The sequence below is a fragment of the Pseudomonas syringae group sp. J248-6 genome (genome assembly GCF_032586995.1).
GTDB lineage: Bacteria > Pseudomonadota > Gammaproteobacteria > Pseudomonadales > Pseudomonadaceae > Aquipseudomonas > Aquipseudomonas amygdali.
Map to the genome: position 1 here is coordinate 115,343 of NZ_JAWHOP010000008.1, position 55,388 is coordinate 170,730.

Consider the following 55,388-nt stretch of genomic DNA (forward strand, 5'->3'; position numbering starts at 1 on the left):
TGACAGCCTTGACGCCTAACAGATTAGTACCCTTGGCCGCCCAGTCGCGACTGGAGCCAGTGCCGTATTCCAGCCCCGCGATGATCACCAGCGGCGTATTTTCTGCCTGGTAGCGCATGGCTGCATCGTATATCGCCAGCTTCTCGCCGGAGGGCACATGCAACGTGTTACCGCCTTCCTCACCGCCGAGCATTTCGTTGCGAATGCGGATATTGGCGAAAGTGCCGCGCATCATCACTTCGTGGTTACCGCGGCGTGAGCCGTAGGAGTTGAAGTCCTGATATTTGACGCCTTTTTCCTGAAGGTAGCGTCCGGCGGGGCTGTCGACCTTGATATTCCCGGCAGGGGAGATGTGGTCGGTGGTCACCGAGTCGCCCAGCAAGGCGAGGATGCGTGCGTTTTCCACGTCTTCGATAACCGGTAATGGACCACCGATGTCTTCGAAGAACGGCGGGTGCTGAATGTACGTGGAGTCGTCCTGCCAGACATAAGTGGCGGCCTGTGGCACTTCGATGGCTTGCCATTGTTCGTCACCGGCAAACACTTCGGCGTATTCCTTGTGGAACATACCGGTGTTGACGCTGGCCACCGCATCGGCGATTTCCTGCTGGCTTGGCCAGATATCGCGCAGGTAAACCGGTTTGCCGTCCGACCCTTCGCCCAGCGGCTCGCTGCTGATGTCGATGCGCACCGAGCCTGCCAGTGCGTAGGCGACCACCAGAGGCGGCGATGCCAGCCAGTTGGTCTTGACCAGCGGATGGACGCGACCCTCGAAGTTGCGGTTGCCCGAGAGCACCGAGGCCACTGTCAGGTCGGATTGCTGAATGGCTTTTTCGATAGGCTCCAGCAGTGGGCCGGAGTTACCGATACAGGTGGTGCAGCCGTAACCCACCAGATCGAAGCCCAGGGCGTCGAGGTATTGGGTCAGACCTGCCGCGTTGTAATAGTCGGTCACGACTTTCGAACCGGGTGCCAGCGAGCTTTTCACCCAGGGCTTGCGCTTCAGGCCTTTCTCGACAGCTTTTTTCGCCACCAGCCCGGCTGCCATCATGACGCTGGGGTTGGAGGTGTTGGTGCAGGACGTGATCGCCGCGATCACCACAGCGCCGTCTTTCAGATGATAGGTCTGGCCGTTGTATTCATATTGGGTTTCGCCGCTGACCTGGGTCTCGTTGCCAACCGCGACACCGCCACCGCCTTCGCTCTCCAGGCGACCTTCGTCGACCTTGGCGGGCTTGACCTGCAAACCGAGAAAGTCGCTGAATGCCTTGGATACATTCGGCAGCGCGACACGGTCTTGAGGACGTTTGGGGCCTGCAAGGCTGGCTTCCACGGTACTCATGTCCAGTTCCAGACTGTCGCTGAACACCGGTTCCTGACCTGCCAGACGCCACAGGCCCTGAGCCTTGCAATACGCCTCGACCAGCTTGACGGTCTCGTCAGGACGACCGGACAGACGCAGGTAGTCCAGCGTCACCTCATCGACCGGGAAGAAACCACAGGTCGCGCCGTACTCCGGTGCCATGTTGGCAATGGTCGCCCGGTCTGCCAGTGGCAGATCAGCCAGGCCGTCGCCGTAGAACTCGACAAACTTGCCGACCACACCTTTCTTGCGCAGCATCTGGGTGACGGTCAGCACCAGATCGGTGGCGGTGATGCCTTCCTTCAATTTGCCGGTCAGCCTGAAACCGATGACTTCAGGGATCAGCATCGACACTGGCTGGCCAAGCATCGCCGCCTCGGCTTCGATCCCACCCACGCCCCAGCCCAGTACGCCCAGGCCATTGATCATCGTGGTGTGCGAGTCGGTACCGACCAGGGTGTCGGGGAACGCGTAAGTGCGGCCGTCTTCTTCCTTGGTCCACACCGTGCGGCCCAGGTATTCGAGGTTCACCTGATGGCAAATGCCGGTGCCGGGCGGCACTACACTGAAGTTATCGAAAGCGCTCTGACCCCAGCGCAGGAACGCGTAGCGCTCACCGTTGCGCTGCATCTCGATGTCGACGTTCTCGCCGAACGCTTCGGCGTTACCAAACTTGTCGACCATCACCGAGTGGTCGATGACCAGGTCCACCGGGGACAGCGGGTTGATGCGCTGCGGGTCACCGCCAGCCTTGGCCACGGCAGCGCGCATGGCGGCCAGATCGACCACTGCCGGCACACCGGTGAAGTCCTGCATCAGCACGCGGGCAGGGCGGTATTGAATTTCCCGGTCCGAACGGCGCTCGGTCAGCCAGTCGGCAATAGCCTTGAGGTCGTTACCGGTGACGGTCTTGTTGTCCTCCCAACGCAGCAGGTTTTCCAGCAGCACTTTGAGTGACATGGGCAGCTTGTCGAGGTCGCCAAGGGAGCGGGCAGCTTCCGGCAGGCTGAAATAATGGTAGGTCTTGTTGTCGATTTCGAGCGTTTTCAGGCTCTTCAGGCTATCGAGGGAGGGCATGAATGTCTCCTTTCTGGATTGTTCTCCGAACATCGGTTAACGGGCTCCATGTGCATCAGGTCGGGAGCGCCGCATCAGGCTTCAACTGCTGTGGACTGTTCTGCAGCACCAGTGGTTCCTGGATTGGGCTATCATGCGCGGCTTTCAAGTCTGCGGGGTTACGCCCGAGTGCCCATTGCCCAGGAGTAACCCATGAATACAATGTTTATGCATTGCAGACCCGGTTTTGAAGGCGAAGTCTGTTCGGAGATATCCGATCACGCTGCGCGCCTGGACGTTGCCGGGTATGCCAAGGCACGCCCCGATACAGCCTGTGCCGAATTCATCTGCACCGAGGCGGATGGCGCTGAACGATTGATGAATGGCCAGCGCTTCGACGCGCTGATCTTTCCCCGGCAATGGGCGCGGGGGATGTTTCTCGAGTTGCCGGAAACCGATCGCATCAGCGTGATTCTTGCGCAGCTTTCAGCGTTCCCGGCCTGCGGCAGCCTGTGGCTTGAGGTCGTGGATACCAACGATGGCAAGGAGCTGTCGAATTTCTGCAAGAAGTTCGAGGCACCGCTGCGCAAAGCCCTGATGCAGGCAGGCAAGCTGGTTGACGATCCGCGCAAGCCGCGTCTGTTGCTGACGTTCAAGAGTGGCCGTGAAGTGTTTCTTGGTCTGGCCGATGCGGACAACTCTGCCATGTGGCCGATGGGCATCCCGCGCCTCAAATTTCCCCGCGAGGCACCCAGCCGTTCTACCTTGAAGCTGGAAGAGGCATGGCATCATTTCATCCCCAGAGACCAGTGGGACGAACGCCTTTCCGGCGACATGACCGGCGTGGACCTTGGCGCCGCACCGGGTGGCTGGACGTATCAACTGGTGCGCCGCGGCATGCTGGTGACGGCCATCGATAACGGGCCGATGGCGGAGAGCCTGATGGACACCGGGCTGGTCCAGCACTTGATGGCTGACGGTTTTACCTACAAACCCCGGCACCCGGTGGACTGGATGGTCTGCGACATCGTCGAGAAGCCTGCGCGCAATGCCGCGCTGCTGGAAACCTGGCTGGGCGAAGGCCTGTGCCGCGAAGCAGTGGTCAACCTCAAACTGCCGATGAAACAGCGCTACGCCGAAGTACGCCGCTTGCTCGACCGTATCGAAGAAGGCTTTCAGACGCGTGGTGTACGGGTGTCGATCGGCTGCAAACAGCTCTACCACGACCGCGAAGAAGTCACCTGCCACCTGCGCAGGCTTGATGTGGCCAAAGCGGCGAGAAAGTGATTTCTCACACTCGCGCCGCATGCTTCAGTGACTATCGGATTTCAGTGACTATCGGATTATCGTGCCAATGCTCCGCGTTGGTACGCAGTTCGTGACGCTCTGCGTCACAAATCATCGATACGAAACAATGTCATGCCTTACACGCAGTCGCTGCCAACGCAGTGCTTTTCAACCGCGATGGCACTGACGACGCAGAGTGCGACGTTAGTGACGGCTGAGTCCTGGCGCTGATCCGGGGGTAGCCTGGCAGGACGCCAGGCTAGCCGCACCGGGCCATGGATGGCCCGTTGCGGCGACCCCCGGATCAGTGTCAGGGCGAAGGAACCCGACGCAGTCGGGCCGGAAACAGGAGCGAGGGGGTTTGCCTACTTTGGCCCCATCAAAGTAGGTCGCCGAGGGGCGAAAAGGTGACTCAAGTCGAGCCTGAATCTCACTGAATCGCAGAACTGTGTGACGCAGAGCGTCACGAAAGGCATTACCACGCGGAGCGTGGGAACGAGAATCTGGGCAGAACGCCAATCCACCTGACGCCACAGAACCGCTGTGTGACGCGGAGCGTCACGAAAGGCATTACCTCGCGGAGTGAGGAACGAGAATCTGGGCCGAACGCCAATCCACCTGACGCCACAGAACCGCCGTGTGACGCAGAGCGTCACGAACTGCATGCTTACGCGGAGCGTTGGAACGATCCTCATCGTAGTCTGAGCCCCATTTTCCGGACTTTCAGCACCAGCGCCACTCAACCAAACCCCACAATAGCCTTGGTCTCCAGATACTCTTCAAAGCCATGCACGCCATACTCGCGACCATTGCCCGAGCGCTTGTAGCCGCCGAACGGGGCCATCGGGTTCCAGGCGGGGTAGTTCAGGTGCACTTGTCCGGCACGGATGCGCGAAGCCACCGAACGGGCCTGATCAAGGTCCTGCCCCTGTACATGCGCGCCCAGACCGTAAACGGTGTCGTTGGCAATCGCCACGGCCTCATCAATCGTGTCGTAGGCAATCAGGCACAGCACCGGACCAAATATTTCTTCCCGGGCGATACGCATGGACGAGTCCACTTCGGAAAATACCGTTGGCCGCGTGTAGAAGCCTTGCTCATGGCCTTGCACACGGCCTGGCCCGCCGCAGACCAGCTTCGCGCCTTCACTCAGCCCGGCATCGATCATCGCTTGTACGCGGTGAAACTGTGCCTCGTTGGCGATAGGGCCCAGCACCGTTTCCTCCCGCTGCGGATCTCCCACAATGATTGCCGCAGCCGTTTCGGCAGCCAGCGCTTCGACTTCTGCCAGTCGGCTTCTGGGCACGATCATGCGGGTCGGCGCACTGCACGACTGGCCAACATTGCGGAACGCGGCCATTACGCCGGGCGGCACGGCTTTGGCGAAGTCGGCGTCGGGCAGCAGAATGTTCGGTGATTTACCGCCCAGTTCCTGAGTCACCCGTTTCACGGTCGGTGCGGCAGCCTGTGCAACCAGCGCGCCTGCACGGTTGGAACCGGTGATCGAGATCATGTCGATGTCAGGGTGCGCCGCCATCGCGCCGCCCACTTCAGAGCCGCTGCCATTGACCAGGTTGAATACCCCAGGCGGCAGGCCCGCATCGTGAACCAGTTGCGCGAACAGCAAGGCGCTTAGCGGCGACAGTTCGCTGGGTTTGAGCACCACTGTGCAGCCGGCGGCAATCGCCGGGGCGACTTTTGCCGTAATTTGATACAGCGGCCAGTTCCACGGCGTGATCAGCCCGCACACACCGATGGGTTCGCGTTCAATCGCGGTGCCGCTTTCGACGCTCTGGAAGCGATAGGTCGCCAGCAGGTCACGCGCAACACGAACGTGCTCTGCGGCAAGCGGGACCTGCATGGCCCGCGCAGAACCTATGGCTGCGCCCATCTCCAGCGAGATGGCCTGCGCCAGTTGTTCCTTGCGCTCGAGGATAAGCTCGTGGATGCGCCCGATTATCTCGGCCCGGGCGTGCGCCGAGGTGCCGGACCAGCCCGCAAAGGCTGCCCGCGCCGCTGCAACCGCGCGGTCGACGTCGGCGGCCGAGCCACTGGCAACGTGCGCCACCACTTCTTCGGTTGCCGGGTTGATCACCGCAATACTGGCCGGGTTGAGCGGCGCCGACCAGCGACCATCGATATAGAATTTCTGCGCGGTGTCTGGATCAACGCGATGGCTGTTCAAGGACTGTGAGGTCATCCAGCGAGCTCCCTGGAGCGATAATGGCGAGGTCAGGCCGTTTGATATCAGGCCGTTATATGCCTATAAGCTAACAAAGCGATCTGGATAAAAAGCGCCGATCTGCCGGGCTGCAAAGAATAATCTGCTGTATGCAACCCGTTAACATTGCGGACCTGTTCCGGGGCTTTATCCGCGCCGATTTCAGCCTATGGCCTGGGTCACCAGCGCAAACTGCTGCACGTCCTTGCTCGATGGCGGTGGCGTTCCGAGCACCATGCGCGGAGCCCTGTCGACACACGGCAGGCCCAGGCTTTCGAGCCACGGTGCCAAACCGCAATCAGCCAGAATGTCGAAGCGCACGAACATGTCTGGTATCCGTTGCAGCAGGTGGGCAATCAATTGCCGGGCCTGCTCTGCATCACTGGCCACCAGCGGGCCGATGATATGCCCGCGGCCGAAACGGCGCAGCAGGGCGATGCCTGTCAGGCGCCCTTCATGGTCGATGCCCACCGCCTGTTCTGCATCGCGCGACAACAGGTCATTCAGCACGACAGTGCGATCCAGACCGCTGCCTGCATTGGCCAGCCTGATCAGTTCGGCATGGTCGGCCGGACCCAGCGTGCGAATCGGCAGACCAACGCTCGGTGTCGCCAGCCCTGACAGGTCAGCAATGCCCTGATGCTGCTGGATCCGCGCAAAATCGACAAAGCCAAGGCTCCGGTACAGCGGCGCGCCCAGTTCCGTGGCATTGAGGATCGGTGTACGCGGTGCGGTTGCGTCAAGGCACAGATGCATCAGGCGGCGGCCGATGCCTTTGCCCTGATGTTCATCGCTGACAATCACCAAACCGATGGATGACCAGTCGCCCTGATGGCAGGTGAATGCCACGCCCACCAGTTGGCCGTCACGTTCGGCGACAAAACCCTCGGAGGTGCGTTGCACCATGGCCCAGTCTTCTTCGCGGTGCGGCCATTTGAGGTGTACCGAGAGGGCATGGGCCGCCGGAATGTCCGCCTCAGTCACCGGGCGATATCGATAGAGGGTATCTGGGGTCGCGGGCATGGAGCCTCCGTTGCAAGGGCGAAGTGGGTCGTTTCGGCTCATATGAGCTTGCCTGTGCTCATCAGGCTGGAGGTGAACGGCATCTCGATGGCCGTCGGGTCAGTGAAGCGGCGAATATCGAACGGGCTGATCAAGGTGCGCGTGCTGCCGGTGCTGATCAGCTCGGCCATGACATCGCCGACGCCGGGGCCGAGCTGAAAGCCGTGGCCGCAGAAGCCAAACGCATAGAACAGGCCGTCCACCTTGCCGCTGCGGCCCATGATCGGCAGCGAATCCGGCGTATAGCTCTCGATGCCGCTCCAGACACGGATGATGTTCAGCTTCTCTGCGCCCGGTAACAGGCGTTTCATCTGCTTCATCTGGTTGATCAGGCTTTCTGGCTTGAAGTAGGCACGGCGGTTGACCATGTCCGGTTTGTTGCGATTACCGCCGCCGATGATGATGTTGCCGCGCGGTATCTGGCGGAAATAGATCACTTCTTCCTTGATTTTGGTGAACACTCCGATCACCGTCGGCAGGGCGTAGGGCACCGGTTCGGTCACCGACATCTGCGGGCCGTTCGGCTCGAGAGGGACGGGTTCACCGAATTGTTCCGCCAGCCTGGCTGCCCAGGCCCCGGCAGTGATGAGCAATTGTTCGGCGACGAATAACTGACCATCGGCAGTGGTGACATGAAACTCACCGCCGACTTTCTGAACGTCAGTCACTTCAGTGCGCTCTTCGATCCGTGCCCCGGCCCGAATCGCTGCACGGGCGAAGGCGGGTGCGGCCAGGCGCGGGTTGGCATGCCCGTCGTGGGGCGCATAAGAGCCGCCTTTGACTTCCGGGCCGAGGAACGGAAAGCGCTCGTGCAGGGCCCTGCCGGAGAAAATCTGCAAATCCAGCTCGCGGGCTTCGGGTGCGGCGGCATAGGCCTCCAGTTCAGCGATCTCGTCTTCGCGGTAGCAGACGCGCATGTGCCCGCTGGGGATGAACTCCAGGTCTTCGCCGATCAGTTCCGGCAGGCGTTTCCACAGCGCCCAGGAGCGATTGGCGAGTTCCAGTTGGCCGAGAAAGCGTCCCTGACGACGCACATTGCCGAAATTCACGCCGCTGGCGTATTGGCCGATCTGGTCGCGCTCCAGCAGAGTCACCGAGCGCCCGTGCTGGCGCAGGAAAAACGCTGATGACGAGCCCATGCAGCCGCCGCCGATAATCAGAACGTCGCTTTTTTGCGGGGTCATGAGGTGCTCCCGACAGTGTTCATCGTACGGTGCGCGCCACGGCTTCGATCTCGATCAGGTAGCCGTGGTGCAATTCTGGAACCGGCACCACGGCGCGGGCCGGGCGATGGTCGCCCAGATAGCCTGCATAAATGCGGTCGAAGGCCGGCCAGTGCTGGATGCCTGCGATGTAAATGGTCACTTTCAGCAGGTCATCGGTCGTGCATCCTGCTGCCTCAAGAATGGCAGCCAGGTTGTCCAGCGCAATAACGGCCTGCACCTCGAATGGCCCGTCGACGCTGTGGCTGCCGTCAGCGCGCACCGGCAGTTGCCCGGAAACATGCAGCGTGCCTTCATGCAACACTGCCTGGGAATAATGCCCGCCTGGCGCGGCGGCCAGGGGTGTGCGAATCAGTTCGATATCACCAGCCATGCAAGCGACTCCAGGTGTGAATTGCGCCTTCGGCATCGCAGGCGTGGTAGTCCGGGAACTGCGCGCCGGTAGCACAGGCGTGGTTGGGTAGAATGCGTAGCCGGCTGCCGATGGGGAAGCGCGCAGTGATGTCTGCCTGGCTGCCGGTGGCAAGCGTGATGATGCCATGCTCCTGATTGGCACCGGTCACCCGTGCGCCGTCGATCCACTCGCCGGTTTCGCTGCACACCTGGCCGTAGCCGAAATCCTGACGCTGGCGCTGGGTACCGCGATCCCGGCTCATGGCCATCCAGCCCGCGTCAACGATGATCCAGCCCTTGTCCTGCTGATGGCCGATGACCGTAGTCAGCACACTCAGGGCCAGTTCGTCCGCGCGGCACACGCCGATGTTGTGCATTACCAGATCGAAGAATATATAGACCCCGGCACGTACTTCGGTCACGCCTTGCAGGCTCTGCGCCGACAGCGCGGTAGGCGTCGAGCCGATGCTGACTTCCGCGCAGGGCAGCCCCGCTTGCCGAATGCGCTCGGCGGCGCTGACGCAAAGCCTGCGCTCCTGCTCGGCGAGGGCTTGCAGCGCTTCGGGGGTGTCGAGGTCGTAGCTGGACCCGGCATGGGTCATGACCCCTCGCAGGTGCATGCCGCCCTCGACCAGCGTTCTCGCGACGTCGACGAGCGCAGGGTCGTCGACGGTCAGCCCGGAACGATGACCGTCGCAATCGATTTCGATCCACACATCAAAGTTCTCATCATGTCGCTGGCCGAAGGCGACAATCGCCTGGGCAGCGACCACGCTGTCGGTCAGGATGCTCAGGCGGCAACCGTTGCGCCGCAGTTTGAGTGCCTGGTCCAGTTTGCCAGGTGCGATGGCGACGGCGTAGAACACGTCGTTGATGCCCTCGGCAAAGCAGTGTTCGGCCTCCTTCAGGGTCGAGACCGTCACGCCGCTGGCACCTGCAGCTATCTGCGCCTGAATCACCGGCAGGCATTTGCTGGTCTTCACGTGCGGACGCAAACGCACACCCAGTTCATTCATGCGGTGTTGCATGCGCTGGATATTGCGCTGCATACGCGGCACATCAAGCAACGCGACAGGCGTATCGAGAGAAGACAAGAGGGCAGACATGGACAGAGCTCGCGTGACTGGGTACGGCTGCCACTCTACTCACGGGTGATGAAGCTGTGGTTCAATGCTTTGTCATCAATCCTTAAGCTGAGCTGAATGATCGCTATAGAAGACCTGCGTCTGGCCGTGGCGCTATCGCGCTGCGAGTCCCTCAGTGCTGCGGCCAGAGTCCTGAATGTCTCGCCGCCCGCGCTGTCGATGCGCTTGCGCAAGCTGGAGACGCAGTTGGGCATTACCCTGGCCAATCGCGACGCCAGGCGCTTGAGCCTGACGGCCGATGGCGAACGTTTCGCCCGGGAAAGCGCACATTTGCTGGAACAGCTGGAGGCACTCCCGGAATCCTTCAAGCAGCGTGACGAACGACTGGTCGGCACCCTGCGCCTGGCCGCGCCTTTTGGTTATGGACGCCAGCGCATTGCGCCGTTGCTGGCGCGCTTCGCCAAACTGCATCCGCAATTGCGTCTGCACCTGGACCTGCGCGAAACGCCGTGGCCCGACCGACATGACAGCGACGCAGTGATTCATATCGGCAGCCTCAATGACAGCCTGTGGATCGCCAGACCATTGGCGCACAACCATCGCTGGCTGTGCGCCAGCCCGGCTTATCTGGAGCAGCACGGCGCGCCCTCGACGCCTGACGAGCTGGCGCGTCATCGCTGCATCTGCATTCGCGAAAACGATGAAGACGTGACCCTCTGGCACCTCAGCAAGGGCCAGGCGAAAAAGACCCTGCGCATCGAGCCTGCGCTGCTCAGCAACGACGGCTCGGTTGCCCGGCGCTGGGCCGAGCAGGGGCTGGGCATCGTCTTGCGCTCGCAGTGGGATGTCAGCGATGCCATCGCCAGTGGCAGGCTGGTGAGGGTGCTGGCCGATTGGCAACTGGCCAGCGCGCCGATCAACCTGCTGGTGCCCGTGCGCAAGCACCGCAGCGCGAGGGTGCAGGCACTTACGGAGTTTCTGGAGACGGCCTTGAAGGCTTGATCATGGACAGCACCGGCGCGCTGTTGGTCGCAGTATCGAACACCTCAATTGACGCTCACGGCAACGCGCGGGTATAAACCGCGTCTTGTGTTTTTGTCGGATTTTTCTCCATGAGCTTCAGCCCCCTGATTCGCCAGTTGATCGATGCCTTCCGCGTGCTGCCGGGCGTCGGTCAGAAAACCGCTCAACGCATGGCGTTGCAGCTGCTGGAGCGCGACCGCAGCGGCGGCTCACGGCTGGCGCTGGCCTTGGGGCAGGCGATGGATGGCGTTGGTCATTGCCGCTCATGCCGCACCCTCACCGAAGAGGAGCTCTGCCCGCAATGCGCCGACCCGCGCCGTGATGACACGCTGCTGTGTGTGGTCGAAGGGCCGACGGATGTCTACGCGGTGGAGCAGACCGGTTATCGCGGTCGCTACTTTGTGCTCAAGGGCCATCTGTCGCCGCTCGACGGTCTGGGGCCGGAAGCCATCGGTATTCCGCAACTGATGGAACGTATCAGCCAGCAGGGCACCTTCACTGAGGTGATCCTCGCCACCAACCCGACGGTGGAAGGCGAAGCGACGGCGCATTACATCGCCCAGTTGCTCCACGAAAAAGGCCTGGTCGCGTCGCGCATCGCCCACGGTGTGCCATTGGGTGGTGAGCTGGATCTGGTCGACGGCGGCACCCTGGCGCACTCGTTTGCAGGGCGCAAGCCGATTGCGTTGTGATGCGCCCTTGCTCCTGCGCTATCAGTAGCGCGGCGTAATATCCCGCTCCACCGGCGGCGCATCCGGGTCCTGACCCACCGGAAACTTGCCTTTCAGGTGCCAGGCAAACGCGATGATTTCGGCAATCGTGCGGTACAGCGGCTCGGGGATGCTGTCGCCCAGTTCCATGCGTGCCAGCAGTTTGACCAGTTCGGCGTTCTCGTAGATCGGCACTTCATATTCACGGGCAATGGCCAGAATGGCATCGGCCAGCTGGTCGTCGCCCTTGGCGCTGAGCGTCGGGGCCTGTTGGCCGTCGTAGCTCAGGGCAATAGCCTGGCGCGGGACATGATCGGGTAGGGACATCAGGCGTTCTCGTCAATCCAGCGTTGTTCAAGGGCGGTGCGCGGGCCGCTTGGCGGTGCGCCGTGGCTGCAGGCCAGTTCGCCCACTGCCAGGCCGCAGGCAATCAGCCGCTCGCGCAAATATCCCAGTTCATGTTCGATCAAGGCCGCGCTGTCGGGCCGCTCGGCCCATAGCTGACTGGACAGCGTGCCGCGCAACAACTGCGCATGCACCTGCAGCGGCCCCAACGGCTCAAGGTCGAATGCCAGATCGACTTTCCAGAGCTTTTCCCGGGTTTCCTTGATCTCGACATCGTCGCGGTCTTCGGCAGCTTCCTGATCCGGCTTGTCTTCACGCTGCACCTTGACCTGCAAGGGCACGATGTCATGCGCGTTACGCATCGGCACTTCCAGTTGCCAGGTGGTCACCTGAGTGCCGTCGGCATTGGTGCGGGTCTGTTCCAGACCGCCCAACTGGTGGCTTTGCAGGCGAGAAACAGCCGCCGCAGCCAGCTTGAGCAGAATTTCCAGGTCGTCCTCTTTTTCGCCACCGCTGACGTTGCGCGACGGCAGCGGAAAGATGCTCGGCTGGGTGCGTGCGGCAACCAGCCCAAGGGTGCCCAGGGCATTGCGAATCGCGTTGGGCATGGCCCGCGCCAGGGTATTGGACGCAGCGGCGGCGCTGTAAGTGGTGTTGTCCGGCAACCCCGGAAGAATCTGCGCAATCAGGCGCATCAGGTTGGCTTTCATGTCCGGAACCTGAGCCGGGTTGAGCCCGGCAAGCAGCTTCGCTTCCAGAAACACGCCGCTGGCATTGAGGGCCTGGGCGACGCCTTTCGGTGTGCTCATCTGCTCGATGTCGGGCAGATCGTCCAGCAACTGGCTGATGGCGGCTTGCAGCGGGGCGCTGATCGCTGAGTTGCTGGCAGGGCTGGCACTGGTTGTAGTGGCTGACTGCAGGTTTTGCAGGGCGTTGATCAGGTTATCCAGCGAGCCCTGGCGGTTTTGCTGAGCAGCCAGTTGCTGGGCCACGGCCAGTTGATCGAAACGGCCGGGCAGGGCGACGAAGTTCAGCGCCTGGTTGCCTTGTACCTGCGCGCTCAGCAGGCTGCCGACCGTCAGCGGCTGCGGGCTTTCGATGGTCAGGCTGGAGCCCGCCAGCGCAGTATTGAGCAGCATCACGATGGAGCGATAGGTGGGTGTTGCGGCGGCCGGGTTTTGCGTGGCCAGTTGATTGACTGCCTGCGCGATCACCTGGCTGGTCATGACCTTGCCCTGCAACAGCGTGCCGACCGGCAATTGTTGCGTATCGATGCTGGTCATCGAGTTTTTCAGTGCGCTGTTGATCTGTTGCAGCGTCAGTGTCAGCTCGTTGGGCGAGGCTTGCGCCACCTGCAACAGGCTGCCGGGCGTGAACGGTACGCTGCTGGTGACCTGCAGGTTGGTCAGGCTGCCATTGGCGAGTACCAGCCGCAGCAGCAACTGGAAGTTCTGGTTGACCTGCTTGAGGGTCAGCACTTCGGCGTCGACGGTTTCGCCTTCGGGAATCAGATTATCCGCCGATTGCAGCAGGGTCAGCACCTGCGCAGGGGAGATGCCGGCGCGCAGCAGGGTTGTGGTAGGGATTGTCGCCGGGACGCTGGTGATGTCGCCTGTCATTGAAATATCGACCTGAGGAAATTGCCCCTTTGATAACAGGACTCGCATGTATAATACCGGCCAAAACCGGACCAGCCGCCATTAACTTCTCTTCATGTAACGGCCATATCACCCCCGACTTGAACCGCCTTCTACTGCGTATGTGTCTGTTTTGGTACATTTCGCGACGCTCCAGCACTGGAAACGCCCGATGATCCCAGCCCCCCCATTTTTGCAAGCGACGGCTCTGACGTGTGAGCGGGACGGGCGGATGTTGTTCGAAAACCTTGATTTGCAGGTGCGCACGGGGGACATGTTGCAGGTCAGCGGCCCCAATGGCAGCGGCAAGACCAGCCTGCTGCGCCTGTTGTGCGGGCTGATGCAACCCACGGCCGGGCACGTGCTGCTCAACGGCCAGCCAGTGGGCCGCCAGCCGACAGCGCCGGGGCTCAATCTGTTGTGGGTTGGCCATGCGCCGGCGCTCAAGGACCTGCTGACACCGCTGGAGAATCTTTCCTGGCTCTGTGCACTTCATCACCCGGCCGATGCCGAGGCCATTTTCAATGCGCTCGACGCGGTCGGGCTGGCAGGTTTCGAAGATGTGCCGTGTCACACCTTGTCGGCCGGGCAGCAGCGTCGTGTTGCACTGGCGCGCCTGTATCTGCCAGGCCCGCCACTCTGGCTGCTTGATGAACCGTTCACCGCGCTGGACCGCCAGGGCATTGCCCAACTGGAAAATCATCTTGCCGGGCACTGTGAAAAAGGCGGCATGATCGTCATGACCACTCATCACACCCTGAGCCGCCTGCCTGCGGGCTATCGGGACATCGATCTGGGGCAGTGGGCAGCATGAGCAAGGTCTTTGCCCTGCTGATCGCCCGTGAGTTTCGCCTGCTGGCCAGGCGTCCGGCAGAGCTTGCCAACCCGCTGGTGTTCTTTGCGATAGTGGTCGCCTTGTTCCCGCTGGCGCTGGGGCCGCAGACGCAATTGTTGCAAGCCTTGTCACCGGGGCTGGTCTGGGTCGCGGCACTGCTGGCCGTGTTGCTGTCGCTGGACGGGCTGTTTCGCAGTGATTTCGAGGATGGCTCGCTGGAACAGTGGGTCCTTTCGCCGCACCCGCTGGCCCTTCTGGTCTTGAGCAAAGTGCTGGCACACTGGGTTTTTTCCGGGCTGGCACTGGTATTGTTGTCGCCCTTGCTGGCGCTGATGCTGGGGCTGCCGGTGCGGTGCCTGGCGGTGTTGATGGTGTCGCTGTTATTGGGCACGCCAGTGCTCAGCCTGCTGGGTGCCGTGGGTGCGGCGCTGACCGTGGGTTTGAAGCGCGGCGGCCTGTTGTTGGCATTGTTGATTCTGCCGCTGTACATCCCGGTATTGATTCTGGGCAGCGGTGCGTTGCAAGCCGCGCTGCAAGGCATGCCAGCGACTGGCTATCTGCTGTGGCTGGGCTGCCTGAGCGTGCTGGCGATCACTCTGACCCCCTTTGCGATAGCCGCTGGCCTGAAAATCAGCGTCGGTGAATAAATTGAGGTTCCGGGATCGAGAACTCGATGCCGGTCAACACCCTGGATACACCTGATGAAAAGCAACGCCATGAAAAGCAGCATTGGTTGGGCCTGGCTGCACACACTCGGCTCACCGAAAGGGTTTTACCGCATCAGCGCACGTCTGCTGCCGTGGCTGAGTGTGGCCGCTGCACTGCTGCTCGGCATCGGCATCATCTGGGGGCTGGCGTTTGCGCCGCCGGATTACCAGCAGGGCAACAGCTTCCGGATCATTTATATCCATGTGCCTGCCGCCATGCTCGCCCAGTCCTGCTACGTCATGCTGGCCCTGTGCGGCGTGGTCGGGCTGGTCTGGAAAATCAAACTGGCCGATGTCGCGCTGCAATGCGCTGCACCCATTGGCGCGTGGATGACCGCGCTGGCACTGGCGACCGGCGCGATCTGGGGCAAACCGACCTGGGGCGCGTGGTGGGTCTGGGACGCGCGCCTGACCTCAATGCTGATTCTGCTGTTCCTGTATTTCGGCCTGATCGCGCTGGGCAATGCCATCAGCAACCGCGCCAGCGCTGCCAAGGCCTGTGCACTGCTGGCCATCGTCGGCGTGGTGAATATCCCGATCATCAAATATTCGGTCGAGTGGTGGAATACCCTGCACCAGGGCGCGACGTTCAGCCTTACGGAAAAACCGGCCATGCCTGCCGAAATGTGGCTGCCGTTGCTGTTCACAGCGTTGGGTTTTTACTGCTTCTTCGGTGTTGTATTGCTGTTGCGTATGCGCCTTGAAGTGCTGCGTCGCGAGTCGCGCACCCAGTGGGCCAAGGCCGAGGTTCTACGTAGCCTCGGACAAACGCCAGAACCGTCGGAGAACAGGTCTTGAGCTTCGCGTCATTCAGCGACTTTCTCGCCATGGGCCGCCACGGGCTGTTTGTCTGGTCGGCCTACGGTCTGTGCCTGTTGGTGCTGCTGATCAACGTGGCAATGCCGCTAGTGGCGCGCCAGCGGTTCCTGAAACAACAGGCGCGGCGCCTGAAGCGGGAGAATCGCTCGTGAACCCGTTGCGCAAAAAACGTCTGCTGATCATTGCGACGCTGCTGGTTGGCGTCGGCCTGGCAGTGAGCCTGGCGCTCAGCGCGCTGAAGGAAAACATCAATCTGTTCTATACGCCGAGCCAGATCGCCAATGGAGAGGCCCCGCTGGGCACGCGCATTCGTGCTGGCGGCATGGTGGAAAAGGGCTCATTGCAGCGTTCGGCGGATTCGCTGGATGTGCGTTTTGTGGTCACCGATTTCAACAAGTCGGTGACCATCACCTATCGCGGCATTCTTCCCGATCTGTTCCGCGAAGGGCAGGGGATTGTCGCGTTAGGCAAACTCAATGCTCAGGGTGTGGTGGTCGCCGATGAGGTGCTGGCCAAACATGACGAGAAGTACATGCCGCCCGAAGTCACCAAGGCGCTGCGCGACAGTGGCCAGGCGGCACCGGGCGGCTCTTCCACACCTGCGAAACAGGGCTGATCGATGATTCCCGAACTCGGCCATCTGGCCATGATTCTGGCCCTCGGCTTTGCACTGGTGCAGGCCATTGTTCCGCTGATTGGTGCATGGCGCGGCGACCGCCTGTGGATGAGCCTGGCGCGTCTGGCGGCGTGGGGCCAGTTCAGTTTTCTGATCTTCGCCTTCGGTTGCCTGACCTACGCGTTCATGACCGACGACTTTTCCGTTACCTATGTGGCGCAGAATTCCAACACGGCGCTGCCCTGGTACTACAAATTCAGCGCCGTATGGGGTGCGCATGAGGGCTCCTTGCTGCTCTGGGCGCTGATTCTCGGCGGCTGGACCTTCGCTGTTTCGGTGTTTTCCCGGCAATTGCCTCAGGTCATGCTGGCGCGTGTGCTCTCCGTGATGGGCATGATCAGCCTGGGCTTCCTGTTGTTTCTGATCCTCACCTCCAACCCGTTCGCCCGTCTTCTGCCGCAAATGCCTGCCAACGGACGCGATCTCAACCCCCTGTTGCAGGATATCGGCCTGATCGTGCATCCGCCGATGCTCTACATGGGCTATGTCGGTTTTTCCGTGGCCTTTGCCTTCGCCATCGCCGCCTTGCTTGGCGGCCGACTCGACGCTGCCTGGGCGCGCTGGTCGCGGCCATGGACGCTGGTAGCCTGGGCCTTTCTCGGTATCGGGATCAGCCTTGGCTCATGGTGGGCTTATTACGAACTGGGCTGGGGCGGCTGGTGGTTCTGGGACCCGGTGGAAAATGCCTCGTTCATGCCCTGGCTGGTGGGCACTGCGCTGATTCACTCGCTGGCGGTCACGGAAAAGCGTGGCGTGTTCAAGAGCTGGACTGTATTGCTGGCGATTGCCGCTTTTTCCCTGAGCCTGCTGGGCACGTTCCTGGTGCGTTCCGGGGTGCTGACTTCGGTCCACGCCTTTGCCTCGGACCCGGCACGTGGCGTGTTCATTCTGATGTTCCTGCTGGTCGTGGTGGGCGGCTCGCTGACCCTGTTTGCGATTCGTGCGCCGGTGGTCAAAAGCCATGTCGGCTTCGGCCTGTGGTCGCGGGAAACCCTGTTGCTGGGCAATAACCTGTTACTGGTGACTGCTGCGTCGATGATCCTGCTGGGCACCCTTTATCCGCTGGTGATCGATGCCATGAGCGGAGCCAAGATGTCGGTCGGCCCGCCGTATTTCAATGCGCTGTTCGTACCGTTGATGGGGCTGTTGCTGGTGGTCATGGCGGTTGGCGTGCTTGTGCGCTGGAAGGACACACCGCTGAAATGGCTGCTGGGCATGCTTGCCCCGGTACTGGTCGGCAGCGCCGTGCTGGCGGTGATCGCCGCTCTGCTCATGGGCGATTTTCAGTGGGCGGTGCTGGCCACCTTCATGCTCGCCGCCTGGGTGCTGCTGGCCGGGGTTCGCGACCTGTTTGACAAGACCCGTAACAAGGGCCTGCTTCGCGGCGCCCGCGGTCTTGCCCGCAGCTATTGGGGCATGCAACTGGCGCACCTTGGTATCGTGGTGTGCGCGCTGGGCGTGGTGTTGTCCAGCCAGAACAGCGCCGAGCGCGATTTGCGCATGGCCCCCGGCGAGTCCACTGAGCTGGGCGGTTACGTCTTTGTATTCGAGGGCGCGAAGCATTATGAAGGGCCGAATTTCACCTCCGATCGCGGCACCGTTCGCGTCCTGCGCAACGGGGCGCAGATCACTGAACTGCACCCGGAAAAACGTCTGTACAGCGTGCAGCAGTCAATGATGACCGAAGCAGGCATTGATGCCGGTTTCAGCCGTGATCTTTACGTGGCATTGGGTGAACCGCTGGGCAATAACGCATGGGCCGTACGAGTCCACGTCAAACCGTTTGTGCGCTGGATCTGGCTCGGCGGCCTGCTGACCGGTCTTGGCGGTGTGCTGGCGGCGTTTGACCGACGTTATCGCACGCGGGTCAAAAGCAAGGTGCGTGAGGCATTGGGCATGTCGGGAGTTGCACTGTGAAACGCTGGGTCATGCTCCTGCCACTGGCGTTGTTTCTCGGCGTGGCGGCGTTCCTGTATCGCGGTTTGTATCTGGACCCCGCCGAGCTACCGTCGGCGCTGATCGGCAAGCCGTTTCCGCAGTTTTCGCTGCCCGAAGTTCAAGGCAGCCGCGTATTGACCCGCGCCGACCTGCTGGGCAAACCCGCACTGGTCAACGTCTGGGGCACCTGGTGCGTGGCCTGTCGGGTGGAGCATCCTGTGCTGACCCGGCTGGCGCAGCAGGGCGTGCTGATCTACGGCGTTAACTACAAGGACGTCAACACCGACGCGCTGAAATGGCTCAAGGAATTTCACGATCCTTATCAGCTGAATATCCGCGACGAAGCCGGCTCGCTGGGGCTGAACCTGGGCGTGTACGGTGCGCCGGAGACCTTCCTGATCGACCGTCAGGGCATTATTCGTTACAAACATGTCGGGGTCATCGATGAGGCTGTGTGGCGAGAAAAGCTCGCTGCCCGTTACCAGCAATTGGTTGATGAGGCGCGGCCATGAAGCGCTGCCTGATGATTGTCCTGCTCAGCGTGCTGTGCTCAGGCATCGCCCATGCTGCCATCGATGCCTACACCTTTCGCGACGACGCCGAGCGTGCCCGCTACAGCGAACTGACCAAAGAACTGCGCTGCCCCAAATGCCAGAATCAGGACATCGCCGATTCCAACGCGCCGATTGCCGCTGACTTGCGCAAGGAAATCTACCGGATGCTGGGTGAAGGGCAGAGCAATCAGCAGATCATCGACTTCATGGTTGATCGCTACGGTGACTTCGTTCGTTACAAACCCAGCCTCAACGCCCGCACCTGGCTGCTCTGGTTCGGCCCGGCCGGTCTGCTGATCGGCGGTCTGGTGGTGATCGGTTTCATCGTCGGGCGGCGTCGCAAGGCGCACTCCGAACAGGCCGATGTGCTTTCCGAGGACGAGCGACAACGCCTCGCCGCATTGCTGGATGACCACCGCCCATGATCGATTTCTGGATGGCCGCCGGGCTTCTCTTGCTCGTGGCGCTGGGTTTTCTGCTGATACCGGTGCTGCGCGGCCATCGTGCGCAACGTGAAGAAGACCGCACAGCCCTGAACGTGGCGTTGTATCAGGAACGGCTGGGCGAGTTGCAAGTTCAGCAAGAGCAGGGCGTGTTGTCGGTGACGCAACTGCAAGGCGCTCGTGCCGAAGCTGCGCGCGAGCTGCTCGCCGATACTGAAGGCGCAGAGCCTGCCCGTACGTCGCGTCTGGGCAAACCCGTTCTGCTGCTGGCTGCGGTGCTGGTGCCGGTGTTGGGGCTGGCGGGCTATCTGCAACTGGGGGCCATTGACCGCGTCGCGCTGAGCCGCGAATTCGCCCGGCCGCCAACCTCGCTGGCCGACCTGACCCAGCGTCTGGAGCGCAGCGTGCAGGCTCAGCCGGACTCAGCCGAAAACCTGTATTTTCTGGCGCGCAGCTACATGGCGCAGAACCGCCCGGGTGATGCCGCGCAGATGTTCGAGCGCTCGGTGGCACTGGCCGGAAGATCGCCAGAATTGCTCGGGCAGTGGGCACAGGCGTTGTATTTCGCCAGCGACAAACACTTCACCGCACAGGTGCAGGCGCTGACCGACGAAGCGCTGCAGGCCGACCCCAAAGAAGTCACCAGCCTCGGCCTGCTGGGGATTGCCGCGTTCGAAACACAGCGTTATCAGGCAGCGGTGGATTACTGGACCCGCCTGCTGGCGGCGTTGCCCGCGCAGGACGCTTCGCGCTCGGCGCTGGAAGGCGGCATAGCCCGCGCCAGAGAAAACCTTGCCGGGCAGGCCGCGCCGGTCAAGGCCAGGGCGCTCAAGGTGCGTGTCGCGCTGGCTGCCTCGCTCAAGGGTAACGTTCAGCCGGGTGACAGCGTGTTCATCTTCGCCCGTGCAATCAACGGCCCGGCCGCGCCACTGGCGGTCAAACGCATCACGGTGGCGGACCTGCCTGCCGAGGTTGAACTGAGTGATGCCGATGCAATGATGCCGCAACTGAACCTGTCGAACTTTGCGCAAGTCCAACTGGTTGCGCGAGTGTCTCGCGCAGGGCAGCCAACCACCGGTGAGTGGGTCGGCCGCAGTCAGCCGCTGGCCAACGATACTCAGGCGCAGCAGGCGTTGACCATCGACAGTCCGGATAACTAGAGAAATCGCTTATGTACCGTACCGCACGCATCACCTTGTTGGGTCTGGTCGTTGGCCTGAGTGCCTGTGCTGTCCAGCATCCGGCACCGCCTCACAGCCAGGATCCGATCCTTAATCTGCCGGGCGGCCAGCAACCCGGCGCACCGCGCCCGAACACGGCGCCTGCCGAGCCTGCCAAAGCACCAGCCGCAGCGCCGAAGACCTCGGCCAGTTTCGCCCCGCCACCGGGCGGTGGCAGCCATTGGGACCCGCGGCTGGGCGTGTACGTGATGGACGATCAGCCCAACACCTTCTATCGCCAGCGTACTTACTATCAGTGGAACAACGGCTGGAGCTGGGCAACCAACCCTAACGGCCCGTGGCAGGCGACCGACGCCAGCGGCGTACCGGCCGGGCTGGGCAAGCAGTTCAGTAACTGATTCAAGCCTGCAAATGAAAACGGCGACCTGATGGGTCGCCGTTTTGCGTTTCGGGGGGGTTATTTGCCTGGATAGATCTGGTCGAACACACCACCGTCAATGAAGTGGGTCTTCTGCACCGTGCGCCAGTCACCGAAGGTTTTCTCGACCGAGAGGAAGTCCACTTTCGGGAAGCGGTCGGTGTATTTGGCCAAAACCTGCGGGTCGCGTGGGCGCAGGTAGTTTTTCGCCGCGATTTCCTGACCTTCCGGTGACCACAGGTATTTCAGGTAGTCTTCAGCCAGGGCGCGGGATTGTTTCTTGTCCACGACCTTGTCGACCACACTCACTGGCGGCTCGGCTTCTGCCGACACGGACGGGTAGACCACTTCAAACTGGTCGCGACCGAATTCACGAGCGATCATTTCCGCTTCGTTTTCGAAAGTCACCAGCACGTCGCCGATCTGGTTGGTCATGAACGTCGTGGTCGCGCCTCGACCACCTGTGTCGAGCACGGGCACATGGCGGAACAGTTCGCCGACGAATTTCTTCGCGGCCGCTTCATCGCCACCTTTTTTCAGGGTGTAGCCCCAGGCCGACAGGTACGTGTAGCGGCCGTTGCCCGAGGTTTTCGGGTTAGGCACGATGACTTCCACGCCATCCTTGATCAGGTCCGGCCAGTCTTTGAGGGCTTTCGGGTTGCCCTTGCGCACGATAAACACAGTGGCCGAGGTGAACGGCGCACTGTTATTCGGCAGGCGGCTGACCCAGTCTTTCGGCACCAGCTCGCCATTGTCGGCCAGCGCGTTGATATCGGTGGCCATGTTCATGGTAATCACGTCAGCCGGCAGCCCGTCGATGACCGAGCGCGCCTGCTTGCTCGAACCGCCAAAGGACATCTGCACAGTCACGTCTTCATTTTTCTCGGCTTTCCAGTGCTTCTGGAAGGCGCTGTTGTAGTCCTTGTAGAAATCACGCATCACGTCGTAGGAGACGTTGAGCAGCGTCGGGGCTGCCTGGGCAGCGCTGGCAAAGGCCAGGCCAGCGGCCAGTAGCGAGGCGGCGAAGAGTTTATTCACTGCAGGGTCCTTGAGATGAAGAGTCGTGTGATGAAGCCTGATGGCGTAATGCCGCGACACTATCAGTATCGCGCCTGCTGTTTAAAGACTGAAAAGGTCTTTGCTTATGCCTTGTGCTCTACTTTTGCAAACAATTGATTACCGCAGCGCGAACAGAACGCCGCGCCGTGCTCGTGGAAATTCTTCGAGCACACCGGGCAATCGTGTTTCAGCTGTTCGCCGCGCATGGCATTGGCCAGTTCGGCGGTGAATATACCGGTGGGCACGGCGATGATCGAGTAGCCGATGATCATCACCAGCGACGAGAGCATCTGCCCGACCGGCGTCTTCGGCACGATATCGCCAAAGCCCACGGTGGTGAGTGTCACGATAGCCCAGTAAATACCTTTGGGGATGCTGGTGAAGCCGTGCTCCGGGCCTTCGATCACGTACATCAGCGTGCCGAACACCGTGACCAGAGTGGAAACGGTGACCAGAAACACGATGATCTTCTGCTTGCTGCCACGCAGCGCAGCCAGCAAATAGTTGGCCTGGCGCAGGTAAGTGCCGAGCTTGAGCACGCGGAAAATCCGCAGCATACGGATGATCCGCACAATCAGCAGGTACTGCGCGTCGCTGTAATAGATCGACAGAACCCCCGGCACGATAGCCAGCAGGTCGACCAGCCCGTAGAAACTGAACGCGTACTTCAGCGGTCGGGGCGAGCAGTACAGGCGCAGGATGTATTCGATCGCGAACAGCAGCGTAAAACCCCATTCGATCCAGGCGAACAGCATTGCGTAATCGCGGTGAATGCTCTCGATGCTGTCAATGACCGTGACCAGCAGGCTGAGCAGAATCGCCACCAGCACAATCTTGTCAAAGGTTCTGCCGGCAGGCGTATTCGCCTCGAAAATAACGATATGCAACCGCTCGCGGCGGCTGAGAGAGGTGTCCATGGTGCTTCCTGAAGCAAAGATCGGCAGAGCCTAGGAGTATTGGGTGGTTGAGTGCAAGCACACAACACCTGCGGGAGCGAGTCGCGCGACGCTTCGCCTGCTCGCGAAGAGGTCGTTATAGCCCGCGTAAACAGGGTGTTTGGAGCAACGTCTTCGTGAGCAAGCTCACTCCCACAGAAGTCTTTATTCACAGTTCGACAGGCGGCAGCCCCGCTTTTCGGGTTCTTGTAAGACCTACGTAGACAAATCGGCGCTGGAGCGTAAGGAACGACAGCTTTAATTATCGTGCGTCGCTCTGCGTCGCATACCGTTCTGGACGCTCCGCGTCCTCTTGTGGCGCAGAGCGTCCGGTGCTGGAATCATCAGGTATAACAAGCCAGGTGGTGAGTGTCGTCAATGACTGACGCGGGAGGATGCATGCAGTATTCGGGCGAGGGCTTTTCTATAAGGGTATTGGCGTTTGATGATTGCGAGTTGATCAACCGCTATGAAAAGGCCAATCGCAAGCATCTGCAGCCTTGGGAACCGTTGAGGGACGATGACTATTTCATCCTCGAAAACGCCAGATCCAGGGTTCAGCAGCAGTGGGAAAGCATGCAGGGCGGCAGCGCGGTTTTCTTCCTCGTCACCGAGCCAGACGGCGGCGAATTGCTGGGGCGGTGCAGTTACACGAATATCGTGAGGGGCGTTTTTCAGGCCTGCAGTCTCGGCTTCTCGATGGCAGAGACTGCTCAGGGACGTGGCTTGATGAAAAGGGCGCTTGAGGTGACCAATAGCTATTGTTTCGAGCAGATGAGGCTGCATCGAATCATGGCCAGCCACATGCCAGCCAATATACGTAGCGAGCGACTTCTGCAATCACTCGGCTTCGAAAAGGAAGGGTACGCGCGCGCCTACCTGAAAATTGCCGGCGTCTGGGAAGACCATGTCCTGAGGGCACTGATCAATCCGAACGAGGCCTGATAGCGGGGCGAACGCCCTTCCTACTTCTGCGCCACGTCATCCTTTTCCCAGCCGCCGCCGAGTGCCAGAAACAGGTTGATCTGTCCCATGGCCACCTGGGTGTTGGCTTCGGCCATTTGTGCACGCACGTCGGTGTAAGTGCGTGTGGCTTGCAGGTCGGCGAGGAACGAGGCGCGTCCGGCCTGGTAGAAGCGGTGGGTCTGGTCAGCGGCTTCCTTGGCCGATTGTTCGGCTTCCTTGAGAGCATCGCGACGGTCGAGCAGGGCGGTGTATTGCGCCAGACCGGTCTGGGTTTCACGGATGGCGTTGAGCACTACACCGTCAAAGCGCGCCAGAGCAGCCTGGGCCGAAGCTTCGGCCTGATGGATGCGTGCGCGTGAGCCGTTGGACGGGATGGTCCAGTTCAGCAGCGGCCCGAAGCCCCAGCGGTTGGCGGCCGGTTTGCCGAGGTTCTCGATCAGACCGGTAGTGCCGATGCTCGCGCCGATGCTGATGTCCGGATACAACTCGCCGGTGGCAACACCGATCTGCGCAGTCGACATCGCCAGATGACGTTCAGCCTGACGCACATCCGGGCGGCGTTTGAGCAGTGTTGCGCCGTCGCCTACCGGCATGACCTGCGCAATGTGCGGCAGCGCATTGCAGCTGCTGACCCCGGCGGGCAGTTGCTCTACAGGTTTGGCCAGCAGCATCGACAGGCGGAACATCGCCGCCTGACGCCGCGCTTCGTAACGGGGCATTTCGGCGCGCAATGACTTGAACTGCGTCTGCGAGCGAGTGACCTGGGTTTCATCGCCTCGCCCGGCATCGCGCAGGCGCTGGTTGAGGGTCACGCTCTGTTGTTGCAGGTCCAGCGATTCGCGGGCGATATCGAGCTCTTCGTTGGCCGCACAAATCTGCGTGTAGGCGCGCACCACATCGGCGACCACTGTGATACGTGCCGTATCCACCGCCGCCTGATTGGCATCGACATTGGCCTGCGCCGCCTCGATGCCACGCTGCAAGGTGCCGAACAGATCGAACTGGTACGAAGTGGTCAGACCCACGTCGCCGACATTGGCCACCGGCACCTTGTCGGTCAGCAGAAACGCCTCGCCGGACTCCTGCACGCGCTGAGCGCCGATCTTCGCGCCGTTGGTAAAGCCGCCAGCCGCCTCGGCTTCCGAGGTCTGATAGCGAGCACGCTGCAGGTTGGCGGCGGCGATGCGCAGGTCGGTATTGGAGGCGATGGCCTGGCGCACCAGTTCATCCAGACGCGCATCCTGATACAGCCGCCACCAGTGCGCAGGCACTGGGGCCGATACCGTGTTGACCGAGCGCCCGGCCAGCTCGCCCTGTAAATCCGGACGATTGATCGCGCCATCCTTGGGCAGTTGGTAATCCGGCCCGACTACCTGACAGGCCGACAGCACGGCAGTAAAACCGAGTGCGGCCACGCGTAAGGCACGTTTCATCGTGTGTGCTCCTGCGTATCGTCGATGATCGACACCGTCGCAGTACGCCCGGCGATCATGCGGAAGTCGGCAGGTACGTCATCGAAGGCAATGCGCACCGGAATACGCTGTGCCAGACGCACCCAGCTGAAGGCCGGGTTGACGTTGGGCAGCAGGTTCGAGCCGCTGCTGCGGTCGCGGTCTTCGATACCGGCAACGATGCTCACCACATGGCCGGTCAGCCGTGCGTTGTCACCGATGACGCGAATGTCGACGCCCTGGCCGACATGAATGCCGTCCAGTTTGGTTTCTTCGAAATAGCCGTCGATATGGAACGATGCGGCATCGACCACCGATAACACCGGACGCCCGGCGGTGACAAATTCATGGTCGCGGGGCGCGCGGTCGTTAAGGTAGCCGTCCACCGGGCTGCGGATCACCGAACGATCCAGATTCAGCTGCGCGGCATCCACTGCGACCTTTGATTCACCAAGCGCAGAAAGGGCGCGGGCTTCGCGGGACTGGCTTTCTTCCAGTTGCTCACGCGCCACCAGGTTGCCCAGGCCACGGTTACGCTTGTTCTCGCGGCGTGCCTGCTCCCAGGTTTCCTGGCGCTCGGCGACCGTGGCCTGCGCCTGACGCAAGGCCAGGCGGAAGCGGTCCTGATCGATGGTGAACAGCACCTGGCCCTTGTGCACGGGCTGATTGTCGGTGACTTCGACCTTCTGGATCAGCCCGGACACGTCCGGCGCGATCTGCACGATATCGGCGCGAATATGCCCGTCGCGGGTCCACGGCGCGTACATGTAATACATCACCATGCGCCACACAACGACGGCAGCCAGAGTGACAACCAGCAGGGTCAGGACCACGCGGCCCAGTGTCAGTATCGGTTTTTTCATGTCATCAGGTATCGACTTAGAGTATCCACGGCGCCGAGCAACAAAGCGTATAGACCTACGTTGAACAAAGCCCGGTGCCAGACCAGACGGTAGAAGTGGGCACGCGACAGCACGGCGTGCACGACAAGAAACAGCAGATAGGCGATGCCCATCATCGCCAGGAACGTGGGAATGAAGATCCCGCTGATATCCAGATCACCGATCACAGGGGCGCTCCATCGATGTTATGCGGCAGTTGCTCGGTCAGTTCGCCGCCCACGGTGACAATCTCGACCCCCGGCAACAAGGCCAGACGCAGGCCACTGAGGGCGTGCAACAGGTGCAGCCGGGCCGGGTTGTCGCCCATCTCCTGCGCCGTCAACGAACGGCGTGCGCGGTCCATTGCCATCAACAGGCCGCGGGGCGCGGGCAGTCTTTCACCGGCCTTGCGACAGTGCTTGAAATAGCCGCTGACTTCATCGATCACCTGACGCAATAACACTTGTGCGGCAGGCGTGGCGCGTCGGGTGTAGGCCAGCAGGTCGAGCATGTTCAGCGCGACCCGCAGTTCACGCAGGGCAATCCCGGTGTCTTGCGCGGTGAGTGTCAAACGCGGCAGTTGCTGCATCAGGCGGTCGAGCATTTGCACGCCCATGCGCCGGTGTTCGGCCAGAGACGAGTCTTCACTGAGGCTGGCGATGTCACGCCAACTGAAACGGGTCAGACGCTTGACCGCCAGTTCAACGCCGAACGGGCGGAACACCAGCGTCCAGATAAAGGCGAACAACAGCCCGGCAGGACCGGCCAGGTTGGAGTTGAGAAAGTTCATGAAGTCCGCGTCGTAGGCGCTCTGAATGCTGATGAACGACGAGGTGTTGACGATGGTCAGCAGTGTGCCGAGAAAGAAACGCGGTTGCACAGTCAGGGTGCCGACGCAGATGAAGGGCACCGCAAAGGCCAGCACCAGCATCGGGAAGTCGTGCAGGTTGGGCAGCACCACGAACAGGTACAGGCTGGCAAATACCACCGAAAGCAGGGTCCAGAAGAAGAACCGGTAGATTTGCGGGGCAGGGTCGTCCATGGCTGCAAAGAAGCTGCACGACACTGCTGCCAATGCCACGGCACTGGCACCGTCTTTCCAGCCCAGCAGAATCCACAACACCGATGCAGCGATGATCGCCAGTACCGTCGAGGTTACTGAGTAGAGCATCAGGCCGCGGTCCAGAAACGGCGTCAGCCTGCCCAGACGCCAGTGGCGATAGACCGCTCTCCATGATGACTGATCGTCTGTCTTGATCGCATATTGCAGGGTCCGGCAATCCAGCCACAGGTCGATCCACTCGCCGAGCCTGAACAGTGTATTGGAGAGCAGCAGTTGATCGCGGTCGTCCAGATGCGTGGAGCTCGGCTGAAGGCGTTCCAGCTCACCGTGCAATTGTTGCCATTGCTCCCGTTGCGGGCCGTCAGCTGTACTTTCAAGCCAGTCGCAAGCCTTTTGCAGTACGGGTTTCAGGCTGGCCAACAGCTCGGGCGTGCGCCGCTCCAGCGCCCACAATGCGTCATCCAGTGCATCGATGACCGGCAAGAGATGGATCATTCGGCCGCGCAGTTCATTGGCATTGCGTACGGTTTGCTTGCGTGCACCCTCGTGACTCAACTGGCCGATCATCATTTCCAGAGAGTTGAAGCTGCCAACCATCGAATTGCGCAGTGCGCCGATTTCCTCGGGCTCACAGGTGCGGCTGATAAAGCGCTGGCTGTAGGTAGAGGCGTCACTGAACCATTTTTCCGTGGTGGCCTGAAACACCGGTGCCAGGCGTCTGGGCCAGAACATCGCACCCACGACAGCGGCGCAGATGATGCCGAGAAAAATCTCTTCGGTACGCGACACGGCGATGTCGAATACAGCCTGCGGGTTGTCGACCACCGGCAGGGAAATCAGCGGCATGGTGTAACCCGCCAGCATCAGTGCGTAGCTGTTGGCCGTGCGCAAGTGCAGGGAAAGGAACAACAGCGTGCCGGTCCACAGTCCGACCACGATGGCCAGTAGCAAGGGCGTCTGTACGAACATCGGCACCAGCAATACCGATGCAGCCGCGCCAGCCAGAGTTCCGGCGGCCCTGTACAGGGCTTTGGAACTGGTTGGGCCGACAAAGGGACTGGAGACGATGTACACCGTGGCCATGGCCCAATAGGGGCGAGGCATTTCCATCAACAGCGCGATGTACAGCGCCAGCATCGATGCGCCGAAGGTACGTACGCCGTAGAACCAGTCGCGTGCCGGTGGGACGCTGGAGAAAAATCCGCTCAAACCGGCCCCCCGTGCTCACCTTGTGCAGCCTCGGCGAAGGCCTGAAATACCCGCAAGGTAGCTTCGAGATCGGCGGGTTGAAGGCCCTGAAGCACATCCGCCCGCAGACGCGTCAGCTCCAGTTCTATCGAGCCAGCCAGCGCACGACCCTTGTCGGTCAGGCTCAGGGCCTTGGCGCGGCGATCATTGGGGTCTTCGCTGCGGCAGACGATGCCGGCCTTGCACAGCTGGTCGAGCAGGCGCACCAGTGTCGGGCTTTCCATGCCGGCCGCCTGCGCGACTTTTACCTGATGCACGCCGTCACCCAGGCGTGCAATGGCCAGCAGTGGCCCGGCGCACGCTTCAGAAATTTCATAGGTGGCCAGTGTGTTCTGGCAAATGCGTCGCCATTGGCGAGAGGCGGCTACCAGGCCGCTACTGACAGCGCGATGCAGTGGGTCGACAAGCATGAATCACCGGGGTTGGGTCGTGAACAATTTAGTTAGGAGCGTTATTGTTAGGGAGGATATTAGTAGGATGCTAACTAATATCTCGTAACAAGTTCTTACAGTCAACCCGTAACTGCCCAGTGGGGCTTTTTCGGTTACAGGGGCGTCCGAACGGGTTTTTTGAGGGAGCGTAGAGGCGATGAACGGCTATCTGCGTCCGCTTTTAGCGGTGAAAGTTCATTATTTCAAAAAATAATTGCTACCGTTCGTCGGTAAGAGACCCGGAAATGCCGAGCTTTTACTCAGCCTCATTCAAAAAAATGGCGCGGCACCCGATAGAAGGGTCCTGATGAATCGCCGCCTGCAGCAAATGGATGGCAATCTGCCTTGTGTCGTGATTTGACATCAAAGTAGTGGCATTGGTGTTTTTGTGGCGGTTTATTGGCGTCATAGTGTTGTCGTCGCTGTTTAAAAAATAAACGATTCAGCCGATAGTCTGGTTGACCACAACGGGCCAGCACGCCCGTTCCAGAGCCATTCTGTCGGTGCGCAATGCGTACCTTGCGAGCTACTCCATGATCGACCTTGCCACCTGGAATCTTTCCGTCCCTGTCGGAAGTCCCGCGACCATCATCGAAACCCCCAAGTTGGTTAAGGGTTATCGGGATGGCTATTTTCAATCCGGGGATACGCTGTTTTTCTGGGCACCGGTGACCGGTTCCACCACAGAGAACGCCAAGTACCCGCGCTCCGAATTACGCGAGACGACGTCCGATGGCAGGGTCTTCAACTGGGCCTACTCAAGCGCTGACAATTTTCTGCGCGCGACGCTGGAGGTCGATCAAGTGCCTTCCACGGGCAAAATCGTGATCGGTCAGATTCACTGCTACCAGAGCACCGAGCCGCTGCTGAAGGTGGAGTACCAGTACAAGGAGAAGCTGCAGACCGGCAATATCGTCGCCAAGTTTCGTCGTACGCCAGACTCGGAAATCGAGGTCATTACCATTGCGCAGGGCGTGCCGCTCAACAAGCAGTTCAACTACACCATCAACCTGTCGCCCAGCGGCGACCTGACGGTCAATGCCTTCGACGCAGTCTGGTACGCCAAGCTGGATTCAGCCTGGGCCAGTAAACTGTTCTACTTCAAGGCAGGGGTCTATACCCAGGACAATACCGGTTACACCACTGAAGGCGGTTCGGCCACTTTCTACAAGCTGGCCATTGCCCACGAGAAAAAGAATTGATCGTTACGGTCTGGAAGATTCAGACCGCTGGAAATATCAGACTGAAGCAGATTCTGCCGGCGGCGGGTTGAGCCACTTCGACCCGCCCGCCATGCAAGTGCATGATTGCTGTAACAATGGCCAGCCCCAGGCCGTTGGAGTCCGAGCGCTCATGGCGCGAGGCGTCACCCCGATAGAAGCGGTCGAACAGTCGCGCGAGCGTGGCTTGTGGTAATACCGGGCCCTGATTTTCTACTTCGATTCGCCACTGACGATCAACTGCCGCAACACGAATCAGGATTTCGCTGTTTTCATTCGCATAGCGAATTGCGTTGGCGACCAGATTGCTCAGGGCACGGCGCAGCAGGATCGGGTCGGCCAGCAACGTACCTTGTCCGCTGTGGCTCAGCCGCAGATTACGCTCTTCAGCCAGCCCTTCGAAATAACCGGCCACGCGTTGTAATTCATCGTGCAGGTCCAGCGGCTGGCGTTCCAGCGCGGCCTGGGCTTCGTCCGCTCGTGCCAGAAACAGGATGCTTTCCACCAGCCTTGAGATACGTTCCAGCTCTTCCAGATTGGAAGCCAGCAGGGCCTGATATTCGTCGGCGCTGCGGTTCTGGCGCAAGGCGACCTGGCAGTGGCCCATCAGCGAGCCGACCGGTGTTCGAATCTCGTGGGCCAGATCGGCGGAGAACTGCATCAAGCGTCGATAGCCATCGTCCAGACGGTCAAGCATGGCGTTGAAGGCATCGCTCAATTGTTGCAGCTCGACAGGCGTGTCGTGGCTGTCGAGCCGTTTGTGCAGGCTGGCCGGGGTGATTGCGGCAGCGTGGGCAGCCATTCTGCGCAGTGGGCGCAAGCCGCGCCGCAGCAATACGTAACCCAGCACGGCGGTAATCAGGAACGCCAGCGCAACGGCGATATAAATGCTCTGCCGGAAGCTGGCGAGCATGGCCATTTCCTTGACCATCAGGTGCGCGGCCTGCAAGCGCACCGCAACGCCATTGGACATCACCTGCACTGCCGCCGCACGCAACGGCACGCCTTGCAAGCTCATGCCACTGCGCAGGTCATCGACCCGTAATGGCTGATCCTGCGCCACGGTCGGCAGTTCCGGCAGTGGCGCGCGTTGCGGGTTGACCGATATCACCGGTGGCTTGCCCGGCTCGCCGATGATGAAGATATCTTCCTCGCTGTCGAGCATGTTCTCGAACAGCTGCGGGCTGCCTTTGAGGTTGTCCATCGTCAGGTCGTAGCGCAACAGCTTGCGGAAATGATCGAGCCGCGCCAGTACCGCATGGTCGCTGCGCTGCATCACCGTTTCTTCTATGGACTGGTACAGATAAAGGCCCGCGCCGCTGACCGTAAGCATGGCCACCAGCGCGAAGGCGAGGGTAGAACGCAGGGTCAGGGAAGGCTGGCGTCGCATGGCCGCACCTCACACACATAACCGATACCGCGCACGGTGTGGATGAGCTTGACCGGGTAGGGCAGGTCGACCTTGCTGCGCAGACGCTTGATGGCGACGTCCACGACATTGGTGTCGCTGTCGAAATTCATGTCCCAGACTTCCGAGGCGATCTGTGCTCGTGACAGCACGTCGCCTTCGCGGCGTAATAACAGGTGCAGCAGGGCAAACTCCTTGTTGGTCAGCACGATGACCTGCTGCTGACGCGTCACGCGGCGGCGCAGCAGGTCCAGTTCAAGGTCGGCCAGATGAAAATGGTCTGCCTCGCGCACCACGCCCCGGCGCAGGATGGTGCGGATGCGCAGCAGCAGTTCAGTGAAGGAAAACGGCTTGACCAGATAATCGTCAGCGCCCAGTTCCAGCCCGCGAATCCGGTCCTGCAACTGGTCGCGAGCGGTCAGGAATAGCACCGGCACGTCCTGCCGGGCGCGCAGCACTTCGATGATCTGCCAGCCATCGATGCCTGGCAGCATCACATCCAGCACGATCAGGTCGTAGCGGTTTTCCAGTGCCAGGTGCAGGCCGTCGGCACCGTGCTGGGTCCAGTCGACCTTGTAGCCGGATTCACCCAGGCCCTTCTTCAGGTATTCACCGGTTTTGGTGTCGTCTTCAATCAGCAGGATATGCATCGTTTTGTCCGCTACGCTTTTGCAGGCACCCACGGTGCACCGATGCCGAAGTCTAACCAGTTGCCGACAAGGTGTCCGGCGAATGACAAAAATGTCATTGCCCGGTCATTCTGCGGTGCCGGTAACGGTGCAAGGATGGGTTTCAGATATCAACTGCCAAGGAAGTACCGATGAAGACTGCACTCTCTACTACGTTCGGCCTGCTGTTGCTCAGCGCTGCTGTCATGACTCAGGCTGCTGACATGAAGGTGGTTAAACCGATGCGCGGGACCGTCGACAGCGTCAGCGCCGACACACTTGACTTCACCACCCGTGCGGGCCAGCACCAGAGCATCAAACTGACTGAAAAGACCGGTATTCGTCTTGTATCCGAAGCCGATTTCAAGCAGATCAAAGGTGACAGCTTCGTGGGTTCGGCTGCCATTCCCCAGGCTGATGGCACGTTGAAAGCGCTGGAAGTGACCGTGTTTGAAGCGAGCCTTAAAGGCAGCGGCGAAGGCCATTATGGTTGGGAAAACGCGGATGGCAGCACGGGCACCATGACCAATGGCACTGTCGGCACGCTGGCCGGGGCTGATGGCCGCACGCTGACCGTCAAGTACGAGGGGGGCGAGAAGAAGCTGGTGGTGCCACAGGATGTGCCTATCGCCTACGTTGAACCGGGCAAGGTCGACCAGTTGACCAAAGGCGCCAAGGTCGTGGTGTTCCCGGCTGACGACGGCAAGTCAGCACGCGGTGTGGCAGTCGGCAAGGACGGTTTCACTCCGCCGATGTGATCGCCGCCGAGGATGTCAGTGGCTGGCTGCTGCTGACATTCCCGGCCATGCCTGATTCAGAGGAATCTCGACATGAAAACCCGTCCCATTCATCCGTGGCCGGTGCGCCTGACGCATTGGGTCAATGCCGTGGGCATGGTCTGCATGTTCATGAGCGGTTGGGCGATTTACAACGCATCGCCACTGATGCCATTCACCTTTCCCAAATTCCTGACCCTCGGCGGCTGGCTGGGCGGCTCCATTGCCTGGCACTTCGCGGTCATGTGGCTGTTGGTGATCAACGGCCTGCTGTATGTGCTGTATGGCGTATTCAGCCGCCACTTCAAACGTGATCTGCTGCCGGTTCGCCCGTCTGAAGTGAAGCGTGACATGAGTGATGCGCTGCATTTGCGCCTGGCCCACGTCAAAGGCCGTTACAACGCGGTGCAACGGCTGATGTACTGGCTGGTGTTGATTATGGGCGTGCTGGTCGTGGTGTCCGGGCTGGCTATCTGGAAACCGGTGCAGTTTCAGGGCCTGGTTGCGCTGCTGGGCGGGTTCGATTTTGCCCGCTGGGTGCATTTTGGCGCGATGACGGCCATCGGCGCGTTTGTTGTTGTTCATCTGGTGCTGGTCGTGCTGGTGCCCAGTACCTTGTTACCCATGATTACCGGCGGCCGCCAGCCGAACGAAGACGGAACTGCGCAACCATGAACGAACCTCGTAAACGCATCACCCAGCGCATTCGTCTTGAGCCTGCGCAGCAGAGCCAACTTGTCGATATTCAGCGCCGCTCTTTTCTGCGCGCCGGGCTGACCGTGGGGGCGATGTCGATGCTCACCGGCTGCAACCTGCAGGATGGCGATCAGGTCGATAAAGTGCTGTGGGCCATGTCGCGCTGGAATGACCGGGTTCAGGCCTGGCTGTTCAACGGCCAGAAACTGGCCCCGACCTACAGCAAGGCGCAGTTGACCAACCCGTTCCCGTTCAATGCGTTCTACCCCGAATACAACGTGCCGGAGGTGGAGCTTTCCGACTATCGGCTGGCGGTGTCCGGGCTGGTGCGTGACAAGCAGCCGTGGACGCTGGGTGCTCTGCGCAAATTGCCGCAACGCACTGACATTACGCGGTTGATCTGTATTGAAGGCTGGAGCGCGATAGGGCAATGGGGCGGTGTGCCGCTGAAGACGTTTCTGGAGTACATCGGCGCCGATACCACGGCACGTTTCGTCGGCTTCAAGTGCGCCGATCGCTATTATTCAAGCCTGGATATGCCCACTGCGCTGCACCCGCAGACGTTGCTGGCGCTGGACTTCGGTGAAGTGGCCCTGCCACCTGATTACGGTTACCCGTTGCGGGTGCGGGTGCCGACCAAGCTGGGCTTCAAGAACCCCAAGCACATCGTCGAGATCTTCGTCAGCAACGAGAATCCTGGGGGGTATTGGGAGGATCAGGGGTACAACTGGTTCAGCGGGATCTAGGCGCGGACGCAGAGCGTCCAGAAATGTGGAGCATGGGCACGATAGGTGTTCTTACGAGCCCCTCTCGTTCCTCACGCTCCGCGTGGGAGTGCAGTTCGTGACGCTCTGCGTCACACAGCGGTTCTGCGACTTCAGGTGGATTGAGGTTCGGCTCAGGTCACCTTTTCGCCCCTCGGCGAGTGACTTTGACGGGGCAAAGTAACCAAACCCCTCGCTCCTGTTTCCGGCCCGACTGCGTCGGGTTCCTTCGCCCTGACACTGATCCGGGGGTCGCCGCAACGGGCCATCCATGGCCCGGTGCGGCTAGCCTGGCGTCCTGCCAGGCTACCCCCGGATCAGCGCCAGGACTCAGCCGTCACTAACGTCGCACTCTGCGTCGTCAGTGCCATCGTGGTTGAAAAGCATTTCGGTGGTAGTTCACCGCGTGGGAATGCCGTTCGTGACGCTCTGCGTCACATGGCGGTTTTTTCTTTGTCAGGTGGATTGAGGTTCGGCTCAGGTCACCTTTTCGCCCCTCGGCGAGTTACTTTGATGAGGCCAAAGTAACCAAAGCCTTTCGCTCCGGTTTCCGGCCCGACTTCGTCGGGTTCCTTCGCCCTGGCACTGACGTTGCACTCTGCGTCGTCAGTGCCATCGCGTTAAAAAGCGCTTTCAGGCGCGGCGTTTCAGGTCAGTTCAGGCCCAGTTTGCCGCGCAGGGTCGAGAGGTCTTCGGCCAGGGTGTTGACCGGGCCGACCAGGGCTTTGCGGTCGTTCTCTTTGACTTTGTCGTAGGTTTCAAAGCCACCGTCCTTGGTCTTGTACTTGGCCAGAATCTTGTCCACGGTGGCGAAGTTCTTGTCGACTTTGCTGGAGAAGGCTTTGTCCTGCTGCTCGATCTGCGGGCGGAACAGGTCGACGATTTTTTTCGCGCCGTCGATGTTGCCCTGGAAGTCATACAGGTCGGTGTGGCTGTAACGGTCTTCTTCGCCGGAGATCTTGGTCGCTGCTACTTCTTCCAGCAAGGCTGCTGCGCCACCGACTACTTTTTCAGGCGGGAAGGTCAGGTCGGCTACGCGCTTTTCCAGGTCCTTGACGTCGCTCAACAGCTTGTCGGCGATAGGGCCCTGGTCCTTGGTGGTGTTCTGCGAGAACAGCGCGTACTCCAGACGATGGAAACCGGTGAAGTCTTCTGCCGTAACGCCTTGCTCGTGGTCGTCGACGCGTGAGTCGATGGACGCATCCAGGTCACTGAACAGTTCGGCAATCGGCTCTACCGACTCGTAGTACACGCGGGTAGGGGCATACAGCTTTTTGGCCGTCGCGATGTCGCCCTTCTTCACGGCATCGGTGAACTTCTGGGTGTGGCTGACCAGTTCTTCGATGTTTTCGGTCACGTAAATCTTGTAGTCCGAAACCGGACCTACCAGGTCCAGCGGCGCGGTGGCGGCAAAGGCAGCCAGTGGCATCTGGAGCAGGCCAAGGGTCAAGAGCAAAGCCAGGGGCGTCTTTTTCATGGGTGTCTTCCGGGTCTGGAGTGGGTAGGTCATGCGGTTGTAGTGGACGCCGCCGCTGCCAGCAGCGAGCGGCCGATGAAATCCTGGTCACCGGTTACCCCCGGCAGGGTGAAGAAGTAACCACCACCGACCGGCTTGAGGTATTCCTCCAGCGGCTCGCCGTTGAGGCGGCTCTGAACGGTAATGAAGCCTTTTTCCAGGTCAGCCTGATAGCAGATGAACAGCAGGCCCATGTCCAGCTGACCGTTCTTGTTCACCCCGTTGGAGTAATTGAACGGACGGCGCAGGATCAGGTTGCGCTGGCTTTCGGCGGTACGCGGGTTGGCCAGGCGGATGTGCGAATCCAGTCGGGTTTTCTTGCCTTCCGGGTCTGCCACGTAGTTGGGTACGTCGGTCTCGACCTTGCCGTCCATAGGTGCACCGGTGCTTTTGCTGCGGCCGAAAATCGATTCCTGCTCCTGCAATGGCGTGCGGTCCCAGCGTTCCACGAAGTTACGGATGATTCGCACGGCCTGATAGCTACCGTTGGCGGCCCACGCTGGCTCGTCGCTACCCGGCTGCACCCAGACCAGCTCGTTCATGGTCTTCTGGTTGTTGGAATCCGGATTTGCCGAGCCATCCCGGAAACCGAGGAAATTGCGCGCGCTTTCCGGCGGCTGACCGGGCTTTTTCGGTGCCTGGGGCGGCACGGTGCCTTCCTGTTTCCAGCGCACCAGCAGCAGGTCAGGCAGGTTCTTGACGATGTCGCGCAGGGCGTGAATGTTGCTGTCGGCGGTGTTGGCGCAGAACTGGATGCTCAGGTCGCCATGGCAACTGGCCGGATCCAGCGCGTCGTTGGGGAAGCCGGTCATGCGGATCAGGCGTTTGGGTTTGACCGGGGTCAGGCCAAAGCGCTCATCGAACAGCGATTCGCCTACCGACACGGTAATGGTCAGGTTGTCCGGGGTGACCACCGGGCCAAGAATGCCGGAATCAGGCGGTGGCAGTTTCGGATCAATCTCCGGCACCGGGCCGCCGGTCATCAGGAACGCGATGCGCTCATTGAGCGTGCGGAACAGGCGCTCGAGGTCTTCGCGGTCGGCGGCCAGCACGTCGAACGCGACCAGCATGCCTGCGGCCGGACGCGGGTTGACGATGCCGGTCTGATGCAGGCCGTGAAAATCGTTGTGGTCCTGAGTCTTTTCGCTGTTGGGCGCTTCGGTGACCTGCGCCGGCGTTGCGGCCAGTACGTTGCCGCTCAGGCTGCTGCCAGCCAGCGCGGCACCGGCAGCACCGAGACCCATCAGGACACGGCGACGCTGTATTGAAGCGGGAGCGTTAGTAGCGTCTGGATTGCTGTCTGGGTTTTTCATCGTAGTGTGCTGTGCTCCAGTGAATCAGAGGTCAGAAAGGCCAAGTGCCGCGTCGATGCCGTTGAGTGCGTCAGCCAGTGCGCCAGCCTTGGCGGCGATTTGCCGACGCTGTGTCTCGTCCACCTGGTCATAGGGGCGCATGCCCCCATCAGCGGTGCTCAACGCATCAAGTGTGGTGTCCAGATCAGCCATGGCTGCATCGATCTTCTGCAGCAGATCGGCAGCGCTGCGGGTCAGCAACGGACGCAGCAGATCGACGATTTTGCGGGTGCCGTCCAGATTGGCGACAAAGCCGTTGAGGTCGCTGTGGCTGTAGCGTTCTTCTTCGCCGTTGCTGCGTACGTCAGCCAGGCTGCGCATCGTGCGGATGGCGATGGCCGCCAGTTGTTCGGGAGCCAGCGATTGCGCCATTAACTGCTGTTTGAGCTGAGTGACATCGGTTTGCAGGCGCTGCGCGACGGGCGACAGGCCCTCGACGCTGTGCTGATCGAACAATGCGTATTCAATGCGGTGGAAGCCGGTAAAGCCCGGATCCTGTTCACGCTTCTCATAGTAATCGGCGCGGGCATTGATGGCATTGTCCAGTTCCGACAGGCGCTGAGCAGCGGGAGCAATGCGCTGATACGCAGTGCGGGCGGGCAGATACGCCGCCTGCGCGGCGCTCAAGTCGCCAGCCTCAATGGCTTGTTGCAGAGCCGTCACGGCCTTGATCAGTGCCGAACCTTGCAGGCTCAGGTACACCCGGTATTCGGAAAGAGGGCCGATGAAGGCGGTCATCGACGGACGTGCCTTGGCTTTTGCATCTGACTCGGCGGTCGGGGTGACGTGCAAGGTGCCACGCGGGTTGCTGAGCAGGCCGCAGGTGATCGCGTAATCGCCGGGAGCCAGATTGGCATTGATCACCTGGCTCAACCCCGGCGCAATGTTTTCCCGCTCTTCAACCACCAGCACGCCATCGAGAATTTCCCATTCGACGGCGCGTTCCGAGCGGTTGACGATGCGGAAGGCATTCTTGCCCGCCGCCACTGTCAGCACATTCGGCTCACAGTTGCGGGCGTGAATATTGACCACGGTTTCAGTGCCGGCATTGGCTGCACGCTTTTTTGCCGCGACCTGCGAGGCGTAATAGAACAGCCCGCCAGCGGCAATCATCAGGATCACCGAACCGGCGACAGCCAATTGCAGGACACGGGGCGGCCGGGCGTTCTCGGAAGGCCCTGGGGTACGGATAGACATGGGTGCCCTTATTCGTTCGTCACAGAAGATGTTTTCGGCTGTAGGGTCTTGCCGGACGCCGGGGTGTGCGGCATGAAGAACAGCAGCAGCGCCCCGATCAGGTAAATCAGGTAGACGCTCAAGGTGCTGACGGTCGGAGCGTCCTGGTAACCGAACATGCCGGCCAGTACCGAGCCGGCGGGCCCATCCATCGGCAACAGTGCGCTGATGTCGAAGACCACTTCCTGCAGATGATTCCAGATCCCGGCTTCATGCAAAGCCTGAACGGAGTTGGCGAGAATGCCCGCGGCTACCACCAGAATGAACAGCCCGGTCCAACGGAAAAACAGGCCCAGGTTCAGGCGCATGCTGCCGCTGTAAATGGCTACGCCGAAGCCCACGGCCAGCAACAGGCCGAGCAGGGCACCCAGCGGTGCGCCCGAGCCTTCGCTCTGCTGGAACACCGCGAGCAGAAAGAATACGGTCTCCAGCCCTTCGCGGGCCACGGCGAAAAACACCATGGCGATCAGCGCGTAGGTCTGGTTTTTCGAGCCGGTGAGGGCAGCGTCCAGAGATTCATGCAAAGCGTGCTTGATCGAGCGGGCAACCTTGCGCATCCAGAACACCATCGAGCTTAAAATGCCCACGGCGATCAGGCCGACAATGCCTTCGAACAACTCCTGTTGCTTCTGCGGGAATTCGGCGCTCATCAACTCAAGCCCGCCACCGACGAACAGCGACAGCGCGGCAGCGAGGAACACGCCGATCCACACCGCAGGCATCCACTCGCCGCGGCCGGTCTGCTTCAGGTAACTGGCGATAATGCCAACAATCAGCGCGGCTTCGATGCCTTCGCGCAGCATGATCAAAAACGGAACGAGCATATCTCACCGGGTCAAAACTGTAGGGTGAACGTGCTTCAGCGAGCCATAAGCCGGAAACACTGCGTAACATAATGATACTCATTCTTGAATGCGGGTAGTTGTTTTTTATCTGCATCCCGGTTTTGGCAGGTTGTTCAGGTCAGGTTCAGCTGGGCTGGCTTGAGCGTAATAAATACCGGGGGCGGCCACTGGGTGGCCTGACCTGCCCATTTCTATTTGGGAAAACACGATGTCATCAGAATCAGACGCACCTGGCAGCGAGTGCGCACAGCCAATTGACGCGAACGCTGCTGCACATGCAGAGGCGGTCGAAATGCTCAAGGCCATCGACAGTCGATGGGAGTCACTGATCAATCACGTCGGCCCCTGTCTGCACCCCGTCACGGCTGCGCAGGACCCATTCCAGGCGCTGATCAAGGCCGTCGCCTATCAGCAACTGCATGCCAAAGCGGGTGACGCTATGGTCATGAGGCTGCGCGCCCTGTTTCCAGACGCGGCTTTTCCGGCCGCGCAGGCATTGGTCGAACTGGATGAGCAAACACTGCGCTCCTGCGGTTTCTCGGCGTCCAAGTGCCGTGCGATCAAAGCCATTGCCGCGGCACGGGTCGACGGTCTTGTCCCCGATGTCAGCGCTGCATTGGCCATGAGCAATGAAGCGCTTGTCGAGCGCCTCATCCAGTTGCCGGGCGTAGGTCGCTGGACGGTCGAGATGATGCTCATTTACGGTCTCGGTCAGATGGACGTGATGCCCGCCAGCGACTATGGCGTGTGCGAAGGCTATCGACGGCTGTATGCTCTCGAACTCAAGCCGGGTCATAGGGAAATGGCCAGAATTGGCGAACGGTTCGGCCCTTACAGGACGATTGCCGCCTGGTATTTGTGGCGAGTACCGGCCAACTTCAGCGACATCGACTTATCTCGAATTTGAAAGCAAGACTCGGAGTGCCTGTGTGTTGCGGCAGGGATAGGCTCATCGAAACTCAAGACAGGCCATCAGCATGGAAAACATGAAAGGCACGTTGAAAACGCGCGCGCCACGAACCGAAGAGGATCCGCGCTGGGAGGTCCTGCTCAATCGTCGTTCAGGTGCGGGCGCTGACTTCGTCTACGGTGTGCTGACAACCGGTATCTACTGCAAACCCGGCAGCCCGAGCAAACTCCCAAGACCGGAAAACGTCGTGTTCTTTTCTTCGGCAAGCGAGGCTGAAGCTGCCGGGTTTCGCCCGTCGCGGCGCACTGGCAGTGATCAGCAAAGCGTGGACCTCAAGCATGCCTCGGCCGTTTCCGAAGCCTGCAGGCTGATAGACGCCTGCGACTCGATGCCCAATCTCGCTGCGCTTGCGGAGAAGGTCGGGATGAGCAGTTTTCATTTTCACCGCACTTTCAAGAAGCTCACCGGGTTGACGCCCAAAGCCTACAGCGTCGCTTCCTTGCGCTCGCGAGTGAAAGTCCAGCTTTCCCACGATGTGACCATCACCAGTGCGCTGTATGAAGCAGGCTTCAACTCCAACAGTCGATTCTATGAGGCTTCGCAGAAAATGCTGGGCATGAAACCTTCTGAATACCGCGCAGGCGGGACCAATGTCGATATCAGGTTTGCACTGGGTGAAAGCTCGCTGGGCTCGATTCTGGTGGCCAGAAGTCCCAAGGGTATCTGCGCCATTTCGCTCGGAGACGACCCCAATGTTCTGGTCGAAAAGTTTCAGGATCAGTACCCCAATGCCAATCTGATCGGCGGGGATGAAGAGTTTGAACAACTGGTCGCCCGGGTCGTGGGCTTTGTCGAGTCGCCTGCGACCGGCCTCGCGCTGCCGCTGGATATCCGCGGCACGGTTTTTCAGGAGCGGGTATGGCAGGCGCTCAGGGATATACCTGCCGGATCGACCGCAACCTACACCAATATCGCCACCCGGATCGGTATGCCCAGCGCGGTTCGCGCAGTGGCGAATGCGTGCGGCGCCAACACGCTGGCAGTTGCCATTCCCTGCCATCGGGTCGTGCGCAGCGACGGGTCGTTATCCGGCTATCGCTGGGGTGTCGAGCGCAAGCGCAAGCTGCTTGAAATCGAAGCTGCCGAGGGAACAGGGCTTCTTTCAGGGCTTTGAACAGCAGCCTGACTCGCCGAGAATCCGGTAGGCCAGCCTTACCCGTTCTTCATTCGGATAGTTCTTGTTGGCCAGAATCACGATGCCGAGCTGTTTTTCCGGTATGAACGCGACATAGCCACCGAAACCGTTGGTTGATCCGGTCTTGTTGACCCAGACCGCAGATTGCGCTGCCTGCGGCGGCTCGATCACTTCGGTTTTGAGCGTGTTCAGCATGGCACTGGCGTTGCCTTCAAGCAGCTGCGCCAAGCCAACCGGCATCGGATACTGCTCCCAGATCAGGTCCTGAGTCATGCCGCCGACTTTGAAATAGCTGATCCGTGTGTCGCTGAGCGCGCGTTGCAGCGGCGCATCGTATTGACCAGGCCCAAGGTTTGCCTCGACAAAACGGATCATGTCCCGAGCACTCGATTTCACGCCGTAGGCTTCACTCGCCAGAGGACCTGGGTTAACCCTGACCGGTTCGTCGAGTTTGTTGTAGCCCTGTGCATAAAACGCCTGCTTTTCGTCGGGCACGGTCACGTAGGTGTTGCTCAGGTTCAGCGCCGGAAACAGACGCTGCTGGAGGGCTTTTTCATACGGCAGCTTCATGCTGCGCGCCGCAACCATGCCGAGCAGGCCCACACTCGGGTTGGCATAGGTGCGGTGGGTGCCGGGCAGGTAGTCGGGCTGCCAGGCCTTGAAATAGTCCATCAATTGGCGAGTGTTCTGCACCTTGTCGGGCACTTGAAGGGGGAAACCGCCTGCTGTGTGGGTGCCGAGGTGAAAGACCGGTATTTTGCCCAGACGTGTGTCATTCAATTGCGGCAGGTAGGTGTCGATGCTGTTGTTCAGCGACAACTGCCCATTGGCCTGCGCCCAGGTGGCCAGTGTGGTGGTGAAGGTTTTGCTGATCGAGCCCAGTTCGAACAACGTATCGCTGGACACCGGCTGGCCGGTTGCTTTTGAGGCGACGCCGTAGTTATAGAACTGTTGTGTACCGTTGTGGGTGATGGCGATGGACATGCCTGCAATGTTGTTTTCCTGCATCACCTGCTGCGCCGCTTGCTGCACAACGGCATCAAGGTCAGGTGCCGGGTCTTGAGCGCAGGCAAGGGAAGCGTTCAGCACAAGCGCCGCGCATAACAGTGTCTTATTCCATGGCATCACATGATTCCTTGTTGTTTTGGGTCGCCGCCGATCATCGAAGAACGCTGTTTTGAAGCCTTGCTGCGGTGGTCGGTGGCGGCGGGTTTGCGTAATATGCCTCCTTTTTTGCGCTTCCTCCACGGGGCGCGGTTCAGGTAACCCATGAAATCAATCCGTATACGCGCCGAAGTCCTGGCCGGGCTCACGACATCCTTTGCGTTGGTGCCCGAGTGCATTGCCTTTGCACTGGTGGCCCATCTCAACCCGCTGATGGGGCTCTACGGCGCGTTCATCATTTGTACGCTGACGGCCCTGTTCGGCGGGCGTCCGGGTATGGTTTCCGGCGCGGCCGGTTCGATGGCGGTGGTAATCGTCGCGCTGGTGGTGCAGCACGGCGTGCAGTATTTGCTGGCGACCGTGCTGCTGGGCGGTTTGATCATGATCCTGTTCGGGCTGCTGCGGCTCGGCAAACTGGTGCGGCTGGTGCCTTATCCGGTGATGCTGGGCTTCGTCAACGGCCTGGCGATTGTGATCGCGATGGCGCAATTGGAGCACTTCAAGGTTGGTGAGTCATGGCTCAGCGGTACGCCGCTGTACGTGATGCTCGGTCTGGTGGCGCTGACCATGGCGATTGTCTATCTGTTGCCGCGCCTGACTCGTGTTGCACCGCCTGCGCTGGTGGCGATCCTGAGCGTCGGGCTGGCGGTCTACCTGCTCGGCCTGCCGACCCGCACCCTGGGCGACATGGCGCACATTGCCGGTGGCCTGCCGGTATTCGCCATGCCGGACATTCCGTGGAGCCTGGACACCCTGCGCATCATCGCCCCGTACGCCATCCTGATGGCGCTGGTCGGTCTGCTCGAAACCCTGCTGACCCTGAACCTGACCGACGAGATCACCGAGACCCGCGGTTATCCGGATCGCGAGTGCGTAGCGCTGGGTGCTGCCAACGTGGTGTCCGGTGCCTTCGGCGGCATGGGCGGTTGCGCGATGATCGGCCAGACGGTGATCAACCTCAGTTCCGGCGGCCGCGGTCGTGTGTCGGGCGTGGTGGCGGGTTTGATGATCCTGATGTTCGTGCTGTTTCTGTCGCCGCTGATCGAGCGCATTCCATTGGCGGCGCTGGTCGGGGTGATGTTCGTGGTCGCTCAGCAGACGTTCGCCTGGGCCTCGTTGCGTGTGCTGCGCAAGGTGCCGGTCAATGACGTGTTGGCGATCATTGCCGTGACCGTGGTCACGGTGCTCACCGACCTGGCCACTGCGGTGCTGTTCGGCATCATCATCGCGGCGATCAACTTTGCCTGGCAGCAGGCCCGCGAGCTGTATGCAGACAGCCATGTAGAGGCCGACGGCAGCAAGGTCTATCACCTGCACGGCACGCTGTTCTTCGCCTCGACCACGCCGTTTCTCGACCAGTTCAACCCGGCCGATGACCCGGCACAGGTGACACTGGACTGCCGCCACCTGAGTTTCGTCGATTACTCGGCCATTGCTGCGCTCAAGACCTTGCGCGAGCGCTATGCCAAAGCGGGCAAGCATCTGCGCGTGGTGCACCTGTCCGAGCGCTGCAAGCGACTGCTCAAGCGCGCCGGCGTGCAGCACGCATGAGCCGCGTTTAGGCCGTATGTCTTTTCTCTGATACCGAAGGTGTGTGCCTGATGGATGCCGTCTCCCCGCTGCAAGCCTACGAACGTGCCGTCCAGCGTGGTTTTCAGCCTGATCAGGCGCAGTTGCAGGCTGCCCGACAGTTGCAGGCGTGCTATCAGGCCCTGACCGATGCGCGGGGTCGGACACAGGGCGTCTATTTGTGGGGGCCGGTCGGGCGCGGCAAGACCTGGTTGATGGACCGCTTTTTCGAAAGCCTGAGCGTCCCGGCCCGGCGTCAGCATTTTCATCACTTCATGCGCTGGGTGCACAAGCGCATGTTCGAGCTGATGGGCACGCCTCAGCCGCTGACCGTGGTCGCCAAAGAGCTGGCGCGGGAAGTGCGGGTGATGTGTTTCGATGAGTTGTTCGTGACTGACATCGGCGACGCAGTGATTCTCGGCGGGCTGCTGCAGGTGATGTTCGAAGAAGGCGTAGTGCTGGTCTGTACGTCCAATCAGCCACCGGAAAAGTTGTACAGCCACGGCCACAATCGTGAGCGTTTCCTGCCTGCGGTCGCCGCAATCCTGAAATACATGAATGTGGTGGCGGTCGACGGCGGCGAGGATCATCGCCTGCACCCCGGACAGTTGCACCAGCGTTACTGGGTTGCGCAGGCCGGTCAGCCAAGTGCATTGAAGGCGATATTCGAAGCGCTGAGCGCTGGCCAGCCGGTTCACGACTCGCAGGTCATGCTCGGCTATCGCAGTATCAATGTGGTTCAGCATTCCGACACGGCCGTGTGGTGCCGCTATCGCGACCTGTGTGAGCAACCGCTGGCGGCGATGGATTTCATTGCGTTGTGTGATCGTTTCTCGGTAATTCTGCTTAGCGAAGTGCCGCCCCTCAGCGCCGCCCAGCGCGAGGCGAAGATTGCCCGTGGCACCGAGGATGGCGTGGAGCAGGTGACGGCAGGCGACCGAGAGCTGCCGCAGTTATCGCCCAACGACGACGGCGTGCGACGTTTCATTGCACTGGTGGACGAATGTTATGACCGGCGCATTCCGCTGTATGTCGAAGCGCCGGTGCCAATGGACGAACTGTACACTCAGGGTTATCTGTCGTTTGCCTTTCGGCGCACCCTGAGTCGGCTTCAGGAAATGCAACTGGAGCGTTTCACCGAGTCCTGAGCCTCAAGCTGCATCCCGACGGCGTTGGGCCAGCATGTGTTTGGCACCTTCGATCATCAGCACCACGACGGCCAGCCAGATTGGCAGGTAAGTCAGCCATTCATCGCGGCCGATGCTCTCGCCCAGCAACAGGGCGACGCCTACCAGCAGCACCGGTTCGACATAACTGAGCAAGCCGAACAGGCTGAACGGCAGCAACCGGCTGGCAACGATGTAACTGACCAGTGCCGAGGCACTGATGACCCCGAGCACGGGAATCAGCAGGTACAGCAGCGGTGCCTGCTGGATGGCTTGCGGATGACCGTTGGCGATAAACCACAGGCCGATGGGCAGCATCAGCAGCATGTCGAACCAGAGCCCGCCGAGGTGGTCGGTCTTGAGCTTGCGTCGCAGCACGAAGTACAGCGGATAACCGCCCGCGACCAATAGCGTCTCCCACGAAAAGCTGCCCAGCCGCCATAGCTCATGGCCGACACCGATCATGGCAAATACCGCTGCGACCTTTTGCAGATACGAGAGGTGTTCGCCGTACACGATGCGGCCGGTGAGAATCATGCTCAGCGGCAGCAGGAAATAACCCAGCGACACCTCCAGGCTGCGCCCGTGCAGCGGTGCCCACATGAAGATCAGCAACTGTGCGCCCAGCAACAGCGAGGACAGCAGCAGCCCGGCTATCAGCAGCGGCTGCCGCCTGAGCCGACCCGCCAGTTCACGGACCCGCGTCCAGTCGCCGCTGACCCACATGAACAGCGTCGCGCAAGGCACGGTCAGCAGCATGCGCCAGCCGAATATCTCTTCACCGTCGAGGGGCGACATCAGCGAGGTATAGAAATACATGACCCCGAACAGCACGGAAGCCAGGATTGACAGCGCGACACCTTTGTACACAATGGCCTCTTTTGCGGATGCTCGGGCATGGGCTTGCGCACCGGTCTGGTGCGAACGGAGGCCAGTTTAGTGTGCAGGTGAGGAAAAAGCTCGGGTTTGCAGGCGCAATTTTGCTCAGGCAACGGGCACACCGTGGTATGTCCCGGCACCTGACAGGTCAGAGATGCATCAGCAGGATTATTTCAGCGTATTCCAGAGTGCATCGTCGTTGAAGTCGCGGATAACGCTTTTGGCTCCGGCCGCCCGAAGCTGAGCTTCGTCAAGCCCCGACAGCATGCCGAAGGTATGAATCCCGGCGGCGCTCGCCGATTGCACTCCCGCCAGCGAGTCCTCGAAAGCAAGCGCCTGGTCGGCCGTCACGCCCAGCAACTCCAGAGCTGTGAGGTAAGGCATGGGATGCGGTTTGCCGCGCTCCAGCTCGCCGCCGATCACAATGATTTCGAAGCGGTCGACAATGCCCAGCCCGGTCAGCATGGCCATGGCATTTTCGCGTGGAGCATTGGTGACCACCGCCGTGCGCAGGCCGCTTTGCCGAGCGTGGTCAAGGATACGCAGCACGCCCGCCACGGGAATCGTTTCACCCAGTTGAGCGCGAAACATTGCCTCTTTTTCCGCTGCCAGACCAGCGTATTGCGCCGCAGGAATATCGGGAAACAGACCGCCAAAAATCATGTCATCCGGAAAGCCCATGACATGGGCCTTGTAGTAGCCGATGTCCATCGAACGGTCCCAGCGGGCCAGCAACTGGTTATAGGCGTTCAAATGCAGTTCATCGGTATCGATAAGGGTTCCGTCCAGATCGAACAACAGCGCGCAAAGAGCCATTGGTTCTTACTCCTTTGAAGGTTCGGTAGGGTTGCCGACAGACCAGACGCCACGCAGGACGGGTACCCACGGCAACATGAGAAGGGGGTAGACGATCAACAGGCTGAAGGCAGCTTCGACTCCGATTCGTTCGGACAGCAGCCCGAGCAGAAACGGTGCCAGCAGGAGCGCCACGCCGACCGCCTGTGACGCTTGCGTGCTGAGCGCGGAGCTTGCGTGGGGCGCAACGCGCATGGCGGATCCCAGGATCAGCGGAAAGAAGTTGCCCAGACAGGCACCGAGCACGAACGTGAGGATCGCAGTGCCGACCACCCCTTCGATCAACGACAGCACCAGCAGTGTAGCAATGGCGCTCAGTATCACCACGGTCAGCAATGTAAAGGGGGAAACCCGGCGCAGCGCATAGCTGCTGACCAACCGCCCGCAGACGGTGCCAGCAAAGTAAAGGCTCATCAGCGTAGCGGCGACCGACGCACTGGTCTGTACGTGGGTCTTGATGTATTCCGCGCCCCAGAACCCCACACCCCATTCCGCCGAGATGCCCAGTATCACCAGTGCCCACAGGCTGAGCCGAACCAGACGCTGTGGGCGCAGGGTATCGGCCATTGGCGATGACCCGGCTTGGCCGGGCATGGCCCGATGGATCGTCTGCGGCGCGCAAAACATGATTAATGCCCATGCGCTGATCAGCAGCGGAGCCATGCGCCACGACAGCCCGATAGCCGTCGCTGCGCCCACCAGCAGCGCGCCGCCCAGCACACAGAGGCCTGCCACGATGTGGGCTTCCACCAGTTTCGCGGCAGCCTGCTGGCCATAAAGTTTGCCGAGCATGGCCTGTCCGACAGCCATCACCAGACCTCCCGAGAACCCCATCAGTACGCTGCCGGGCAGGGTCATGGTTAAACCGCTGGCGATCGAAAACAGCCCGCTGGCCAGCACAATCGAACCGATAGCGATACGTCCGGTGCCGATGGGCAGTGCCCGGCTTTCCAGCCAGCGATACGGAATTCCGATCAGTACCAGCCCCAGCGCATAGGCGGCAAAATGCAGGCCGGTCCAGCGCAGATCAAGATCGAATTCGGCACGCAGAAACGGCATCAGCGGCCCGAGCATGCCTTGCTGAGCCCCGAACAGGCCGAACATCAGGTAAATCGACCAGGGCCGCCGCTCCGTTCCTGCTGGCGCAGACGACGAGGGCGGCTGCGTCGAAGGGATGTGGGCCATGTCGGTCATAGGCCCGCCTTTGTGTCGAACAGTGAATGCCAGCGTGCACAACGGGCGACCTTGGCATGGCTGGCCTCGATTGCATTCAGCGCCTTGAGATCGACGGTCGCCAGGGTCTCGCTCGAGACGCCGCCGACCACCACCTTGCCGTAGTGTCGGCTGATTGCAGCAGCGTCCGGCGAAAGCATCCAGCCAAGCGCCTGTACCGCCTGTTTCGCACGTTGCGAACCGGCGCGGCAGCCGAACACTTCGAACTCGTAACGACGTGCGTCATCGGGGACGCACCAGCGCAAGGAACTGTGCTGCGCTGCTGCGCGAGTGGCCGCCGTGGAAACCGTAACGCCGACGTATGCACGGCCTTCGGTCACAGCGTCTATCGGCGCTGTGGAAGACCCGCTGATCGAAGGTCGCAATTGTGCCACTTGAGCCAGCATGCCCCAGGCCCCCTCGCCATACGCTTCCAGCAACGCGCTCAGGTGCAGATAGCCTGCACCGGAGCGGCCCGGATCTGGCAGGGCAATGCGCTGCGCCCACTCTGGCGCGCAGAGCGCCTCCCAGGAGAGTGGCGGCGTGAGGCCGTGTGCGGCGAGCACTTCAGGATCAAAGCAAAAGGCTGGCACGAAGCCTGAAGGGCTGAACCAGCGCCGGTCAGCGGCAATCGCCTGTGCAGGCAAGGTCGAGCAGTCAAGCGCGTCAAGAATCAGCAGCTGTGAGTTCAGTGCGGGATCAAGCAAGGCGGTGGCCGCAGTTCCCAACAACAGGTCCCAGTCGCCCGCCGTGCCGTTGCTCACGCGGTCGATCAGCTCTGATGTGGACCAGCGAGAGAGGCGCACGGGCACCCCGATATGCTCGCTGATGCCTGCCACGAACTCGGCCAGTTCGGCATTTTCCATCGAGCTGATAGCGATAAGTTCATCCATGTCAGGCCTCAATCCAGCAGTCCATGCAGTTTGGCGTATTGCAGCAGCATGATGGTCTTGCCGTCGCAGATCGCTCCGGTGTCTATCATCGCCAGCGCTTCGTCCAGAGGCAATTCAAGAACCTCGATTTCTTCGCCTTCCGCCTCCAGGCCACCTCCGTCGCTCAGCTTGTTTTCGTCGAAATATTCACCGACAAAAAAATACAGACGCTCGGTCACCGACCCCGGGCTCATGAACGCCTCGAACACCTTGCGCACTTCCTGAATGCGATAACCGGTTTCTTCCTCGGTTTCCTTGCGGATACAGGTGTCTGGATCGTCACGATCCAGCAACCCTGCGCAGGTTTCGACCAGCATGCCATCGTGCTCGTTGACGAACGCGGGAAAGCGGAACTGCCGGGTCAGGACGACGGTCTGCTTCAGCTTGCTGTAGAGCAGGATGGTTGCGCCGTTGCCCCGGTCGTAGGTTTCGCGGGTCAGTGTGCGCCACGTGCCGTCGCGCCCTTGAAAGTCATACGTGGTCTTGCGCAGTACGTACCAGTTGTCCGAGAGCACATCGACCTTTTTGATTCGTACCCGGTCCTGGGTGGTCAGCGCCTTGCTCATGCTTTCGCTCCCAGGTGAGTGGCGTTGGGAGCAACCGTCAGCAGGCGTGCGACCATTTCCGGATCACGGTGCTCGGGGGCGGTCATCACCGCCGTATCCAGTGCATGATCGCACCCGGATGAACAGGCCCCCTGATGTTCGCCCAAACGCGTGACGGCTTCGGTGACCAGACGACGGGTCAGTGCGAACGTATCAGCCATTCTCTGGGCAACCAGCGTCGCGTTGACCTCCTCATGGGATTCGTGCCAGCAGTCGAAGTCCGTGGGGATGGCAATCATTGCGTAGCAAAGCTCTGCTTCACGCGCCAGTTTGGCTTCCGGCATTGCGGTCATACCGATCACGGTGCCGCCCCATTGGCGATAGAGACTGGATTCGGCACGCGTCGAAAACTGCGGCCCTTCCATGACCACGTAGGTGCCGCCATTGAGAGCCTGTACATCAGCGGTTTCTGCAGCGCTGGCCAACACCGAGCGCATGCGCCCGCACACAGGGTCGCCAAACGGTACGTGGCCGACCAGGCCCGGGCCGAAAAACGTCTTGTCACGCTTGATCGTTCGATCAATGTATTGATCGATCAGCACGAAACTGCCTGGCGGTGCGTCGTGGCTCAGACTGCCCACGGCACTTACCGATAACAGCTGAGTGCAGCCGACACTGCGCAGCGCGGCGATATTGGCGCGCACGTTGATGAACGCTGGCGGGATGGTGTGCCCGACACCGTGGCGCTGTACGAAAGCCACTGGCACATCATTGAGGGTGCCCAGCGTGACGGGGGACGAGGGTTTGCCGAACGCCGTTTCGCACTCGACAAGCTGTATGTCTTTCAAACCGGGCAATTGCTGAAGGCCACTGCCGCCGATGATGCCGATACGTTGAGTCTGCTGGTGAGCCAAGGGGGTATTCATACGCTGCCTCTGGTCTTCAAGGTGGTTTCGGGGTGTCCGGCAGTCACCAGACGCTCATACAGTTCGGAAAGCGCGGTGGGTGCGCTGCCGCGTCGCAGCAGCAGGCCTTCACTGGCGTTGTTGCTGTAGCGTGGTTCGTGAATTTTCAAGTGCCGGTCAATCGCTGGCAGGTAGTTCCAGCGCACGCCCGGGTACAGCGAGTGCGCCAGATGGTAGGCATCCGATGTTGGCGCGATGAACACGCGGATCAGCCATCCGCTAACACCGAAATAATCGGTGGGGCGGCCTGCCAGGTACTCAAGATCGCGGCGGTCTCTGGACGTCCCTTCGACAAACCAGCGGTGCTCGGTGAGCAGTGACACCCAGGCAAATACCGGGTATGAGGTCAGCAATGGCACCAGCCAGCCAAACAGCACGCCTTTCCAGCCGCCTGCCCAGTAGAGCAGGGCGGCAACCGTCATCAGGCACAGCACACGGACCGCTGTGGTCAGGTGCGAGTGATTCAGCAAACTGTTGCGCGCCATGGTGCTCAGATTGACCCAGGCACCCTGAGGCGTCAGCGGATAGAGCAACAATGAATGAAATTTTCCGGGGGATATTCCGGCCACGTAGCCACCTGCGTGTACCCGCGCGCGGTTGGGGTCAAGATGCGGATGATTGGGGTTGCGATGATGTTCCAGCGTGTGGGTCTGGTGTCGGCTGCGCATGTCGCGTTTGAATGCCGGGAACTGATAGAAGATGTTGCTCAGCCACCACTGCCATTGGTGATTAGGGCATAGCGCAAAATGCACGGCGTTATGACCGAACTCCTGCAGCGCCCGAAACCGTCCGCCGCTCCAGAGCACGACCAACAGCCATGTCAGCGGTGACGAGTAGAGCGATGCGAGCAGTACGGCGGCCACGATATCCAGCCATGTCCAGATGAACGGCAGCGGCGCAAGCCATTCATCCAGCGGTCGGTAGTAGTGCTCCTTGCGGTCGGGAAGCCTTGGTATCAGACGCAGCAATCGCAATATGCGCTGCGTGTCGCGGTAATAAAAAGCCACGGTCGCACGCAAAGCCAACGCAGTGGCGATCAGGGCAGCCAGAACAAGGTGCGATGTGCTCATGGTGCTCATGGTCAGGCACTCCCGGTCTTGGCGAGCAGGGCGTGACCGTGCGTGAAGCGCTCAAGCAGATCGCCCAGGCCACTGAACAGCGGGGCGCCGCTGAGCTGCAGGCGTTGGTAGTCCTGATGACCTGTCGAAACCAGAACCGGTGACCAGCCCACTGCCTGCGCGACGTCGAAATCATGCAGCGTATCGCCGACAAACAAGGTTCGTGAGGCGGGCGTGCCCAGTTTTTTTTGCAGCACTACGGCTTCGGCCGTTTTGCTGGTGGCCTGGTTATGGCTCAGACCGACGACATGCTCGAAACTGTCAAACAAACCCTTGGCTCGGAGGGTTTGTACCAGAACGTCGCAGTGCGATGCCGACAGGATCGAAACGCCGATCCCGAGCTGGCGCGCCGCATCGAGAAACTCGATCACGCCCGGTTGCAGCGGGCATTGAGCGACATTTGCGTCAAAGTGTTCGAGGTAGTGTTTGACGATGACAGAAAAGGGCACACGGTCCAGATCAAAGCCGAGCGACGCGTAGAAACCGGCAATCGGAAAATCGAACCTGGCCCGATATTGCTCGGCGGTTACAGGCGCGACACCAAAATGCTCGCCGCAGCGATTCACGGCGAAGACAGCAAGATCGATGTCGTCGATCAAAGTACCGTTCCAGTCGAACACCACATGCTCGATGCCGGAAAAATGCAGGATATCGTCAATCATTGTCGAGTATTCCGAGAAAGTAGGGCGTTAAGCGCAATGCGCGACACAATTGCCGGCGCATAAACCCGGGCGGGGTTGACCACCAGATTGGTCACTCCGATCTGTGTTTCCAGTGCACGGCGGTTGTCCGCCGAGAGCGAGCCCAGCCCGGCACCGTACCAGTGGTCGAAACGGGTGCGCCATGTGCGTTCCCCCGAGGTTTCCGGGAAACGAAAGTCTTCGGTCGTGGCCATGTTCCAGGCACCGTCGACGACACCGCACAGCAAGCCTTGCAACTGATGGCAACCGAGCGAGCGGTCCAGCAGTGCATCAAGGCGTTGATCGATGCAGTCGGCTTCAAGCGCGCCGATGGTCATGCCCTGGCTGTAAAGCGGATTCATGCTGCTCAAGGCATCACCCACGACCAGCAAACCCTCTGGCCAGCGCTCGAGACGGTCGTAATGAGTACGGCGACTGCCGGGCATTCTGAAGGTAAAGACCTCGGACAGTGGCTCGGCCTCGCGGATGACATCATGGATGTCTGGCACAGGCAGGCCGGCCAGTGCCTGAAGGAACTCGTCCGGATCCTTGCCGGGGAAGTTGCCGAACCAGCCACCGGTGGTGACCATCCAGCGATCGCCCTCGATCGGGCTGATGACCCCCATCGAACGTTGGGCCGGAGCGGTCGGCAGCACCAGCAGTACTTGCCATTGTTCAGCGAAGGCAGGCAGCCGTTTGTAGATGCGCGATGCGTAGCCCAACTCGGTCTTGACCACGCTGTTCTGCACGCTGCCAAAGCCTGCTTCTTTCAGCCAGGAAGGCATGTGCGTGCCCCGGCCACTGGCATCCACCAGCAGGTCGCAGGACAGGCTGCGCTCGCCCGAGCCGTCATCAATGATGACGCCGCTTACCTGACCCGGCTTTTCAACACCTGCAAACTCGATACGCGTTACCCGCGTACCCGAAAGAACAGTGACCTGCGGGACTGTCGTCAGGCAACGGCGCAACTGGTTGTCGATGAGCCTGCGGCTGCAGTAGTGAGCCTCGATACCGCTGCGATAGCGATTTTTCCAGCGGCCGCGCTGGTACCACTTCACATCATGTCCGAGGTCCGCTACCTGAGCGCCGTGTTGTTCAAGTGCGCTCAGCAGGCCCGGGAAGATCCGCTCCATGATCTGCTTGCCGCGCAACAGCAGCAGGTGCACATGATGCTCTTGAGGGAGGCTCTGACGCGGCCCCTTCTCGTCGTGAAAGTCGCCTTTCTCGACAACAGTGACACGCTCGAAACGGCGTGCCAGTACAGCAGCGGTCAGGCAGCCCGTGACACTGCCGCCAATCACTACCGCATGGCCCGAACGCAGGGCCGGTTCAACCGGGAGAGTAGTCATTGAGCACCTCGGCGATGTAATGCAGATCGTCGTCCAGCAGGTTCGGATGCAACGGCACCGTCGTCAACGAACGCAGCAACCTGGCAGCGTTGGGGCAATCGCGGTGATACCGGGTCAGCAGCGGCAGTTGATAAAGCGGCTGGTTGTCATATTTGCCGATGTCCGATTCGATGCCGTGGCGTTGCTGGTAGTGCACCAGTTGGCGACCGTCATGCCCCACCGATTGCAGTAGCAGGGAATAGGCATTGACCGCGCCGCCTTTGACGACAGGCAGCTCGCGAAACGCCGGGTTGTCGAGCATTGATAGAAGCTGTTCGCGGTTGCTCATGCGGCGTTCAAGATGCGAATAGAGCTGACGCGAGCGCGCCAGCCCCAGTGCTGCCTGCAGACCGCCCAGTTTCAGGTTGATGCCCAGCGATTCGCCCGTCAGGTTGCCGAAACGGGTATAGGCACGGATACGTCTGGCCCGGTCATCGTCATCGGTCATCACGAAACCGCCTTCGCCGGTCGAGATGAACTTGCAGTCATGGGTGCTGAAACAGCTGATATCGCCATGTCGCGCGAGCCACGTGCCGTCCAGCCGGGTCATGTGGGCGTGGGCCAGGTCCTGAATCAAGGTGATACCGGCTTGCCGCAGAAACGCCCAGGTGTCTTTCGAGCGGATCGGATACCCCCACATGGGCACTTCGATGACTGCGCAGGTACGCGGGCCGATACAGCGCTGCAGGTCTTCCGGGTCCAGACCGAAGCTGTCCGGCGCGACATCACAGAACACCGGCACAAGCCCCAGTGAGAGAATCGGCAGGACCGTACAGATCGGGCCTGTTGGCGCAACGATGACTTCATCGCCCGGCTTGAAGTCGACGCCGGCAAGCGCAGCGGTTACCGACGCCGCACCCGAAGAAACGGCGATCACATGCCTGATGCCATACAGCGCCGAAAGTGCTGCTTCGTATTCGTCGACCACCTGCGAAGTGCCTGTCAGGCCCGAATGCAGGGCGCGCTCCAGCTCATGCAGGTCATCGATCGAATGCATCGGCCCTTTCTGGGTAATGGTGCGCATCTGGGTAATGGTTCGCAGGTTCATTGCGCCACCTTGATTCCTACCAGGTCCCACAGCGCATCGTCTGCAAAAACCCGGTCGACCATTCGCCGGAAGTTGGGAAACATCTTCAGGTCTGCGGTTTCCTGCTGGCTGAAGAAGCGCGCATGCTCGACTTCCCTGTTATCCGGGCAGGCAAGCAGACTGGTCGCCGTGACATAAATCAGGTCCAGGTGATAGTGCGGGCCGCGTTTGTCGTCGATGTATTCGCACAGCACTCTGTAAGGCTGATGCAGTACGGTGACATCGGTTTCGA

General features: G+C 60.7%; 56 protein-coding genes (2 of these 56 running past the window's edge). 22 read left to right on the forward strand and 34 right to left on the reverse strand.

Annotated features, from left to right (window positions below; all coding sequences use genetic code 11):
• Positions 1 to 2,440 carry the 5' portion of an aconitate hydratase AcnA gene (gene acnA / locus RYC17_RS12970; RefSeq protein WP_316903288.1) on the reverse strand. It extends 305 nt beyond the left edge of the window, so 2,440 of the gene's 2,745 nt are visible here — the first part of the coding sequence; its start codon is at positions 2,438 to 2,440; the stop codon falls past the left edge of the window.
• A 192-nt stretch (positions 2,441 to 2,632) separates the two neighbouring features.
• Here acnA and rlmM point away from each other — a divergent pair, with 192 nt between their 5' ends.
• The gene (rlmM, locus tag RYC17_RS12975; RefSeq protein WP_058409178.1) at positions 2,633 to 3,706 is read left to right on the forward strand and encodes a 23S rRNA (cytidine(2498)-2'-O)-methyltransferase RlmM; all 1,074 of its coding nucleotides are present in this window, start codon (positions 2,633 to 2,635) and stop codon (positions 3,704 to 3,706) included.
• 739 nt (positions 3,707 to 4,445) lie between these two features.
• On the opposite strand, the gene RYC17_RS12980 is transcribed toward rlmM, so the two are convergent.
• The 5 genes from RYC17_RS12980 to RYC17_RS13000 form a co-directional block, all read right to left on the reverse strand.
• Entirely contained in the window at positions 4,446 to 5,906 is a 1,461-nt protein-coding gene (locus RYC17_RS12980) for an aldehyde dehydrogenase family protein (protein WP_316903290.1), read from the reverse strand.
• A gap of 183 nt (positions 5,907 to 6,089) precedes the next feature.
• The gene (locus RYC17_RS12985; RefSeq protein ID WP_316903292.1) at positions 6,090 to 6,950 is read right to left on the reverse strand and encodes a GNAT family N-acetyltransferase; all 861 of its coding nucleotides are present in this window, start codon (positions 6,948 to 6,950) and stop codon (positions 6,090 to 6,092) included.
• A gap of 38 nt (positions 6,951 to 6,988) precedes the next feature.
• A complete protein-coding gene (locus RYC17_RS12990) occupies positions 6,989 to 8,173 on the reverse strand; it encodes an FAD-binding oxidoreductase (protein ID WP_316903293.1) in 1,185 nt (394 codons plus the stop codon).
• Between the two features lie 19 nt (positions 8,174 to 8,192).
• Positions 8,193 to 8,585 (reverse strand): RidA family protein, encoded by a 393-nt coding sequence (locus RYC17_RS12995; RefSeq protein WP_005780501.1) that lies wholly within the window; start codon positions 8,583 to 8,585, stop codon positions 8,193 to 8,195.
• A complete protein-coding gene (locus RYC17_RS13000) occupies positions 8,575 to 9,711 on the reverse strand; it encodes a DSD1 family PLP-dependent enzyme (RefSeq protein ID WP_316890885.1) in 1,137 nt (378 codons plus the stop codon). The genes RYC17_RS12995 and RYC17_RS13000 overlap by 11 nt, the downstream gene beginning before the upstream one ends.
• Before the next feature lie 96 nt (positions 9,712 to 9,807).
• Between RYC17_RS13000 and RYC17_RS13005 the strand changes: the two genes are divergently transcribed.
• Both RYC17_RS13005 and recR read left to right on the forward strand, forming a co-directional pair.
• Entirely contained in the window at positions 9,808 to 10,692 is an 885-nt protein-coding gene (locus tag RYC17_RS13005; protein ID WP_316903296.1) for a LysR family transcriptional regulator, read from the forward strand.
• 110 nt (positions 10,693 to 10,802) lie between these two features.
• Positions 10,803 to 11,405: a recombination mediator RecR gene (gene recR, locus RYC17_RS13010; protein WP_002554228.1), complete on the forward strand. Its 603-nt coding sequence runs from the start codon at positions 10,803 to 10,805 to the stop codon at positions 11,403 to 11,405.
• 21 nt (positions 11,406 to 11,426) lie between these two features.
• Here recR and RYC17_RS13015 read toward each other — a convergent pair whose 3' ends face one another.
• Entirely contained in the window at positions 11,427 to 11,750 is a 324-nt protein-coding gene (locus RYC17_RS13015) for an EscU/YscU/HrcU family type III secretion system export apparatus switch protein (protein ID WP_316903297.1), read from the reverse strand.
• Positions 11,750 to 13,387: a flagellar hook-length control protein FliK gene (locus RYC17_RS13020; RefSeq protein WP_316903299.1), complete on the reverse strand. Its 1,638-nt coding sequence runs from the start codon at positions 13,385 to 13,387 to the stop codon at positions 11,750 to 11,752. Before RYC17_RS13020 ends, RYC17_RS13015 begins: the two co-directional genes overlap by 1 nt.
• A 190-nt stretch (positions 13,388 to 13,577) precedes the next feature.
• On the opposite strand from RYC17_RS13020, the gene ccmA reads away from it, so the two are divergent.
• From ccmA to RYC17_RS13070, 10 genes are read left to right on the forward strand one after another with little or no spacing between them, the layout of a single operon-like run.
• Entirely contained in the window at positions 13,578 to 14,219 is a 642-nt protein-coding gene (gene ccmA / locus RYC17_RS13025; protein ID WP_122257977.1) for a cytochrome c biogenesis heme-transporting ATPase CcmA, read from the forward strand.
• Positions 14,216 to 14,887, forward strand: a complete 672-nt coding sequence (ccmB, locus tag RYC17_RS13030) for a heme exporter protein CcmB (RefSeq protein WP_122257976.1) — start codon at positions 14,216 to 14,218, stop codon at positions 14,885 to 14,887. Before ccmA ends, ccmB begins: the two co-directional genes overlap by 4 nt.
• 54 nt (positions 14,888 to 14,941) lie before the next feature.
• Entirely contained in the window at positions 14,942 to 15,745 is an 804-nt protein-coding gene (locus tag RYC17_RS13035) for a heme ABC transporter permease (protein ID WP_058409109.1), read from the forward strand.
• Positions 15,742 to 15,918: a heme exporter protein CcmD gene (gene ccmD / locus RYC17_RS13040; protein WP_057401186.1), complete on the forward strand. Its 177-nt coding sequence runs from the start codon at positions 15,742 to 15,744 to the stop codon at positions 15,916 to 15,918. The genes RYC17_RS13035 and ccmD overlap by 4 nt, the downstream gene beginning before the upstream one ends.
• Positions 15,915 to 16,382, forward strand: a complete 468-nt coding sequence (gene ccmE, locus RYC17_RS13045; RefSeq protein WP_058400919.1) for a cytochrome c maturation protein CcmE — start codon at positions 15,915 to 15,917, stop codon at positions 16,380 to 16,382. The genes ccmD and ccmE overlap by 4 nt, the downstream gene beginning before the upstream one ends.
• A 3-nt stretch (positions 16,383 to 16,385) precedes the next feature.
• The gene (locus RYC17_RS13050; protein WP_316903302.1) at positions 16,386 to 18,359 is read left to right on the forward strand and encodes a heme lyase CcmF/NrfE family subunit; all 1,974 of its coding nucleotides are present in this window, start codon (positions 16,386 to 16,388) and stop codon (positions 18,357 to 18,359) included.
• The gene (locus tag RYC17_RS13055) at positions 18,356 to 18,892 is read left to right on the forward strand and encodes a DsbE family thiol:disulfide interchange protein (protein WP_058400921.1); all 537 of its coding nucleotides are present in this window, start codon (positions 18,356 to 18,358) and stop codon (positions 18,890 to 18,892) included. Before RYC17_RS13050 ends, RYC17_RS13055 begins: the two co-directional genes overlap by 4 nt.
• The gene (locus RYC17_RS13060) at positions 18,889 to 19,359 is read left to right on the forward strand and encodes a cytochrome c-type biogenesis protein (RefSeq protein ID WP_004665807.1); all 471 of its coding nucleotides are present in this window, start codon (positions 18,889 to 18,891) and stop codon (positions 19,357 to 19,359) included. Before RYC17_RS13055 ends, RYC17_RS13060 begins: the two co-directional genes overlap by 4 nt.
• Complete coding sequence (gene ccmI, locus RYC17_RS13065) at positions 19,356 to 20,537, forward strand: c-type cytochrome biogenesis protein CcmI (protein ID WP_316903303.1); 1,182 nt, start codon at positions 19,356 to 19,358, stop codon at positions 20,535 to 20,537. Before RYC17_RS13060 ends, ccmI begins: the two co-directional genes overlap by 4 nt.
• Positions 20,538 to 20,548: 11 nt before the next feature.
• Positions 20,549 to 20,956 (forward strand): hypothetical protein, encoded by a 408-nt coding sequence (locus RYC17_RS13070; protein ID WP_002554216.1) that lies wholly within the window; start codon positions 20,549 to 20,551, stop codon positions 20,954 to 20,956.
• A 59-nt stretch (positions 20,957 to 21,015) separates the two neighbouring features.
• Here RYC17_RS13070 and RYC17_RS13075 read toward each other — a convergent pair whose 3' ends face one another.
• Both RYC17_RS13075 and RYC17_RS13080 read right to left on the reverse strand, forming a co-directional pair.
• Positions 21,016 to 22,014 (reverse strand): sulfate ABC transporter substrate-binding protein, encoded by a 999-nt coding sequence (locus RYC17_RS13075; RefSeq protein ID WP_005780521.1) that lies wholly within the window; start codon positions 22,012 to 22,014, stop codon positions 21,016 to 21,018.
• 104 nt (positions 22,015 to 22,118) lie between these two features.
• A complete protein-coding gene (locus tag RYC17_RS13080; RefSeq protein WP_005780523.1) occupies positions 22,119 to 22,952 on the reverse strand; it encodes an ion transporter in 834 nt (277 codons plus the stop codon).
• A gap of 417 nt (positions 22,953 to 23,369) precedes the next feature.
• Here RYC17_RS13080 and RYC17_RS13085 point away from each other — a divergent pair, with 417 nt between their 5' ends.
• Positions 23,370 to 23,915, forward strand: coding sequence for a GNAT family N-acetyltransferase (locus tag RYC17_RS13085; RefSeq protein WP_122257971.1), 546 nt, complete (start codon positions 23,370 to 23,372; stop codon positions 23,913 to 23,915).
• A 20-nt stretch (positions 23,916 to 23,935) separates the two neighbouring features.
• Here the strand turns inward: RYC17_RS13085 and RYC17_RS13090 are convergent, their stop codons facing one another.
• From RYC17_RS13090 to RYC17_RS13110, 5 genes are read right to left on the reverse strand one after another with little or no spacing between them, the layout of a single operon-like run.
• Positions 23,936 to 25,369, reverse strand: coding sequence for an efflux transporter outer membrane subunit (locus RYC17_RS13090; protein WP_058400924.1), 1,434 nt, complete (start codon positions 25,367 to 25,369; stop codon positions 23,936 to 23,938).
• Positions 25,366 to 26,250, reverse strand: coding sequence for an HlyD family secretion protein (locus RYC17_RS13095; protein WP_316903304.1), 885 nt, complete (start codon positions 26,248 to 26,250; stop codon positions 25,366 to 25,368). The genes RYC17_RS13090 and RYC17_RS13095 overlap by 4 nt, the downstream gene beginning before the upstream one ends.
• Positions 26,247 to 26,456 carry a DUF1656 domain-containing protein gene (locus tag RYC17_RS13100; RefSeq protein WP_003315925.1) on the reverse strand — a complete coding sequence of 70 codons (210 nt, stop codon included), beginning with the start codon at positions 26,454 to 26,456 and terminating at the stop codon, positions 26,247 to 26,249. Before RYC17_RS13100 ends, RYC17_RS13095 begins: the two co-directional genes overlap by 4 nt.
• Positions 26,453 to 28,540 (reverse strand): FUSC family protein, encoded by a 2,088-nt coding sequence (locus tag RYC17_RS13105; protein ID WP_316903305.1) that lies wholly within the window; start codon positions 28,538 to 28,540, stop codon positions 26,453 to 26,455. Before RYC17_RS13105 ends, RYC17_RS13100 begins: the two co-directional genes overlap by 4 nt.
• Positions 28,537 to 28,989 (reverse strand): MarR family winged helix-turn-helix transcriptional regulator, encoded by a 453-nt coding sequence (locus tag RYC17_RS13110; protein WP_057455218.1) that lies wholly within the window; start codon positions 28,987 to 28,989, stop codon positions 28,537 to 28,539. Before RYC17_RS13110 ends, RYC17_RS13105 begins: the two co-directional genes overlap by 4 nt.
• A 554-nt stretch (positions 28,990 to 29,543) precedes the next feature.
• On the opposite strand from RYC17_RS13110, the gene RYC17_RS13115 reads away from it, so the two are divergent.
• On the forward strand, positions 29,544 to 30,212 hold the full coding sequence (locus RYC17_RS13115; RefSeq protein WP_005733740.1) for a polysaccharide lyase family 7 protein: 669 nt from the start codon (positions 29,544 to 29,546) through the stop codon (positions 30,210 to 30,212).
• Positions 30,213 to 30,231: 19 nt separating this feature from the next.
• Here RYC17_RS13115 and RYC17_RS13120 read toward each other — a convergent pair whose 3' ends face one another.
• Positions 30,232 to 31,620 carry a heavy metal sensor histidine kinase gene (locus RYC17_RS13120; RefSeq protein ID WP_316903308.1) on the reverse strand — a complete coding sequence of 463 codons (1,389 nt, stop codon included), beginning with the start codon at positions 31,618 to 31,620 and terminating at the stop codon, positions 30,232 to 30,234.
• Positions 31,599 to 32,288 carry a heavy metal response regulator transcription factor gene (locus RYC17_RS13125; RefSeq protein ID WP_002554192.1) on the reverse strand — a complete coding sequence of 230 codons (690 nt, stop codon included), beginning with the start codon at positions 32,286 to 32,288 and terminating at the stop codon, positions 31,599 to 31,601. The genes RYC17_RS13120 and RYC17_RS13125 overlap by 22 nt, the downstream gene beginning before the upstream one ends.
• 170 nt (positions 32,289 to 32,458) lie before the next feature.
• On the opposite strand from RYC17_RS13125, the gene RYC17_RS13130 reads away from it, so the two are divergent.
• The 3 genes from RYC17_RS13130 (at position 32,459) to RYC17_RS13140 (ending at position 34,524) form a co-directional block, all read left to right on the forward strand.
• A complete protein-coding gene (locus tag RYC17_RS13130) occupies positions 32,459 to 33,064 on the forward strand; it encodes a hypothetical protein (RefSeq protein ID WP_004657065.1) in 606 nt (201 codons plus the stop codon).
• Positions 33,065 to 33,136: 72 nt separating this feature from the next.
• The gene (locus RYC17_RS13135) at positions 33,137 to 33,757 is read left to right on the forward strand and encodes a cytochrome b/b6 domain-containing protein (protein WP_122257966.1); all 621 of its coding nucleotides are present in this window, start codon (positions 33,137 to 33,139) and stop codon (positions 33,755 to 33,757) included.
• Positions 33,754 to 34,524: a molybdopterin-dependent oxidoreductase gene (locus RYC17_RS13140; RefSeq protein WP_122257965.1), complete on the forward strand. Its 771-nt coding sequence runs from the start codon at positions 33,754 to 33,756 to the stop codon at positions 34,522 to 34,524. The genes RYC17_RS13135 and RYC17_RS13140 overlap by 4 nt, the downstream gene beginning before the upstream one ends.
• A gap of 670 nt (positions 34,525 to 35,194) precedes the next feature.
• Here the strand turns inward: RYC17_RS13140 and efeO (RYC17_RS13145) are convergent.
• Genes efeO (RYC17_RS13145) through efeU form a run of 4 tightly spaced genes read right to left on the reverse strand, consistent with a single transcriptional unit; the run spans position 35,195 to position 39,470 of the window.
• Positions 35,195 to 36,019 carry an iron uptake system protein EfeO gene (efeO, locus tag RYC17_RS13145; RefSeq protein WP_316903313.1) on the reverse strand — a complete coding sequence of 275 codons (825 nt, stop codon included), beginning with the start codon at positions 36,017 to 36,019 and terminating at the stop codon, positions 35,195 to 35,197.
• Between the two features lie 29 nt (positions 36,020 to 36,048).
• On the reverse strand, positions 36,049 to 37,371 hold the full coding sequence (gene efeB, locus RYC17_RS13150; RefSeq protein ID WP_316903314.1) for an iron uptake transporter deferrochelatase/peroxidase subunit: 1,323 nt from the start codon (positions 37,369 to 37,371) through the stop codon (positions 36,049 to 36,051).
• 24 nt (positions 37,372 to 37,395) lie between these two features.
• Complete coding sequence (gene efeO / locus RYC17_RS13155) at positions 37,396 to 38,607, reverse strand: iron uptake system protein EfeO (protein ID WP_316903316.1); 1,212 nt, start codon at positions 38,605 to 38,607, stop codon at positions 37,396 to 37,398.
• Positions 38,608 to 38,615: 8 nt separating this feature from the next.
• The gene (gene efeU, locus RYC17_RS13160; RefSeq protein WP_044323083.1) at positions 38,616 to 39,470 is read right to left on the reverse strand and encodes an iron uptake transporter permease EfeU; all 855 of its coding nucleotides are present in this window, start codon (positions 39,468 to 39,470) and stop codon (positions 38,616 to 38,618) included.
• Positions 39,471 to 39,783: 313 nt separating this feature from the next.
• Here efeU and RYC17_RS13165 point away from each other — a divergent pair, with 313 nt between their 5' ends.
• Positions 39,784 to 40,398, forward strand: coding sequence for a DNA-3-methyladenine glycosylase family protein (locus RYC17_RS13165; RefSeq protein WP_122259462.1), 615 nt, complete (start codon positions 39,784 to 39,786; stop codon positions 40,396 to 40,398).
• 70 nt (positions 40,399 to 40,468) lie between these two features.
• Positions 40,469 to 41,575, forward strand: coding sequence for a bifunctional DNA-binding transcriptional regulator/O6-methylguanine-DNA methyltransferase Ada (gene ada / locus RYC17_RS13170; protein WP_316903318.1), 1,107 nt, complete (start codon positions 40,469 to 40,471; stop codon positions 41,573 to 41,575).
• Here the strand turns inward: ada and ampC are convergent.
• Both ampC and RYC17_RS13180 read right to left on the reverse strand, forming a co-directional pair.
• Entirely contained in the window at positions 41,564 to 42,721 is a 1,158-nt protein-coding gene (gene ampC, locus RYC17_RS13175) for a class C beta-lactamase (protein WP_316903319.1), read from the reverse strand. The two genes, ada and ampC, sit on opposite strands and share 12 nt — an antisense overlap.
• Positions 42,721 to 42,867 (reverse strand): hypothetical protein, encoded by a 147-nt coding sequence (locus RYC17_RS13180; protein WP_005744526.1) that lies wholly within the window; start codon positions 42,865 to 42,867, stop codon positions 42,721 to 42,723. The genes ampC and RYC17_RS13180 overlap by 1 nt, the downstream gene beginning before the upstream one ends.
• Here RYC17_RS13180 and RYC17_RS13185 point away from each other — a divergent pair.
• Both RYC17_RS13185 and zapE read left to right on the forward strand, forming a co-directional pair.
• Entirely contained in the window at positions 42,866 to 44,311 is a 1,446-nt protein-coding gene (locus RYC17_RS13185) for a SulP family inorganic anion transporter (protein ID WP_058400933.1), read from the forward strand. The two genes, RYC17_RS13180 and RYC17_RS13185, sit on opposite strands and share 2 nt — an antisense overlap.
• A 50-nt stretch (positions 44,312 to 44,361) precedes the next feature.
• Positions 44,362 to 45,477: a cell division protein ZapE gene (gene zapE / locus RYC17_RS13190; protein WP_058400934.1), complete on the forward strand. Its 1,116-nt coding sequence runs from the start codon at positions 44,362 to 44,364 to the stop codon at positions 45,475 to 45,477.
• 3 nt (positions 45,478 to 45,480) lie between these two features.
• Here zapE and rarD read toward each other — a convergent pair whose 3' ends face one another.
• The 11 genes from rarD to RYC17_RS13245 form a co-directional block, all read right to left on the reverse strand.
• Positions 45,481 to 46,365, reverse strand: coding sequence for an EamA family transporter RarD (rarD, locus tag RYC17_RS13195; protein WP_058409093.1), 885 nt, complete (start codon positions 46,363 to 46,365; stop codon positions 45,481 to 45,483).
• Positions 46,366 to 46,542: 177 nt separating this feature from the next.
• Complete coding sequence (locus RYC17_RS13200; RefSeq protein WP_058400936.1) at positions 46,543 to 47,190, reverse strand: HAD family hydrolase; 648 nt, start codon at positions 47,188 to 47,190, stop codon at positions 46,543 to 46,545.
• Between the two features lie 6 nt (positions 47,191 to 47,196).
• Positions 47,197 to 48,423 (reverse strand): MFS transporter, encoded by a 1,227-nt coding sequence (locus tag RYC17_RS13205; RefSeq protein WP_316903322.1) that lies wholly within the window; start codon positions 48,421 to 48,423, stop codon positions 47,197 to 47,199.
• Complete coding sequence (locus tag RYC17_RS13210) at positions 48,420 to 49,334, reverse strand: ABC transporter substrate-binding protein (protein WP_230016489.1); 915 nt, start codon at positions 49,332 to 49,334, stop codon at positions 48,420 to 48,422. The genes RYC17_RS13205 and RYC17_RS13210 overlap by 4 nt, the downstream gene beginning before the upstream one ends.
• Positions 49,335 to 49,342: 8 nt before the next feature.
• Positions 49,343 to 49,939, reverse strand: coding sequence for a GDP-mannose pyrophosphatase NudK (gene nudK / locus RYC17_RS13215; RefSeq protein WP_058409091.1), 597 nt, complete (start codon positions 49,937 to 49,939; stop codon positions 49,343 to 49,345).
• Positions 49,936 to 50,844 carry an S-methyl-5'-thioadenosine phosphorylase gene (gene mtnP / locus RYC17_RS13220; RefSeq protein ID WP_316903325.1) on the reverse strand — a complete coding sequence of 303 codons (909 nt, stop codon included), beginning with the start codon at positions 50,842 to 50,844 and terminating at the stop codon, positions 49,936 to 49,938. The genes nudK and mtnP overlap by 4 nt, the downstream gene beginning before the upstream one ends.
• Positions 50,841 to 51,962, reverse strand: a complete 1,122-nt coding sequence (locus RYC17_RS13225) for a fatty acid desaturase family protein (protein WP_230016488.1) — start codon at positions 51,960 to 51,962, stop codon at positions 50,841 to 50,843. The genes mtnP and RYC17_RS13225 overlap by 4 nt, the downstream gene beginning before the upstream one ends.
• 2 nt (positions 51,963 to 51,964) lie before the next feature.
• Entirely contained in the window at positions 51,965 to 52,663 is a 699-nt protein-coding gene (locus tag RYC17_RS13230; RefSeq protein ID WP_058409089.1) for an HAD family hydrolase, read from the reverse strand.
• The gene (locus RYC17_RS13235; protein ID WP_316903329.1) at positions 52,660 to 54,030 is read right to left on the reverse strand and encodes an FAD-dependent oxidoreductase; all 1,371 of its coding nucleotides are present in this window, start codon (positions 54,028 to 54,030) and stop codon (positions 52,660 to 52,662) included. Before RYC17_RS13235 ends, RYC17_RS13230 begins: the two co-directional genes overlap by 4 nt.
• Positions 54,011 to 55,117 carry a DegT/DnrJ/EryC1/StrS family aminotransferase gene (locus RYC17_RS13240; RefSeq protein WP_122259450.1) on the reverse strand — a complete coding sequence of 369 codons (1,107 nt, stop codon included), beginning with the start codon at positions 55,115 to 55,117 and terminating at the stop codon, positions 54,011 to 54,013. The genes RYC17_RS13235 and RYC17_RS13240 overlap by 20 nt, the downstream gene beginning before the upstream one ends.
• Positions 55,114 to 55,388 carry the 3' portion of an NUDIX hydrolase gene (locus RYC17_RS13245; RefSeq protein WP_058400944.1) on the reverse strand. Its footprint extends 238 nt past the window's final position, so only the last 275 of its 513 coding nucleotides appear in the window; its start codon lies off the right edge, out of view; it ends in the stop codon at positions 55,114 to 55,116. The genes RYC17_RS13240 and RYC17_RS13245 overlap by 4 nt, the downstream gene beginning before the upstream one ends.

Coding starts and splice junctions, on each gene's coding strand:
- RYC17_RS13210 (WP_230016489.1), bottom strand. CDS start 49,334: ATGGATGAACTTATCGCTATCAGCTCGATGGAAAATGCCGAACTGGCC.
- RYC17_RS12980 (WP_316903290.1), bottom strand. CDS start 5,906: ATGACCTCACAGTCCTTGAACAGCCATCGCGTTGATCCAGACACCGCG.
- rlmM (WP_058409178.1), top strand. CDS start 2,633: ATGAATACAATGTTTATGCATTGCAGACCCGGTTTTGAAGGCGAAGTC.
- RYC17_RS13080 (WP_005780523.1), bottom strand. CDS start 22,952: ATGGACACCTCTCTCAGCCGCCGCGAGCGGTTGCATATCGTTATTTTC.
- RYC17_RS12990 (WP_316903293.1), bottom strand. CDS start 8,173: ATGACCCCGCAAAAAAGCGACGTTCTGATTATCGGCGGCGGCTGCATG.
- RYC17_RS13140 (WP_122257965.1), top strand. CDS start 33,754: ATGAACGAACCTCGTAAACGCATCACCCAGCGCATTCGTCTTGAGCCT.
- nudK (WP_058409091.1), bottom strand. CDS start 49,939: ATGAGCAAGGCGCTGACCACCCAGGACCGGGTACGAATCAAAAAGGTC.
- ampC (WP_316903319.1), bottom strand. CDS start 42,721: ATGCCATGGAATAAGACACTGTTATGCGCGGCGCTTGTGCTGAACGCT.
- RYC17_RS13165 (WP_122259462.1), top strand. CDS start 39,784: ATGCTCAAGGCCATCGACAGTCGATGGGAGTCACTGATCAATCACGTC.
- RYC17_RS13205 (WP_316903322.1), bottom strand. CDS start 48,423: ATGACCGACATGGCCCACATCCCTTCGACGCAGCCGCCCTCGTCGTCT.
- RYC17_RS13180 (WP_005744526.1), bottom strand. CDS start 42,867: ATGGGTTACCTGAACCGCGCCCCGTGGAGGAAGCGCAAAAAAGGAGGC.
- efeU (WP_044323083.1), bottom strand. CDS start 39,470: ATGCTCGTTCCGTTTTTGATCATGCTGCGCGAAGGCATCGAAGCCGCG.
- RYC17_RS13090 (WP_058400924.1), bottom strand. CDS start 25,369: ATGAAACGTGCCTTACGCGTGGCCGCACTCGGTTTTACTGCCGTGCTG.
- efeO (WP_316903313.1), bottom strand. CDS start 36,019: ATGAAAAAGACGCCCCTGGCTTTGCTCTTGACCCTTGGCCTGCTCCAG.
- zapE (WP_058400934.1), top strand. CDS start 44,362: ATGGATGCCGTCTCCCCGCTGCAAGCCTACGAACGTGCCGTCCAGCGT.
- RYC17_RS13115 (WP_005733740.1), top strand. CDS start 29,544: ATGATCGACCTTGCCACCTGGAATCTTTCCGTCCCTGTCGGAAGTCCC.
- RYC17_RS13050 (WP_316903302.1), top strand. CDS start 16,386: ATGATTCCCGAACTCGGCCATCTGGCCATGATTCTGGCCCTCGGCTTT.
- RYC17_RS13235 (WP_316903329.1), bottom strand. CDS start 54,030: ATGACTACTCTCCCGGTTGAACCGGCCCTGCGTTCGGGCCATGCGGTA.
- RYC17_RS13135 (WP_122257966.1), top strand. CDS start 33,137: ATGAAAACCCGTCCCATTCATCCGTGGCCGGTGCGCCTGACGCATTGG.
- RYC17_RS13240 (WP_122259450.1), bottom strand. CDS start 55,117: ATGAACCTGCGAACCATTACCCAGATGCGCACCATTACCCAGAAAGGG.
- RYC17_RS13200 (WP_058400936.1), bottom strand. CDS start 47,190: ATGGCTCTTTGCGCGCTGTTGTTCGATCTGGACGGAACCCTTATCGAT.
- RYC17_RS13225 (WP_230016488.1), bottom strand. CDS start 51,962: ATGAGCACCATGAGCACATCGCACCTTGTTCTGGCTGCCCTGATCGCC.
- recR (WP_002554228.1), top strand. CDS start 10,803: ATGAGCTTCAGCCCCCTGATTCGCCAGTTGATCGATGCCTTCCGCGTG.
- RYC17_RS13015 (WP_316903297.1), bottom strand. CDS start 11,750: ATGTCCCTACCCGATCATGTCCCGCGCCAGGCTATTGCCCTGAGCTAC.
- RYC17_RS12985 (WP_316903292.1), bottom strand. CDS start 6,950: ATGCCCGCGACCCCAGATACCCTCTATCGATATCGCCCGGTGACTGAG.
- RYC17_RS13095 (WP_316903304.1), bottom strand. CDS start 26,250: ATGAAAAAACCGATACTGACACTGGGCCGCGTGGTCCTGACCCTGCTG.
- ccmB (WP_122257976.1), top strand. CDS start 14,216: ATGAGCAAGGTCTTTGCCCTGCTGATCGCCCGTGAGTTTCGCCTGCTG.
- RYC17_RS12995 (WP_005780501.1), bottom strand. CDS start 8,585: ATGGCTGGTGATATCGAACTGATTCGCACACCCCTGGCCGCCGCGCCA.
- RYC17_RS13185 (WP_058400933.1), top strand. CDS start 42,866: ATGAAATCAATCCGTATACGCGCCGAAGTCCTGGCCGGGCTCACGACA.
- efeO (WP_316903316.1), bottom strand. CDS start 38,607: ATGTCTATCCGTACCCCAGGGCCTTCCGAGAACGCCCGGCCGCCCCGT.
- RYC17_RS13130 (WP_004657065.1), top strand. CDS start 32,459: ATGAAGACTGCACTCTCTACTACGTTCGGCCTGCTGTTGCTCAGCGCT.
- ccmA (WP_122257977.1), top strand. CDS start 13,578: ATGATCCCAGCCCCCCCATTTTTGCAAGCGACGGCTCTGACGTGTGAG.
- RYC17_RS13110 (WP_057455218.1), bottom strand. CDS start 28,989: ATGCTTGTCGACCCACTGCATCGCGCTGTCAGTAGCGGCCTGGTAGCC.
- ada (WP_316903318.1), top strand. CDS start 40,469: ATGGAAAACATGAAAGGCACGTTGAAAACGCGCGCGCCACGAACCGAA.
- RYC17_RS13000 (WP_316890885.1), bottom strand. CDS start 9,711: ATGTCTGCCCTCTTGTCTTCTCTCGATACGCCTGTCGCGTTGCTTGAT.
- mtnP (WP_316903325.1), bottom strand. CDS start 50,844: ATGAATACCCCCTTGGCTCACCAGCAGACTCAACGTATCGGCATCATC.
- efeB (WP_316903314.1), bottom strand. CDS start 37,371: ATGAAAAACCCAGACAGCAATCCAGACGCTACTAACGCTCCCGCTTCA.
- RYC17_RS13020 (WP_316903299.1), bottom strand. CDS start 13,387: ATGACAGGCGACATCACCAGCGTCCCGGCGACAATCCCTACCACAACC.
- RYC17_RS13060 (WP_004665807.1), top strand. CDS start 18,889: ATGAAGCGCTGCCTGATGATTGTCCTGCTCAGCGTGCTGTGCTCAGGC.
- ccmI (WP_316903303.1), top strand. CDS start 19,356: ATGATCGATTTCTGGATGGCCGCCGGGCTTCTCTTGCTCGTGGCGCTG.
- RYC17_RS13005 (WP_316903296.1), top strand. CDS start 9,808: ATGATCGCTATAGAAGACCTGCGTCTGGCCGTGGCGCTATCGCGCTGC.
- RYC17_RS13230 (WP_058409089.1), bottom strand. CDS start 52,663: ATGATTGACGATATCCTGCATTTTTCCGGCATCGAGCATGTGGTGTTC.
- RYC17_RS13035 (WP_058409109.1), top strand. CDS start 14,942: ATGAAAAGCAACGCCATGAAAAGCAGCATTGGTTGGGCCTGGCTGCAC.
- RYC17_RS13125 (WP_002554192.1), bottom strand. CDS start 32,288: ATGCATATCCTGCTGATTGAAGACGACACCAAAACCGGTGAATACCTG.
- RYC17_RS13070 (WP_002554216.1), top strand. CDS start 20,549: ATGTACCGTACCGCACGCATCACCTTGTTGGGTCTGGTCGTTGGCCTG.
- RYC17_RS13120 (WP_316903308.1), bottom strand. CDS start 31,620: ATGCGACGCCAGCCTTCCCTGACCCTGCGTTCTACCCTCGCCTTCGCG.
- RYC17_RS13085 (WP_122257971.1), top strand. CDS start 23,370: ATGCAGTATTCGGGCGAGGGCTTTTCTATAAGGGTATTGGCGTTTGAT.